This window comes from Sphingomonas guangdongensis (genome assembly GCF_900199185.1).
Classification (GTDB): Bacteria; Pseudomonadota; Alphaproteobacteria; order Sphingomonadales; family Sphingomonadaceae; genus Sphingomonas; species Sphingomonas guangdongensis.
Map to the genome: position 1 here is coordinate 284,210 of NZ_OBMI01000002.1, position 52,658 is coordinate 336,867.

Here is a 52,658-nt window from a genome sequence, read left to right on the forward strand (position 1 = left end):
ACCTGCGACCAGCCGCCCGCCTTCTCGATCGCGCGGTAGTTGGCGAGACCCTTCTGAAGGCCGTCGTAGCCCGCATAGCCGGGTGCCAGCATCGCGAACCAGCGGCCGAGCCGGTTGCTCTGCACCGCGGCGGCGAAGTCCGGCACGGGATTGTACGCGGCGGGGCGCAGTCCCCAATCCTCCTTGAAGTCCTCCTCCGCCAGGCGGCCGCTGTGCACGGCGCGCGCATAGTCGAGCGCGGCACGGACCAGGCCGTCGTTGTCGGTCGGCAGCGGGCGGGCGAGCGCCTCGTGGCGCAGGCCATGGGCGTAGCCACCCTCCGCCAGCAGCGTCGATAGCTGCTGCATCTGCTCGGGCGACAGCCGCGGCAGCGCGATCGGCTGCGGGGCGGCGGGGGGCAGCGGCGTGGTCTGCATCGCCGGCGGCGCAAAGCGGACCTCCGGCGGCGGCGTCGGAGCGGGCGCCTGCTGCGCATGGGCGGTGGTGCCGGCGAGCAGGGCGGCGATGAGGGCGGACGGGAGAACTCGATTACGCATGAATACCTGATCGCAGCGGGAGGCGGCGGGTTCCGTTTACCCGATGCGGGCGGCGCGGTTCAAAGGAAAACGGGGTGTACGGGAGCATTTACCACGGGTGATCGGTTGCGGGTGTACGTGAAGGAGCCCCGTGACGCGATGATCCTGCCCCTGCTGCTCGCCACCGCTCAGGCCGTTCCATCGACCGTGCCGCTCGGTGCCGACCTGGAGCGCTTCGCCTACCCGCGCGAGCTCCGCTGGTTCACGAGCGCGACGGGATCCAGGATGGCGTACCTCGACTTCCCAGCGCAGGGTCGAGCCAACGGGCGGACGGTTGTGCTGCTCCACGGCAAGAATTTCTGCGCGGCGACCTGGGAAGAAACGGCGCGCGCACTCGCGGGCGCGGGCTACCGCGTGATCGCACCGGACCAGATCGGCTTCTGCAAGTCGGCGAAGCCTGCCGACTTCCAGTACAGCTTCGCCGCGCTCGCGATGCTGACGCGCGAGCTGCTGGCGCAGGCGGGGGCGGGGCCGGTGACGCTGGTCGGGCACTCGACCGGCGGCATGCTCGCGGTCCGGATGGCGCTGCTCTACCCGCGCGAGGTGTCGGACGTGGTGCTGGTCAACCCGCTCGGGCTGAACGACCCGATCGCCGAAGGTGTGCCCTATGCGCCGCTCGCGACCTTGCGGGCCGAGGAGGCGAAAACCAGCGCCGCGACGATCCGCGCCTACCAGCAGCGGACCTACTATGCGGGCCAGTGGCGGCCGGCGTACGAGCGCTGGGTGCAGATGTTGGCCGGCCAATACGCCTCACCGCGTGGGCGCACGATGCGCGAGGCGCAGGCGCGCCTCTCCGACATGATCCAGACCCAGCCGGTCGTGTACGAGTTCGGCCGCGTGACACAGCCGGTGACGCTGCTGATCGGGCAGACCGACACGACGGCGTTCCGCGGCAACACCGCGCCCGCGGGCGTGCGGGTGGGGACGGTGCCGCAGGCGGCGGAGCAAGCGGTGCGGGCGTTCCTTCGGGGGCGGCTTGTGCGGTTGCCAAGGCTCGGTCACGCGCCGCAGGTAGAGGATCCTGCGCGGTTCCAGCGGGCGTTGCTGGAGGCGCTGACGACTGTTCCTGCCTCATCCCCGCCGTGAGCCGCAGTGCTGCTTCTTCTCCGACAGTCGGAAGGCAGCGAGACCCCGGATCAAGTCCGGGGTAACGAGTGTAGAGGAACTCACGTTATGCCAGCGGAGGCAGGCATGACGGACAACGAAAAAAGGCCGGCGGATCGCTCCGCCGGCCCCTTGTTCTTTGCCTTCGGCGAGGATCAGGCGCCCGCGACCTCCGCGGTGTCGACCTTCACGCCCGGCCCCATCGACGAGGAGAGCGCGACCTTCTTCAAGTACTTGCCCTTCGCGCCCGACGGCTTGGCCTTGATGACCGCGTCGACCAGTGCGTTGAAGTTCTCGCGCAGGTCCTCCTGGGCGAAGCTCGCCTTGCCGAGGCCGGCGTGGATGATGCCTGCCTTCTCGACACGGTACTCGATCTGCCCGCCCTTGGCGGCCTTCACGGCCTCCGCGACGTTCATGGTGACGGTGCCGAGCTTCGGGTTCGGCATCAGGCCCTTGGGACCCAGCACCTTGCCGAGGCGACCGACCACGCCCATCATGTCCGGGGTCGCGATGCAGCGGTCGAAATCGATCGTGCCGCCCTGGACGGCCTCCATCAGGTCCTCCGCGCCGACCACGTCGGCACCCGCCTCGCGCGCCTCGTCGGCCTTGGCGCCCTTGGCGAACACGCCGACGCGCACGGTCTTGCCGGTGCCCTTCGGCAGCGTCACCACGCCACGGACCATCTGGTCGGCGTGACGCGGATCGACGCCCAGGTTCAGCGCGACCTCGATCGTCTCGTCGAACTTCGACGTGGCATTGGTCTTCACCAGCGCCAGCGCCTCGTCGACGCCGTACAGCTTCTCGCGGTCAACCGCGCCGGCCAGCGCCTTCTGCTTCTTCGTGAGCTTCGCCATGTCCTTAGCCCTCCACGACCTGGAGGCCCATCGCGCGTGCGGAGCCCTCGATGATCTTCGTTGCGGCGTCGATGTCGTTCGCGTTGAGGTCCTTCATCTTGGCCTCCGCGATCTGCGACAGCTGCGAACGCTTGATGGTGCCCGCGCTGGTCTTGCCCGGCTCCTTCGAACCCGACTTCAGGTTCAGCGCCTTCTTGATGAGGAAGGTCGCCGGCGGCGTCTTCGTCTCGAACGAGAAGGAGCGGTCGGCGTAGACGGTGATCACGGTGGGCAGGGGCGAGCCCTTCTCCATGTCCGCGGTCTGCGCGTTGAACGCTTTGCAGAACTCCATGATGTTGACGCCGCGCTGACCCAGTGCCGGGCCGATCGGGGGCGACGGGTTGGCGGCGCCGGCGGGCACCTGCAGCTTGATATAGCCGGTAATCTTCTTTGCCATGTCACTCTCTAGGTCGGGGTGGGCGCAAGCGGCTCACCCGGTTTCAAGTTTAGCGGTCCAGCCGGGCACGTTGCCGTGCCCTCCCGCAAGCATTCCATCGCTGTGACGAGTGGAAGCGGGGCGCTTAGTCGAACCCGCGCCGAAACGCAATGTACGAGTTGAGCGCGGGGCCGGGACGGGCGGTCGGACGTTTGGCGCTGTTCAACAATGAGGTGGAGTGTGGGCGTTGCGGTTTCTAGTCGTGGAGAGCGAAACGAAGGAGGACCGCGAGGCCAGGCGCGAGAGTGCGGGCAAGAGTGCGGGGGAGAGCTACGCGGCCACGCTGGAGCAGCTGTGCCCCGGTGCGCTGACGGAGCGGGTGACCCCGTCGGACGCTCACGCGACCCCGATGTCCGCCGGCGATATCGGCGGATTCGATGCCGTGTTCGTCTCGGGATCGCCGCTCCACGTCTACGATCGCTGTCCCGAAGTCGACCGGCAGCTCGACTTCATGCGCGCGGTGTTCGCCAGCGGAACGCCGTCGTTCGGCTCGTGCGCGGGGCTGCAGCTGGCGGTCGCGGCGGCGGGCGGCAGCGTGCGCAAGATGCCGCGGATGGAGGCGGCGATCGCGCGGCGGATCACCGCAACGGACGCGGGGCGGGATCACCCGCTGCTCGCTGGCCGGCCGGCGGCGTGGGACGCGCCCGCGATCCACGGTGATGAGGTCGAGTCACTGCCGAGCGGCAGCCGCTGCCTCGCCACCAACGGCGTAACCGCGATCCAGGCCGCCGAGATCCGCTTCGGCCGGGGCGTGTTCTGGGGCGTCCAGTACCATCCGGAACTCGCGCCGGGCGAGATCGCGGCCGCGCTCCGGCGGCAGGCCGCGGACCTGGTCGACGCTGGCCTGGGCGAAGGCGAGGCCGAGATCGAGGAACGAGCGGGGCTGCTCGACCGCCTGCACCGCAATCCCGACAGCCGCAGCGCCCGCTGGCTGCTCGGGGTCGATGACGAGTTCGCGGTTGAAGCACGGCGACGGCGCGAGCTGATCAACTTCCTTGGCGCGGTGCCCGATCTGCGGACCTACCGCGAGCGCCAGGTGAAGACCGAACTCGCCGCGTAGTTCCACACCGCGCCGACCAGGATGCCGGCCAGCCCGGCCGAGAACCAGCCATAGGCGTAATCGGCAAACAGATATTCGGCGATGCCGACGTTGGCGACCGCGCCGAAGGCGCAGACGAGCATGAAGGTGACCAGCCCGCGCAGCACCGGCCACGTGCCGCGCAGCCGCCGGTCGCGATAGGTCAGCTGATTGTTGACGAAGAAGTTGAAGACCATCGCCACTCCGGTCGCGACCGACTGCGCGACGAGGAAGCGGGTGCCGAGCGCGTTCAGCGACGCCAGCACACCCATGTGGACGAAGACGCCGACGCCGCCGATGAACATGAACGACACGAAGCGCGCGGGCACGATGTGGCCGATCAGCTTGTCGATCAGCAGCAGCAGGTACTCCCACACGATCAGCGTATCGAGCTTGCTCTCACCCGCCTCCCGGTTGCGGAAGCTGTAGGGCAGCTCGCGGATACGCAGGCGGGTGGGGGAAGACGCGAGCAGGTCCAGTAGGATCTTGTAACCCTGGCCCGACAGGTCGCGGACCGCGCCGTCGAGCGCAGGCCGGGTGATCGCGAAGAAGCCGCTCATCGGATCGGACAGGTCGGCGGCGGTGATCAGCCGCGCGAGGCGCGTCGCGAGCCCGCTCACCCGCTGGCGTCGCGCGTCCCACGTACCCACGCCGCCACCTGCCATGTAGCGCGAGCCGACCGCCACGTCCGCCTCGCCCGCGCGCAGCAGCGCGACCATGTCGGGCAGCAGTCGCTCGTCATGCTGGAGATCGGCGTCGATCACAGCGACGATCGGCGCGGTGGTGCTCAGCATCCCCTCGATCACCGCGGTTGACAGCCCGCGCCGTCCGATCCGGTGGAGCAGGCGGAAGCGTGGATCGGCGCGAGCGATTGCGGCGACCGCGTCGCGGGTGCCGTCGGTCGAGTCGTCGTCGACGAACACGACCTCATAGGCGAGCTCGCCGAGCGCCGATCGCAGCGCATCGGCGAGGCGCGCGACGTTCCCGACCTCGTTGAAGGTCGGGACGACGATCGCGACCTCCGCGGGCGCTCGAGGGGTGGCAGCGTCGGACATAGGCCTCAGCCGGCGTGCCCGGTGCTGCCGGAGGCATGCACCGGGCGCTTCCGCTCAGCGGGTGCCGGGAACCGGCGGATCGACGGCGACCGAACCGCTCTCATGGCTGTCGACGATCCCGCGGCCGAGATGGCTGACGTGGCGACCGTAGGCGAAATAGGCGATGAAGCCGAGCGTCGCCCAGACGACGAAGACCAGGATCGCCTGCCACGGGAGATTGAGGAACAGGAAGATGCACCCGGCGATGGTCGCCGGGCCCACCAGCCACAGGAGCGGGGTGCGGAACGACCGGGGCGTGTTCGGCTGCGTGCGGCGCAGGATCATCACGCAGATCGCAACCATCATAAAGGCGAACAGCGTGCCCGCATTCGCCCAATCCGCAAGCTGTCCAACCGGGAAGAAGGCAGCGCCGATTGCAACCGCGACACCTGTCATGGCGGTGACGACATAAGGCGTCTTCCATTTCGGATGTACGCGGGACAGCACTTCTGGAAGCAGGCCGTCGCGGCTCATGACGAAGAAGATGCGGGTCTGGCCGAACATGAGCACCAGGATGACCGACGGTAGCGCAATGAAGGCGGCGACGCCGAGCATGTTCCCGATCGCGCTGAACCCGATGGTGCGCAGGACGTGAGCCAGCGCCTCCTTGGAACAGACCAGCGCCTCCGCATATTGCGGCAGTGCGCACTGACGGGCGAGCTCTTCTGATCCAGTGGGGAAGGGTACGCCGTTCGGGCCCATGATCGGCTCGCCGCCAATCGTGCCGATCGCGCCGGCAGCGACCACGATGTAGAACACGGTGCAGAACAGCAGCGATCCGATCAGGCCGATCGGCACGTTCCGCTGCGGGTTCTTGGTTTCCTCCGCCGCCGTCGAAACCGCGTCGAAGCCGACATAGGCGAAGAAGATGGTGGCAGCGGCGCCGACCGCTCCGACGCCGGTTCCCAAGCCGCCGAAGATGCCTGCCGGCAGGAAGGGGTTGAAGTTGGCGGTCGAGAACTGCTCGCTTGGCAGCGTCAGCACGATGAAGGCGGTGAGCGCGGTCACCTTGATCGCGACGAGGATGGCGTTGAGCTTGGCGCTCTCCGACGTGCCGATGATCAGCAGCGTTGTGATGAGACCGGCGATGAAGACAGCCGGCAGGTTGATTAGCCCGCCCGGCGAGCCGCCGAGTGCCAGCGGACCTGCGGAAAGCCAGGTTGGCAGCGAGACTCCGAAGAATTCTCGAAGAAAGGTGCCTTGGAAGTAATCCGACCAGGTCACGCACACGGCCGACGCCGCCACGGCATACTCGAGCACAAGCGCCCACCCGACGGTCCATGCCAGGAACTCACCGAGTGCGGCATAGCTGTAGGTATAGGCTGACCCGGCCACAGGTATCATCGCGGCTACTTCGGCGTAGCAGAGCGCTGCCACGATGCAGATCGCGCCGGCGATCGCGAAGGCGAGCATCAGGCCGGGCCCGGCCTTCTGCGCGCCGGCGGCGGTCAGGGCGAAGATGCCGGTGCCGATGACGCAGCCGATGCCGAACAGGGTCAGCTGGAACCAGCCAAGCGTGCGGTGGAGCGACTTCTTCTCCGCCGTCGCAAGAATGGCCTCCAGCGGCTTCACGCGCCCGAAAATCATGCAGTTCCCCCCGGGGAGGGCGGCCTCGTGTCCGGGCCGCCGCTAATGGTTCAAGCGACCGAGCCTAGCCCCAAATCGCCCGAGGGCAATCCCTTAACTCGCCAGCATGGCCCCGAGCGGACGGCCGGCAAGGATGTGGACGTGCAGGTGTGGCACGATCTGCCCACTCTCCCGCCCGATGTTGGCGAGCAGGCGATAGCCGTCGGCGACCAGGCCGTGGTCGCGGGCGACGGTGCCGACCGCACGGACGAAGCCGGCGATCTCCGCGTCGCTCGCCCGCGCGCTGAAGTCGTCCCAGGAGACATAGGCTCCGCGCGGGATCACCAGGATGTGGTGCGGTGCCTGCGGCGCGATATCGTGGAAGGCGACGGCGTAATCGTCCTCATGGACGCGCTTCGACGGGATCTCGTCGCGCAGGATGCGCGCGAAGATGTTGTCGGGATCGTAGGGGAGGGTGGCGTCGATGCCCATGTTTCAAGCCTCATTCGAAGAATACCGTTCGTGCTGAGTAGGGGCTGAGCGAAGTCGAAGACCCGTATCGAAGCATCCTTCGATCCGCCATTTCGACTTCGCTCGATGGCTACTCAGTACGAACGGCAATCAAGAGGTACGTGCCGCCTTTTCCGCCAGCCCCGACACGCCTTCCCGCCGGGTCAGCTCCGCGCGCACGTCGTTCAGCGACAACCCGGCGTGGTGGAGCAGGACGGTGAGATGGAACAGCAGGTCCGCCGCCTCGCTCACCATCGCACCGCGATCGTCGGCCACGGCGGCGATCACCGTTTCCACCGCTTCCTCGCCGACCTTCTGCGCGATCTTGGCGCGCCCCTTGGCGGCGAGGCTTGCGACATAGGAGCTGCCGGGATCGGCGCGGAGCCGCTTGGCGATCGTCTGTTCCAGAGTTGCAAAGGCGTCCATGCCGCGCGCTTGAAGGCGCGGGCGGGCGCGAGTCAATCTTTGCGGCGAAACCGCGCGCGCATCGAGCGGCGCGCGAGCCAGACGCCCGCGCAGGCGGCCGCGAACAGCGCGACGTCGCTCGGCTCGAACCCATCATGGATGACGACGCCGGAGTGCGGCGCGGCCGCGAGCAGCGGGTTGGCGAGAACCAGCAGGGGCAGGATACGCAGCAGCACGTCCGGCCGTTACCGCTGCGCAGGTTAAGACGACCTCAAGAGCGGACCGGAATGCCGGCCGCGGCGAGTGCGGCGTGCGCATCCGCGATCGACGCCTCGCCGAAGTGGAAGATGGACGCGGCCAGCACGGCGGATGCATGCCCGTCACGGATGCCCGCCACCAGGTGGTCGAGCGTTCCCACGCCGCCCGAGGCGACCACCGGCACTTCGACCCGATCGGCGATCGTCCGGATCAGGTCGAGGTCGTAGCCGTCGCGGGTGCCGTCCCGGTCCATGGAGGTGACCAGCAGCTCCCCCGCGCCGAGTGCCACGAGGTTCAGCGCGTGTTCGACCGCGTCGATGCCGGTCGCGCGGCGGCCGCCGTGGGTGAACACTTCCCAGCGCTCCCCCACCCGTCGCGCATCAACGGACGCGACGACGCACTGGCTGCCCATCCGGTCGGCGATCTCGGCCACTACGTCGGGGCGGGCGACGGCGGCGGAGTTGATCGCGACCTTGTCCGCGCCCGCCAGCAGCAGCGCGCGGGCGTCCTCCACCGTGCGCACGCCGCCACCGACGGTGAGCGGCATGAAGCAGACCTCTGCCGTGCGCCGCACCACGTCGACGATCGTGTCGCGGCCTTCGTGGCTCGCCCCGATGTCGAGGAAGCAGAGCTCATCGGCACCGGCCGCGTCATAGGCCCGCGCCTGTTCGACCGGGTCGCCGGCATCCCGCAGATCGACGAAGTTGACGCCCTTGACGACCCGGCCGCCGGCGACGTCCAGGCACGGGATGACGCGCGCCCGGACGGTCACCCGCGCGCCACCCGGATCGCTTCGGCGAGGTCGAGGCGACCATCGTAGAGCGCACGGCCGGTGATGACGCCTTCGATCCCCGGCTTGCCTGCGAGCGCGAGAATGTCTTCGATCCCGGCGACGCCGCCGCTGGCGATCACGGGGATCGACACGGCGGCGGCGAGGGCGGTCGTCGCTTCGACGTTGCAGCCCTTCAGCAGGCCGTCGCGGCCGACGTCGGTGAAGAGGACGGCGGCGACGCCCGCGTCCTCGAAGCGGCGGGCGAGATCGGTGGCGGTGAGGTCGGACACGTCCGCCCAGCCCTCAGTCGCGACCATGTTGTCGCGTGCGTCGACCGCGACGACGATCCGCTCCGGGAAGTCGCGGGCGGCATCCCGAACCAGGTCGGGGTCTTTGACGGCCGCGGTGCCGATCACGACGCGCGCGACTCCTGCGTCGAACCAGCGCTCGATCGCGTGGCGGTCACGGATGCCGCCGCCGACCTGCACGCGGCCGGGAAAGCGCTCCACGATTCGGCGCACGGCGTCGCCGTTGACCGATGCACCGGCAAACGCACCGTCGAGGTCGACCACGTGTAGGTGGTCGGCGCCAGCGGCGGCGAAGGCCTCGGCCTGCGCCGCGGGGTCGTCGCCGTAGACGGTGGCGCGCGCCATGTCGCCTTCGGCGAGGCGCACGACCTGGCCGCCCTTGAGGTCGATGGCGGGAAAGACGATCACGGGCGCCACTCCAGAAAGCGGGATAGCAGCGCCAGGCCGTACGCCTGGCTCTTCTCCGGATGGAACTGCACGCCGAGCAGGTTGTCCCGGCCGATCGCCGCGGTGACGGTGCCGCCGTGGTCGGTGGTCGCGAGGACGGCCGCGCCGGTGAAAGCGAAGCTGTGGAGGAAGTAGGCCTCGCCGGGCTGGAGCAGCGGGTGATCGGCGGTGGGCGTCACGTCGTTCCAGCCCATGTGCGGCACGCGCACGCCCGGCTGCGCCGGCATGGCGGCGACCTCGCCCGAGATCCAGCCGAGCCCGGCGTGCTCGCCGTGCTCCAGCCCGCGCGTCGCCATCAGCTGCATGCCGACGCACACGCCCAGGAAAGGCACGCCGCCGCGCACCGCGCGCTCCTCCAGCGCCTCCACCATGCCGGGCACCGCGCGCAGACCCGCCGCGCAGGCGCCGAACGCCCCGACGCCGGGCAGGACGATACGATCGGCGGCGCGGACCGCGTCCGGATCGGCGGTCATCGCAACATCCTCCGCGCCCGCCGCGCGCAGCGCGTTGTGGACGGAGTGGAGGTTGCCGGCACCGTAGTCGATCAGCACGAGGCTGGTCGCCACTAGAGCGTTCCCTTGGTGGAGGGGATCGCGTCCGCCTTGCGCGGATCGATCTCGATCGCGGTGCGCAAGGCGCGCGCCAGTCCCTTGAACGCGGCCTCCGCGATGTGGTGATTGTTGTCGCCGTAGAGCGTGCGGATGTGGAGTGTCAGGCCGGCGGTCTGCGCAAGAGAGTGGAAGAAGTGGGCGAACAGCTCCGTGTCCATCTCTCCCAGCCGCTTCTGGGTGAAGGGCAGGTCGCCGACGAACCAAGGACGGCCCGAGAGATCGAGCGCGACCTGGGTCAGCGTCTCGTCCATCGGGGACAGCGCATCGCCGTAGCGGCGGATGCCGCGCTTGTCGCCGAGTGCCTGCGCCACCGCCTGGCCGATCGCGAGTCCGGTGTCCTCGACCGTGTGGTGCTGATCGATGTGGAGATCGCCCACCGTCTTCACCGTAAGGTCGACCAGCGAGTGGCGCGACAGCTGCTCCAGCATGTGATTGAAGAAGCCGACGCCGGTCTCGACCGAGTAGCTGCCGGTGCCGTCCAGATTGATCGCGACGTCGATCGTCGTCTCGCTGGTGGCGCGGTGGATGGTGGCGGTGCGCATGATCGGCCCCGCGCCTATGCAATCTTGACCGGGTCCGCAATCGGCGTCAGCTATGCGCGATGACCGGAGCCGTTGCCGATAGCCTGATTCCGTACGACGAGATCGTGCAGGAGGCGCTGCGCGCCGTGGTCGGCCGGGTGCTGGGTTCGATCGCCACGTCGGGCGGGCTGCCGGGCGAGCATCACTTTTACATCACCTTCAAGACCCAAGCGGTTGGGGTCGACATCCCCAAGCGGCTGATCGAGCGATTTCCCGACGAAATGACGATCGTCATCCAGCACCGCTTCTGGGACCTGAGCGTCGACGACAAAGGTTTCCAGGTCGGCCTGTCGTTCAACCAGGTGCCGTCGATGCTGAAGATCCCGTTCGCGGCCATCACCGGCTTTCACGATCCCGCGGTCAACTTCGAGCTGCGCTTCCAGGCGAACGACGAAGCCGAGGTCGAGCCGCACGAGCCCGCCGACAACGACGAGCCGCTGGCCAAGCCGGTCGAGGACGGCTCGAACGTCGTCGCGGTGGATTTTAAGCGCAAGAAGTGACGCGCAGCGCGGCAGCCGGTTAGCCGGCGTACCCGCGTGAGCACCGCCGGCGGGCACAGCTCGTCCGACGTGGGCTTTGCCCGCGGCGCGCTCTTGGGGCATGGCGGCGGCACGTCACACCAGCCAGGAGCCGACACGCCGATGACCACGCGTACCGAAACCGACTCGATCGGCGCCATCGAGGTGCCCGCCGATGCTTACTGGGCGGCGCAGACGCAGCGATCGATCGAGAACTTCCCCTTCGGTGCGACCGAGCGGATGCCGATCGGGATCGTCCATGCACAGGCGATCGTGAAGCAGGCGGCGGCGCGGGTAAACCGGACGCACGGGCTGGACGGCGGCGTCGCCGACGCGATCGAGGCGGCGGCGCAGGAGATCGTCGGCGGAAAGCTCGATGACCAGTTTCCGCTCGTCATCTGGCAGACCGGCAGCGGCACCCAGACCAACATGAACGTGAACGAGGTGATCGCCGGCCGCGCCAACGAGGTGCTGACGGGCAAGCGTGGCGGCAAGTCGCCGGTCCACCCGAACGATCACGTCAACATGAGCCAGTCGTCGAACGACAGCTTTCCGACCGCGCTTCACGTCGCGGCGGTGCTGGCGACGGAAGCGGCGCTGCTGCCCGCGCTGGAGCAGCTGACGAATGCCCTGCTCGCCAAGGCGGAGAGGTGGGAGAATATCGTAAAGATCGGCCGTACCCACACGCAGGACGCGACTCCGCTGACGCTGGGGCAGGAGTTCGGCGGCTATGCAGCCCAACTGATCAGCTGTCGCGCGCGGATCGAGGGCGCGATGAACGGCAACCTGCGCAAGCTGGCGATCGGCGGAACGGCCGTTGGCACCGGGCTCAATGCGCCCGCGGGCTGGGCGGAGGACATGGCCGCGGCGATCAGTGACATCGCCGAGTCCCGCTTCGAGCCCGCGCCGAACAAGTTCGAGCAGTTGGCGGCAAAGGATGGGCTGGTGTTCTTCTCCGGCGCGCTCAACACGCTCGCGGTCGCGCTGAACAAGATCGCCAACGATATCCGCTTCCTCGGCTCCGGCCCGCGTTCGGGCCTTGGCGAGCTGTCGCTGCCGGCCAACGAGCCCGGCAGCTCGATCATGCCGGGCAAGGTCAACCCGACCCAATGCGAATCGCTGACGATGGTCGCGGGTCAGGTGATTGGCAACCATGCCGCGGTGACGGTCGGGGGTATGCAGGGGCACTTTGAGCTGAACGTCTTCATGCCGCTGATCGGCGCGAACGTGCTGCGCTCGATCCATCTGCTGAGCGTCGGGATGGTCAGCTTCGCCGAGCGCTGCGTCAATGGGATCGAGGCGAACGAGCGCCAGATCGCCGAGCTGGTCGGACGCTCGCTGATGCTGGTGACCGCGCTCGCGCCCGAGATCGGCTACGACAACGCCGCCAAGATCGCCAAGAACGCGCACGAGAAGGGTCTGACGCTGAAGGAATCGGGTCTGGCAATGGGGCTGGTCGACGAGGCGACCTTTGACCGGCTGGTTCGGCCCGAGACGATGGTCTGATCGGTACGCCCGCGTCACGGAACCAACCCGCTCTCGCTTCGTCTCTTCGCACGAACGGCAAGGGAGGCGAACCATGTTGAGCACGGCACTTGGCGCGCTGATCGGCAGTGCGATCGACGGCGCCGACGGCGACGACTCCACCGCCGACGGTGCGATCATCGGCGGCGCGGTGGCGCTGGTCGCGCGCGCACTGGTCCCTGTCGTTGTCACCTACGCGGTCGGCTGGGCGGTCCTGAAGGGCCTCGACGCAGCCAAGGACGCGGCATTCGGAGAAGGCAAATGATCGGCAGGATTATCGGTGCGCTCGTCGGGCGCGAGATCGACCGGCGCGACGGCCAGGGCGGCGCCAAGGGTGCGCTGCTGGGCTATGCCGCGGCCGGCGCGATGCGGCGGATGGGGCCACTCGGGCTGGTGCTCGGCGGGGCCTATGTCGCCAAGAAGGCGTATGATCGGCGCAAGGGTCGGATCTGACGAGACACGCGTAACCCCAGCGCACGCTGGGGTTACGTGTCGCAAGCAGGTGCGCTTTATCGATATAGGCGCCAGCTTACGCTGGCATGACGATTGTAGCAGGATTGGGCCACCCGCGCGCTCTCGGTTGACCCTCCGTCATCGCTGCGCCACTAGCGGCGGCTATGCCTTCCCATACAGATCCCGACCCGCACGGCTTTCGTCGGCGCGGCGTGCTGTTCGTCCTCTCGTCGCCATCCGGGGCGGGCAAGTCGACGATCGCGCGCATGCTGCTGGAGGCGGAACCGGCGCTCGGCATGTCGGTGTCGGCGACTACCCGCCCGATGCGCGAGGGCGAGGTCGACGGGCGCGATTATCACTTCGTCGATCTGGAGCATTTTCGCGCCATGGTGGCAGAAGACGCGTTCCTCGAGTGGGCACACGTCTTCGATCACCGTTACGGCACGCCCAAGGCGCCGGTGTACGACATGCTCGGCTCCGGTCAGGACGTGCTGTTCGACATCGACTGGCAGGGGGCTCAGCAGCTTTTTCAGATCGCGGGCGGCGACGTCGTCCGCGTTTTCATCCTGCCGCCCTCGATGGAGGAGCTGCACCGCCGCCTGTCGCGCCGCGCGACGGACGCCGAGGAGGTGATCGCCGGGCGGATGAACCGCGCCGCGAGCGAGGTCAGCCACTGGGACGGCTATGATTATGTGCTGGTCAACGACGACGTCCAGCACTGTTTCGAGCAGGTCCGCACGATCCTGGCGGCCGAACGGCTGAAACGGTCGCGCCAGACCGGGATGATCGGCCTGATCCGCCGCCTTATGAAGACCGGCTGAGACTTCTCGCCCAAGCATCCGACCGCGAAATCTGATCTGCCGCAACTTTCGCAGTTGATCATGCATTTGCTCCTGATCAGCAACAGGAGAGGAACATGACATGCGCGCGATCTTGAGTGTCGTTGCCGCGGCGACAATGGTAGCGGGGTGCAGCCAGTATTCGGACGGCTACGGCGCCGGGCCGCGGGACCTCGGTTACGGGCGCTATGATTATGACCGACCCGATCCACAGTACGGCCGGTATGAGGCCGATCGCTACTATGTTGACAATCGACGCTATCGCGAGCGGCGTCTGAGCGACAATGACCGCGTCTACGTTGGTCGCGACGGGCGCTATTATTGCCGGCGCAACGACGGCACCACCGGGCTGATCGTCGGCGGGATCGCGGGCGGCGTGCTCGGCGGGATCATCGCGCCGGGCGATTCATCGGTGCTAGGTGCGCTGCTTGGCGGGGCGGCCGGCGCGGCGGCGGGTCGCTCGATCGACCGCAACAACGTGCGCTGCCGCTAGAGACTGTCCTACACGAACCGATCTGGTTAGGTGCCTGCCCGTTCCATCAAGGAGGGGCAGATGAACATCGATGATCTGATCGACGAGGTGATTGGCCGGGAGGGTGGCTATAGCGACCACCCGGCCGACCGCGGCGGGCCGACCCGCTGGGGCGTGACCGAGCGGGTCGCGCGTGCCCACGGCTACGGCGGTGACATGCGGGCCTTTCCGCGCACGTCTGCGACGGCAATCTTCCGTCGCCTGTACTGGCTGCGTCCGGCCTTCGACCGGGTCGCGGCGCGGGCACCGCGGATCGCCGCCGAATTGTTTGACACCGGCGTGAACATGGGACCGGCGGTCGCCACCGGCTTTCTCCAGCGTGCGCTCAACGCGCTCAATCGCGGCGGCCGCGACTATGCCGACGTGGCGAGCGACGGCGCGGTCGGACCGCGCACGCTGGCGGCGCTGGACGGCTTTCTGCGGGCTCGCGGAGAGAGCGGCGAGACGGTGTTGCTCAAGGCGCTGGAGGCGCTGCAGGGCGAGCGCTACCTCCGCCTGGCGGAGAGCCGTCCCGCCAACGAAGCATTCCTGTACGGCTGGCTCGCGAACCGTATCGGTTCACTCGGCGAGGGGGCAGTCGCATGAGCATTCTCGATGGCATCATCGGCCCGGTCGCCGGGCTGCTCGACAAGATCATTCCCGATCCGCGGGCGCGCGACGCCGCCAAGCTCGAGCTGCTGAAGCTGGAGGGCGGGCAAGAGATGGAGCGCATCCGCGCGCAGATGAGCGCGGTGCTGGCGGAGGCGCAATCGACCGACCCGTGGACCAGCCGCGCGCGCCCTTCCTTTCTCTACGTCATGTATGCGCTGCTGCTCTGGTCGATCCCGATGGGACTGATCGCGGCGGCGCGGCCGGAACTGGCCGAGGCGATTGCGCGCGGCATGAACGCCTATCTGAACGGCCTGCCGGAGTCGCTCTATGCGCTCTTCGGCACCGGCTACCTGGGCTACACGGTCGCGCGCGAATGGGGGAAGGGACGCACGCCCAAGTGACCCCAGGGCGTGCCGTTGCGGAGCGCGCACGCCCTTCCCACATGCCGGCCATGAGCGAACATCCGGTGTGGCACGGCACCACGATCCTGTCCGTGCGAAAGAATGGCAAGGTCGTCGTGATCGGCGACGGACAGGTCAGTCAGGGCAACACGGTCATGAAGCCGAACGCGCGCAAGGTGCGGCGGCTGGGTGACGGGTCGGTGATCGGCGGGTTCGCGGGCGCGACCGCCGACGCCTTCACCCTCTTCGAGCGGCTGGAGGCGAAGCTGGAGCGGCACGGTGGCCAGCTGCTGCGCGCCGCGGTTGAGCTCGCGAAGGATTGGCGTACCGACAAGTTCCTCCGCAACCTGGAGGCGATGATGATCGTCGCCGACAAGGACGTGACCCTGGTCATCACCGGGAACGGCGACGTGCTGGAGCCGGAGCTGGGGGTCACTGCGATCGGATCGGGCGGCAACTACGCGCTCGCGGCCGCGCGCGCGATCGTCGACTATGAGGAGGACGCCGAGGTGATCGCCCACAAGGCCATGCAGATCGCGGCCGACGTGTGCGTCTTCACCAACGACCGGCTGACCGTCGAGACGATCGAGAACGCGGCCTGAGCGCCGCTCCCTCTACCTGACAGGCATCATGAACGACCAACCCACCCCCAAGGCGATCGTCCGCGCGCTGGACGAGCACATCATCGGCCAGGCCGACGCGAAGCGCGCGGTGGCGGTGGCGCTCCGCAACCGCTGGCGGCGCCAGCAGCTCAGCCCCGACCTGCGCGACGAGGTCAGCCCGAAGAACATCCTGATGATCGGGCCGACCGGGTGCGGCAAGACCGAGATCAGCCGCCGCTTGGCGAAGCTCGCCGACGCGCCGTTCGTGAAGGTCGAGGCGACCAAGTTCACCGAGGTCGGCTACGTCGGCCGCGACGTCGAGCAGATCGCCCGCGACTTGGTCGAGGAGGCCATCCGGCTGGAGAAGGAGCGCCGGCGCGCGGCGGTGAAGGACAAGGCCGAGGCCGCGGCAATGACGCGGCTGCTCGACGCGCTGACCGGCAAGGACGCTAGCGCCGCGACGCGCGAGGCGTTCCGCCAGCGGCTGAACGAGGGACACCTCGACAACACGGAGATCGAGATCGAGCTGGAGGCGGCGCCCGCCGCCCCGTTCGAGGTGCCCGGCGCGGGGCCGCAGATGATCAACCTGGGCGAGATCATGAAAGGGTTTGGCGGGCCGCAGCTCAAGCGGCGCAAGCTGAACGTCCACGCCGCCTGGACCAAGCTGGTCGAGGAGGAGGCGGACAAGCGGCTTGATCAGGACGAGGTTAGCCGCACAGCGCTCGCCGACGCGGAGGCGAACGGGATCGTGTTCCTGGACGAGATCGACAAGATCGCGGTCAGCGACGTCCGGGGCGGCTCTGTCAGCCGCGAGGGCGTACAGCGCGACCTGCTGCCGCTCATCGAGGGCACCACCGTCTCGACCAAGTACGGGCCGATGAAGACCGACCACATCCTGTTCATCGCCTCCGGCGCGTTCCACGTCGCCAAGCCGTCCGATCTGCTACCCGAGCTGCAGGGTCGTCTGCCGATCCGGGTCGAGCTGAAGGGGCTGTCGGAAGAGGATTTCGTCTCGATCCTCAGCGATACCAAGGCGTCGCTGCCCGAGCAGTACAAGGCGCTGATCGGGACGGAGGGTGTGACCATCGACTTCACCTCGGACGGGATCCGCGCGGTCGCGCGGATCGCGGCGGAAGTGAACGGCGAGGTTGAGAACATCGGCGCGCGGCGCCTCCAGACGGTCATGGAGAAGCTGCTGGAGGAAGTAAGCTTTGACGCCGAGGACCGCGCCGGCAGCGCGCTGACGATTGATGCCGCCTATGTCGACAAGCAGCTCGCCAGCATCGCGCGCAATACGGACCTCAGCCGCTACGTGCTCTGACGCCGGGCACGGTTGCGCGCGCCGGACGTTGGACGCGCGTGACCACGACACTGTACCCTGGCTACGCGCCGATGGAGGCGAAGCTGGTCGACGAGCTGCCCGATGAAGGCGGCTGGCAGTTCGAACCCAAATGGGACGGCTTCCGCTGCCTCGCGTTCCGGCGCAGCGGCGCGGTCACGCTGATGTCCAAGTCGAGCAAGCCGCTGGGGCGCTTCTTTCCGGAGGTTGCCGCGCTCGTCGCGGGGCTGCCGGGTGGCGACCTGGTGCTCGACGGCGAGCTGATCCTCCCGCGAGGATATGTGCTGTCGTTTGAGGCCCTGCAGGCGCGGCTCCACCCTGCGCAGAGCCGGATCGACAAGCTGTCCCGCGAAACGCCCGCGCAGTTCATGGCGTTCGATCTGCTTCAGGCAGGCCGCGTGCTGGCGAACGAGCCGCTATCGCAGCGGCGGGCGCGGCTCGAAGCGTTCCTGTCGAAGGCGAACCAGCCGGCGTTGCTGCTTTCGCCCTGCTCGACCAATCGCAAGGTAGCGCTGACCTGGCTAGCCCGGAGCGGTGGAGCACTCGACGGCGTGGTCGCGAAGCGGCTCGCCGACGTCTACCAGCCGGGTGAGCGCGCGATGCTCAAGGTGAAGCAGCACCGCACCGCAGACTGCGTTGTCGGCGGTTTCCGGTACGAGCGCGGTGGGCGCGAGGTCGCGTCGCTGCTGCTGGGGCTCTACGACGACGCCGGGCGGCTCGATCATGTCGGTTTCACGAGCGCGATCGCGACTGTCGATCGCCCGGCGCTGACGAAGCAGCTCGAGGCGTTGGCGGGCGAGGGCTTCTCCGGCAAGGCACCGGGCGGGCCGAGCCGATGGAGCACCGAACGCTCGGCCGACTGGCAGCCGCTCCGGCCGGAGCTGGTGGTGGAAGTGCGCTACGACCAGGTCACCGCCGGCCGCTTTCGCCACGGCACGCGGCTGCTGCGCTGGCGGCCGGACAAGGCACCGGCGGCGTGCACGCGCGACCAGCTGGTGCAGGAGCTGAGGCCGAGCGAGTTGGCGGAGGTGATTGTCTGATCGTCACCCCGGCTCAGGGTCGGGATGACGAAATGCTGTGAACCTACCGCGTATACGCCTTTGGCAGCGCTCCTTCCGGCGCGGTGATGTAGCGGTCGCGCAGGCGGCGCTGGCGCGAGTCCATCGGCTGCGACACGCCGTCGATCCACACCGCCTCGGGCGCGGAGCTGAGCTCGAGCGGGTCGCCGCTCCACACCACGATGTCGGCACGGCGGCCGGGGCGCAGCGAGCCGACCTCGCCGCCGACGCCCATCACCTCGGCCGGTTGCGAGGTGATCGTCGCGAACGCCTCTCCCCAGGTGAGCCCGGTCGCGCCGGGCACCTTGGCGATCGCGACCAGGTTGCCGGCGAACTGCTTGAGGTTGTGCTCGCCGCCGTTGCCGTCGAACAGCACGCCGACTGTCACCCCGGCAGCCTTCATCCGGCCGACGTTCGATTCTGTGGCGGCCAGCTTCTCGAACGAGGCGGGCAGGTCGGCGAGCGCGGAAGCCATGACCGGCACGCCCGCCGCTGCGATCTCGCGTGCGACCATCCAGCCCTCGCCCGCGCCGACCAGGATCAGGCGAAGCCGCGAGTAGCGGGTGCGCAGCGCCAGCACCTGGCGGATGTCGCTCGCGCGCTCGACATGGACGGCGAGCGGCACGGCGCCGTCGAGCACCCGCACCAGCGCCTCCGCGTCCGCCCGCTTCAGCAGCGCGTCGCTGCTGCGCCCGTCGAAGGCGGCAGGGTTGCGGCGGAAGTCGGCGACCTGGGCGAGCGCGTCGTGGAGCGCGACATAGGCGGCCGGACGGCTGCCGCCGGCGCTGCGCGCGCCGCTCTCCCCCAGCTCGACGTATTGGAACAGCCGCGCGCGGGTCACCGGATCGGGGTCGTTGCCGAGGTCGATCAGCGCGCCCTGGCCGGCCCAGATCGATCCGCCCGCGTTCGGCGCGATGATCGCGCGGGTAACGCCACCCGCCCGTTCGTTGGCGATCATGACGTTCGCGGGATTGACCGCGGTGGTAATATCGATGGCGGCGTTGAAGGGTGAGTTGCGCGACGACTCGTCGTTGCTCTCGTCGACGCCGCTCGCGTCGGCGAGGCCGAGGCCGCCGATCCCGGCGACGATACCGGGCGATACCCACTTGCCGGTCGCGTCCACCGTCTGCGCGCCGGCAGGCACGGCGACCCCGCGGCCGGCCGCGACGATGCGGCCGTCACGGATGACGACGGTGCCGCCCTCGATCGGGGCAGAACCGTCGCCGATCGCAACGGTGCCGCCGGTGATCGCGATGGTCTGCGCACTCGCCTGCCAGCCGACGAAGGCGCCGGTCATCGCGCAGCCGATGCCGAGCATCGTCAGCCACGGGGAGCGGCGCGGGCGAAAGGTGGAGCGGCTCACTTGACGTCTCCCATGCCGGGCTGGCCCAATTCGAAGTCGCTGACCGGCCGGCGCCGCGGATCATTGGCGTCGTACAGCAGCGCGCCGTCGACCCACACCTTCTCCGGTCGGGTGTAGACGCTCAAGGGGTTGCCGTTCCACAGCACCGCGTCCGCCATCTTGCCCGCCTTGAGCGACCCGGTCTGCGCGTCGATGCCGAGCGCCTTGGCCGGCCCGATCGACAGCCAGCGCCACGCCGCTTCGTCGCTGATGTTTATGCCGGCGCGGCGCCCGGCGGCGAGCGCCTTGGCCACTTCCTGGTTGAGCCGCTGGATGCCGTTCTCGTCATCCGAGTGGATCATTCCGCACGCGCCGCCATTTTCCAGCAGCGCCAGGTTCTCGTGGATGCCGTCGAAGCTCTCCATCTTGAACCCGTACCAGTCCGCCCAGACCGCGGCGCAGGTGCCGTTCGCCTTCAGCAGGTCAGCGATCTTGTAGGCCTCCACCGCATGGTGGAAGGCGGTGACCTTGTACCCGAACTCCTTGGCCATATCGAGGACGATGGCCATCTCATCGGCGCGGTAGCAGTGGTTCTGGACCAGGATCTCGCCGGCCAGCACGCCGCGCAGGGTATCCATCGCGATGTCGCGCGCGGGCGGCTCGCCGCCGTCCTTCTCGTACTTGTCCCAGCGGCGGCGGTAATCCTGCGCGCGCGCCCAGGTCGCGCGGTCCACCGCGACGTTGCCCATCCGGGTGGAGGGCTGCCGCCCCTTGGCGCCGTAAACGCGCTTCGGGTTCTCGCCGCACGCCATCTTGAGGCCGTAGGGCGCGCCGGGGAACTTCATCTGCTGCATGGTGCGGGCGTAGACATTCTTCAGCACGACCGAGCGCCCGCCGAACAGGTTGGCGGAGCCGGGCAGGATCTGCAGCGTGGTGACGCCGCCGTTCGCCAGCGCGCGGCTGAAGCCCGGATCCTGCGGCCAGACGCTGTGTTCCGCCCAGACGTCCGCGGTGACCGGGCCCGTCGCCTCGTTGCCGTCCGAGTGCGCCTGCACCGATGGGGTTGGATAGTCGCCCAAGTGGCTGTGAATATCGATCACGCCGGGGGTCAGCCACTTCCCCGCGCCGTCGATCACGGTCGCGTTTGCCGGCGCATCGACGCTCTGCCCGACCGACACGATCCGGCCATCGGCGAACAGCGCAGCGCCATTCTCTATCCGGCCGCCCTCGCCGTCGTAGATGGTGACGCCCCGGACTACGGTCGGCACGCTCGGATAGGCACGGTAGGTGGAGGGGAAGGGGTCGCGGGCGTAGGGAGTGCCCGGCTTCTTGGCGCTGTTCGAGGATGCCGTCTGCGGCGCCTCCTTCTGCGCGCAGGCGGCGAGCGCACTCGCGGCAAGCAGCGTCGCGACCAGGCGCGTGGTCTTCGCGATCATCGATGTCCCCTTTTTCTTTCCGCGCAGCGTAGGGGCAAGCCGCCTGCCGTTTCAAGGCGATATCAGGGCAGTTGGCGACATCACGCCCGATCGGCTAACCGCCGTGGCCTGGATCGTTGAGGAGAGGGTCATGGCGGAGTCGGTCTCGGGGCGCGAGCTGCGCTCGACGGTGCGCGAGGACGGGACGCTGACGCTGTCGCTGGCGCGGGTGACGCTGGATCCGCCGGGCCCGGGCGAGGTGATCGTGGCGGTTGAGGCCGCGCCGATCAATCCGTCCGACCTGGGACTGCTCGTCGGCCCCGCCGATCCCGGATCGGCGGTTCCGGGCGGCAGCGCCGACGCGCCGACGCTTACCCTGACGATCCCGCCCGATCGGCGCGGCGCGGTGGCGGCGCGGCTCGGCCAGTCGCTCCCGGTCGGCAACGAAGGCGCGGGCACGGTGATCGCCGCGGGACCGGACGTCGAGGATCTGGTCGGGAAGACCGTCGGCATGATCGGCGGCGCGATGTTCGCCGACCACCGCAAGCTCCGCGCGAGCGACTGCATCGTGCTAAAGGACGGGCAGACCGCCGCGGACGGTGCAGCGATGTTCGTCAACCCGCTGACCGCGCTCGGCTTTGTCGAGACGATGCGGGCGGAAGGGCACCGCGCGCTGGTCAATACCGCCGCCGCGTCGATCCTGGGACAGCAGCTCAACCGCATCTGCCTGGCCGACGGGATCCCGCTGGTGAACGTCGTGCGCAGTCCGGAGCAGGCGCAGCTGCTGCGCGATGCGGGCGCGACCCACGTCGTGGACACCAGCGCCGACAATTTCCGCGAGGCGCTGAAGGCCGCGGTCGCCGAGTCCGGCGCGACGATCGCGTTCGATGCGATCGGCGGCGGCACGCTCGGCGGGCAGATCCTCGCCGCAATGGAAGCGGCGGCGAGCAAGGATGCCGCTTACAGCCGGTACGGATCGGACATGTTCAAGCAGCTCTACATTTACGGCATGCTCGATCCCGGGCCGACGATCATCAACCGCAGCTTCGGCTTCGCGTGGAGCGTCGGGGGGTGGCTGCTGTTCCCGTTCCTGCAGAAGGCAGGCGCCGAGGTCGCGGGCCGCCTGCGGGCGCGGGTGCGCGACGAGCTGACCACTACCTTCGCCACCCGCTATTCTCGGACGATCGGGCTGGCCGAGGCGCTGCAGCCGGAGGTCTTCGCCGCCTATGAGCGCAAGGCGACCGGCGAGAAGTTCCTCATCGATCCCAGGCGATGAGCTCACAAGTTGCTGTAGATCAGTAACATAGGTCGGGAACGAAGCTCCCGCTGGCGCGCTTCCGCCCCATGTCGTTCCAGCAGCTCGATCCGCCGCTCCCGGTTCATGTCCTCGACAAGGGCGCGGGGTACGCCTTCGCCGTGATCGACTACGGGCAGGAGCATAACTTGATCTGGGTCACCGCGATCAACGACACGGGCGAGATCTGGTGTGCGCCCAACCCGCGGGTGCGGATGCTCGCGAACTGGACGATGGGGCGCAAGCGACCGCCGGTGCTCGACAAGGGCGTGGCGAAGGGCGAGTGCGCGGGCGAGGCGGCCGAGCAGGCGCACTGACAGCCGGGACTTGCCGCTGACCGAGCGCCAGCCGATAGGGCGGCAATGCGGCCGACCCAGCCCGTCCTCTTCTTCGACTCCGGTGTCGGCGGCCTGTCGGTCCTCGCGCCCACCCGCGCGCTGCTTCCGGCGATGCGCGCGGTCTACGTTGCCGACAATGCCGGTTATCCCTACGGAACGCGAAGCGAGGCGGAGATCGCTGCCCGCGTGCCCGCGCTGCTCGGGCGGCTGGTGGAGCGGTACACGCCACGGCTGGTGGTGATCGCCTGCAATACCGCCTCCACCATCGCGCTCGCCGCGGTGCGTGCCGCGCTGGACGTGCCGATCGTGGGGACGGTACCGGCGATCAAGCCGGCGGCGCAGACCAGCCGCACCCGCGTGATCGGCGTGCTCGGCACTGCCGCGACCGTGCGCCAGCCCTACGTCGACGACCTGGCGACCCGCTTCGCCAGCGACTGCACGGTGCTGCGCCATGGATCAGCCACGCTGGTGACGCTGGCCGAGGCGAAGCTGGCGGGCCGGGCGGTCGATCAGCACGCCGTCGCCGCGGAGCTTGCCGCGCTTACGGTGCAGCCAGAGGGCGAGCGGATCGACGTGATCGTCAACGCCTGCACCCACTTTCCGCTGCTCGATGCGGAACTGGCGGTCGCGGCGGGGCCGGCGGTCCGCTTCGTAGACGGCGGTCCCGGGATCGCGCGCCGTGTCCAGCACCTGACGGACGGGCAGGACTTCACCCCGGCCGAGGACATCGCCGTCTTCACCCGGTTGGACGATGCGGCGCGCGCGCTCACGCCCGCGCTCGCCCGCCACGGCTTCACCAGGCTGGAGCTGCTGTGAGACAATTTGTCCAACGACTTGCGAATGGTTCGCGCTGGAAATGCCGGGGACACACCGGTAAGTGACGCCGCCATGACCATCGAGAGCGTCAGCGGGGAGGGGATCGACACGCGCCACCGGCCGGTCGATTACGGCCGCGTGTTCACCCAGGCGATCGACCGGCTGCATGCCGAGGGCCGCTACCGCGTGTTCATCGACATCCTGCGCAACAAGGGTATGTTCCCGAACGCGCGGTGCTTCGCCGGCCACAATGGGCCGAAGCCGATCACCGTCTGGTGCTCCAACGACTATCTCGCGATGGGGCAGCATCCGAAGGTGATTGCAGCGATGGAGGAGGCGCTGCACGACGTCGGCGCAGGGTCGGGCGGCACCCGCAATATCGGCGGTAACACTCATTACCATATCGACCTGGAGGCGGAGCTCGCTGAGCTGCACGGCAAGGATGCGGCGCTGCTGTTCACCTCCGGCTACGTCTCCAACGAAGCGACGCTCGCGACGCTCGCCAAGGTGCTGCCGGGCTGCGTCATCTTCTCCGACGAGCTCAACCACGCATCGATGATCGCGGGCATCCGCAACTCGGGCTGCGAGAAGCACGTCTTCCGCCACAATGACCTTCAGCATCTGGAAGAGCTGCTCGCCGCGGCGGATCCGGCGGCACCCAAGCTGATCGCGTTCGAGAGCGTGTACTCGATGGATGGCGACGTGGCGCCGCTCCACGCGATCTGCGACCTCGCCGACAAGTACAATGCGCTCACCTACCTGGACGAGGTTCACGCGGTCGGCATGTACGGCGCGCACGGTGGCGGCATTTCCGAGCGGGACGAGGCGGCCGACCGCATCACCATCATCGAGGGGACGCTCGGCAAGGCGTTCGGCGTGATGGGCGGCTACATCGCGGCCGACCGGATGATCGTGGACGTGATCCGCTCCTACGCGCCCGGTTTCATCTTCACGACCAGCCTGTCGCCGGTCCTGGTCGCGGGCGTGCTGGCGAGCGTTCGTCACCTGAAGGCGTCGAGCGTCGAGCGCGACGCGCAGCAGGCCGCCGCCGCGCGGCTGAAGGCGCTGTTCACCAACGCCGGGTTGCCGGTGCTGCCGACCACCACCCACATCGTGCCGCTGATGGTCGGTGACCCGGTCAAGGCCAAGAAGATCAGCGACATTCTGCTCGCCGAGTACGGCGTGTACGTCCAGCCGATCAACTACCCGACCGTGCCGCGCGGGACCGAGCGGCTGCGCTTCACCCCCGGCCCCGCCCACGACGAGGCGATGATGCGCGAGCTGACGGACGCGCTGGTCGAGATCTGGGGCCGGCTGGAGCTGCGCCAGGCGGCCTGAGCCGCCGGGCGGCGGATCAGCGCACCGCCGCCGCGATCGCGCGCGCGACTTCCGCGTGCACGGCGTAGCGCCGGACCTGCGATCCTCGCGCCTCGGTCAGGTAGCTTGCCACCAGGATCGGCGCGCGTCCCGGGCGCGGCCATAGCACGCCGATGTCGTTGGCGCTGGTCTCACCCGTGCCGGTCTTGTCGCCCACCCGCCATCCCGCTGGCAGCCCGGCGCGCAATCGCCTCCCACCCGTCGTGTTGGCGACGAGCCAGCCGATCAGCCGCTGCCGCGACGCGGCTGACAGGACGGAACCGAACAGCGTGGCCCGCATCGTCGCGAGCATCGCCGCCGGCGTGGTCGTGTCTCGCGGATCGCCGGGCGTGCCCTCGTTCAGGTGAGGCTCGATCCGGTCGAGGCGGGTGACGCGGTCGCCGGCCGCGCGCAGAAAGGCGTTGAAGCCGTCGGCGCCGCCGATCAGCGGCAGCAGCAGGTTGGCCGCCGCATTGTCGCTGGTGGTCATCGTGGCGTGGCACAGCGCCGCAACCCGCATCGACCCGCCGACGCGGCGCGCGGTCACCGGCGAGTTGGCGATGATGTCGCCGCGCCGGACCGCCACCGCGCGATCGAGCGGGAGCCGCCCTCGATCTGCGGCGTGCAGGACGGCGGCGCTCAAAGGAAATTTGAAGGTGCTGCACATGGGAAAGCGCTCGCCGCCGCGCAGCGCAAAGCGCTGGCCGGTCGCGAAATCGAGCACCGCGACGCCGAGCCGTCCGGGCGCGCGGCGATCGATGTCCGCCAGCGTCGCAGCAAATCTGGCACCGCCGAAATCAGGCGTACCAGCGGCGTAGAGCCTCTCCGGCAAGATCGCGGCGGCGACGCCGGCCGCTCCGAGCATGACCAATACCTCACGTCGATCCATCACATCGCCTCCTCAGCCTGCCGTCGCAAACTGCTGATTGGCGGGTGGGTGCACAATCGACCATAAGTCGGCCGAGCCACTATAAATATCGGGGTGTCGCCACGTGGATCGTGCTCAGCTGCCGCTCAATGCCCTGCGTGCGTTCGAGGCGTCGGCACGACACGGCAGCTTTACCCGCGCCGGGCTGGAGCTGTGCGTCGGTCAGGCGGCGGTCAGCCACCACGTCAACCGGCTGGAGGCGTTGCTCGGCGTTCGCCTGTTCCACCGGCTGCCGCGCGGCCTGGCGCTGACCGACGAGGGCGCCGCCCTCTTGCCCGTGCTCGGCGACAGCCTCGACCGGATCGCCGGCGTGCTCGGCCGCTACACGGGGGCGCGGTCGCGCGAAACGCTCACGGTTGGGGTTGTCGGCACCTTTGCCGTCGGCTGGCTGCTGCCGCGGCTCGCCGCTTTCACGGCGGCGCAACCGTTCGTCGACGTACGACTGCGCACCAACAACAACCGGGTCGACCTGGCGGGCGAGGGGCTCGACTACGCGATCCGCTTCGGCGACGGCGCGTGGCATGGGACGGAGGCGGTGCCGCTCCTGGCCGCCCCGCTCACCGTGGTGGTCGCACCCACGCTGGCCGAGCAACTGTCCGGACCGAGAGCGCTGGCGATGGTGCCGCTGCTGCGGTCCTATCGCGCCGACGAATGGCCGCGCTGGTTCGCCGCCGCTGAGCTGGCGTGTCCGCCGCTGACCGGCGCGGTGTTCGATTCGTCGGTGACGATGGCGGCCGCGGTCACGGGCGGGGCAGGCGCCGCACTGCTGCCGCCCGCGATGTTCGCCGGCGCGCTGGACAGCGGAACACTGCTGGCGCCCTTCACGACGACGATCGACACCGGTCGCTACTGGCTGACCCGGCTAAAAACGCGCCCGCCGACCGAGGCGATGCGGGTGTTCCGGACGTGGATCGAGGCCGAACTCCGGTCCTGATCTGCCGCGCAGCGCTGTTCACGCGCCGCGACGTCTCACCATGACGGCGCGCTGAGGCAAACCGTAGTCGCTGCGCCCTGTTAACACCGCCTTCGATCCACTACCTAGGTGGTCGTTCGCGTCCGATCGGTGGCGGGACAGGAGGGGACGCTTGGCCGTGAGTGTGGTCGAAGGCGGTCGAAGGAGCGCGGTGGTGAACCCTTCCAGCTGTTGAGGTGCTTGCGCGGCGAGCACCGCGTCGATGAGCGCCGGGTCCGGTTGACCTACACCGGCTGGCATGCGCGCTGCACCGGCTGTCGGTGCAGGATGGTGCGGACCAACCAGGATTGGACGCCCAACAACTGGTAGGCGATCGGGCGCCGACCGCGCCGATCGTTCAGCTTACGACGACGCCCGTCGGCTTCACCGCCAGCAGCACGCCGGTTGCGATCGTCAGCAGCCCGAGCCCGAGCGACAGCGGCACGCGCAACTGCATCCAGTTGGCCGGCGCGATCCCGGCGATCGTCAGCCAGCGATCGACGGGAAGCGTCAGGAACAGCGCGACGCCGATCGCGACCAGCGACCAGGGCGACCCGCCGCTCAGCACGACGCCGGCACCGAGCGCTAGGGCGGCAAGGCTCGGCACCACCGCAACCGCGACGAGCGCGCCCTGCCGCCGGTCCGCCTCGCGCGACCCGAAGCCCCACCAAATTCCGCCCAGGAAGCTCAGGATCAGCAGCGGGTAGAAGGCGCCGATCGCGGCGGCCGCGCGCTCACCCGCGGCGACCAGCGCCGTGCTGGCGACCGCCGGCGCCAGGCCGGCGTAGCCGAGTAGGCGCGCGACGCGGCCCACCCGTGTTTCAGTCACGGCAGTATCCTTCGCCGGACTTGACGGTCAGGCAGTCCCGCTTGCCGGCCAGCCACTTGAGCCCGGTCGCGTCGCCGTCGCTCCGCCGCGCGACCACAGCCTCGCCGCCGCGGACGAAGCGCAGTCCATCGGCACTGACCGTGCCGTCGAAGCTGCCGCGATGGTCGAGGTCCCACTGGTTGTCGATGCGCACGCCGCCACCCGGTCTTGCCGCGACCGTCATGACCATGCCCTCCACCCCGACCCACCGCCCGAGGTAATCGGCTTGCATCATGCCCGTCGCACCGCCGCCGGCGGCGTTGGCGACGGCAGCGTCCTGGTCCGGGCGCCCGGCCATCCCACCCTCACCCGCGGGTACCTCCTCGATCGCGCCACCCGGCTGGGGCGGCACCACCGCGACGCTGTTGCCGACCGCGGCCACGTTGGTTTCCGCATCGCTGCCGCAGGCCGCGAGCAGGAGGGGCAAGGCGAGCAGGGCGTGGCGCATCATCGGCAGTCCTCGGTCAGGCGCGTTCAAGCAAGTCCAAGCGGACGGCGCCGCGGTCGGTTCCGATTCGCAGACTGGCACCCGGCACGGTTCGGCGCTACAGGCGCGGGCGTACTCTTCACGGGACCACCGCCGCCTCCATGCGCCTCGCCCTCGCCGCGGACCATGCCGCCTATGACCTGAAGCAGCAGCTTGCCGAGTGGCTGCGAACGGTGGGGCACGAGGTGCTGGACCTGGGCACCCATGGCGAGAGCCGCGTCGACTATCCCGATTTCGGCTACCGGTTGGCCGCAGCCATCGCCGCCGGCGAGGCGGAGCGCGGCATTGCGCTGTGCGGCTCTGGCATCGGCATCTCGATTGCGGTGAACCGCGATCCGGAATGCCGCTGCGCGCTGGTGTCCGAGCCGCTCTCCGCCGCGCTCGCCCGCGAGCACAACGACGCCAACGTTCTAGCGCTTGGCGCCCGCCTGATCGGGGTGGACCTCGCCAAGGCGTGCGTCACCGCCTTCCTCTCCACCGGCTTTGCCGGTGACCGACACACCGCCCGCGTCGCGAAGCTCGGCGCGCCCGCCTTCGCTGGAGAAGCCGCATGAGCACCGCCCCCTTGCCCGCCAACGACGTCCAGCCGGACGGTTTCTTCGCCCGCGGCCTGGCGGAGGCCGACGCCGCGGTGTTCGCGGGCGTCCAGCGCGAACTGACGCGCGAGCAGACCCAGATCGAGTTGATCGCAAGCGAGAACATCGTCTCGCGTGCGGTGCTGGAGGCTCAGGGCTCCGTCTTCACCAACAAGTATGCCGAAGGCTATCCGGGCAAGCGCTACTACCAGGGCTGCGCGCCGTCGGATGCGGTGGAAAGCCTGGCGATCGACCGCGCGAAGCAGCTGTTCGACTGCGGATTCGTCAACGTCCAGCCGCACTCGGGCGCGCAGGCGAACGGCGCGGTGATGCTCGCGCTGACCAAGCCCGGCGACACGATCCTCGGCATGAGCCTGGACGCGGGTGGGCACCTGACCCATGGCGCGCGCGCCGCCATGTCGGGCAAGTGGTTCAACGCGGTCCAGTACGGCGTCCGCGCCGACACCCACCTGATCGACTATGACGAGGTCGAGCGGCTCGCGACCGAGCAAAGGCCGACCCTCATCATCGCCGGCGGCTCCGCGTACCCGCGGGTGATCGACTTCGCCGCATTCCGCGCGATCGCGGACAAGGTCGGGGCGCGGCTGATGGTCGACATGGCGCACTTCGCCGGCATCGTCGCGGGCGGGCTGCACCCTTCGCCGCTGCCCTTCGCCGACGTGGTGACGACCACCACCCACAAGACGCTGCGTGGACCCCGCGGCGGCATGGTGCTGACCAACCGCGAGGATGTCGCCAAAAAGATCAACTCGGCCGTCTTCCCGGGTCTTCAGGGCGGCCCGCTGATGCACGTGATCGCCGCCAAGGCGGTGGCGTTCGGCGAGGCGCTCCGCCCCGAGTACCGCGGCTACATCGCGGCCGTGGTCGAGAACGCGAAGGTGCTCGCCGCGACGCTTGCGGAGCGCGGCTGCAACCTGGTGTCGGGTGGCACGGACACGCACCTGGCGCTGGTCGATCTCACCCCGCTCGGAGTCACCGGGCGCGACGCCGACGAGGCGCTGGAGCGCGCCGGGATCACCTGCAACAAGAACGGTATCCCCAACGATCCCCTGCCACCGGTCAAGACCAGCGGCATCCGCGTCGGATCCCCTGCGGGCACCACCCGCGGGTTCGGCGTGCAGGAGTTCCGGGACATCGGCCACATGATCGCCGACGTGCTGGACGCCCTGCGCACCGCGGGCGAGGGCGGGGACCCGAAGGTCGAGGCGGACGTTCTGGCCCGGGTGCGCGCGCTCTGCGCCCGCTTCCCGATCTACGAAGGATAACGCGCATGTCGCAGCTCGACGACGTCTCGAACACGATCAAGAACACGCCCGGGCTCGGCAAGAGCATGGCGAAATGGGGTGCCTTGGGTGCGTTGGTCGCGATCCCCGTGCCGTTCGTCGGCCCGATCATCGGCGCGGTTGCGGGCGCGGGCTATGCCTACATGAAGCGGAACAAGCGGGTCTGAATGCGCTGCCCGTTCTGTGCGCATGAGGACAGCCAGGTAAAGGACAGCCGCTCCAGCGAGGATGGCGCGGCGATCCGCCGCCGCCGACAGTGCGAGGCGTGCGGGGCCCGGTTCACCACGTTCGAGCGCATCCAGTTGCGCGAGCTGACCGTTGTGAAGTCGGAAGCGGGCAGCGAACTGCCGCGACGCGAGCCGTTCGACCGCGAGAAGCTCATCCGCTCGGTCTCGATCGCGTGCCGCAAGCGCCCGCTGGAACCGGCGCAGATTGACCGACTGGTGTCGTCGATCCAGCGCCAGCTGGAGACGCAGGGCGAGGCGGAGGTCTCCTCGCGCCGTATTGGCGAGCTGGTGATGGAGGGTCTGCAGGCGCTCGACTCGGTCGCGTACATCCGCTTCGCGAGCGTCTACAAGGACTTCCGGGAGGCTCGCGACTTCGAGGAGTTCGCGGGAAGTGTGACGGAGGCGGGGCGGGGATAGGTGCGGCCCTTCGATACGGGTCTTCGCCAGGCTCAGCCCCTACTTAGGGCGAACGGAGGTAAGGTACTGACCTCTTTCCCCACCCGTTCGTCCTGAGTAGCGACTGAGCAAAGGCGAAGGCGCGTATCGAAGGACCTTGGAGTGAGCTTCCACACCTACATGCTGCGCTGTCCGGACGGCAGCTACTACGTCGGCCACACCGACAATCTCGAACAACGCGTCGCCGCGCACCGGGCCCGTCAGCTGCCGGGCTACACACAAGCGCGTCGTCCGGTCGAACTCGTCTGGTCGGAGGCGTTCGCCACCCGTGAAGAGGCACTCGCGGCCGAGCAGCAGCTGAAGGGCTGGCGGCGCGAGAAGAAGGAGGCGTTGATCGGTGGCGACTGGGCGCGTGTCTCGAACCTCGCGCGCAAGTCCTTCGACACGGGTCTTCGCCAGGCTCAGCCCCTACTCAGGACGAACGGGGAGGGAGCGACCGAAACGAGCGTAACTCCACCCCCCGCTATTGTCCTCGTCCGCCCGCAACTCGGCGAGAACATCGGCAAGGCCGCCCGTGCCATGCTCAACTTCGGGCTCACCGACCTGCGGCTTGTCGCGCCGCGCGACGGCTGGCCCAATCCGCAGGCCGGCCCGGCGGCGAGCGGGGCGGACGTGGTGCTGGCGCAGGCGCAGGTGTTCGAGAGCGTCGCCGACGCCGTGGCCGACTGCGCCCACGTCTATGCGACCACAGTGCGCAAGCGCGGAGTGACCAAGCCGGTGGAGACACCGGAGGCGGCGGCGGGCGAGATGCGCGCCGGGCCCGGCCGCTCCGCCATCCTGTTCGGACCCGAGCGGTCGGGGCTGGAGACGGACGACGTCGCGCTCGCCCGCACGATCATTACCGTCCCGATCAACCCAGAGTTCGGCAGCCTCAACCTCGCACAGGCGGTCATCCTGGTGGCTTATGAGTGGTCGAAGGGGCAGGCGCTCGAGAGTCCGCCCGCGGTCGACCTCGAGCCGCCGGCACCCCAGGCGGAGCTGGAGGGGCTAATCGGCCAGCTCGACGCCTTGCTGGAGCGCTCCGGCTTCTACTACCCGCCCGACCGGGTGCCCGCGACCCGCCGCACGCTCCGCAGCTTGCTGACCAAGCCCGGCTGGTCGAGCCAGGAGCTCCGCACGCTCCGCGGCGTGCTCTCGGCGCTGGAGGGCAAGAAGCGGCCGCGGGGATGATGGACTTGGGATCGCGCCTGCTGCAGGGGTAGCGGACGCAGCCATCGGAGTCGTGCCTTGGTCCTTGCTCTCGCCCTGCTCGCCATCATCCCGCAACAAGCCGCTCCAGCCCCCGAGCCCGCGCGGGAGGAGTCCAAGGTCTGTCGGCGCATTCAGATCACCGGATCGCGCACCGGCGGTGCGCGGGAGTGCCGTACCGCCGCCGAGTGGGCCAAGCTCGATGCGGACAACGCCGGTAAGGCCAATCGCGAGATCCGCGGCCTGCAAGGACCCAACTGAGCCGCGGCGGGGTTGACCGCCCGGTTCCCGTCCTCTACTGGCCCGCGCTTCGCAATGGCCCCGCACCCCGGTGAAGCGGTGGCCCGTGTGCGTCCTGCATGGATGCGTTACGGCGGAGACCGGGACCAACGTCAACCGATTGCCAAGGATTTACGATGTCGAAGCGCACCAGCGCCAAGCACAAGATCGATCGCCGCATGGGCGAGAACATCTGGGGCCGCCCCAAGAGCCCCGTCAACAAGCGCGAGTACGGCCCCGGCCAGCACGGCCAGCGCCGCAAGGGCAAGGTCAGCGACTTCGGCATCCAGCTGCGCGCCAAGCAGAAGCTCAAGGGCTACTACGGCGACGTGACGGAGAAGCAGTTCCGCGCCTGCTATCATGAGGCGTCGCGGATGAAGGGCGACACCGGGCAGAACCTGATCGGCCTGCTCGAGCAGCGGCTGGACATGATCGTGTACCGCGCGAAGTTCGCCCCGACGATCTTTGCCGCGCGCCAGCTGGTCAGCCACGGCCACATTCGCGTCGATGGCGTGAAGTGCAACATCGCGTCGCGCCGCGTGAAGGCGGGGCAGGAAATCTCGCTGGGCAACAAGGCGCAGGAGATGGCGCTGGTGCTTGAGGCGCAGGGCCTGTCCGAGCGTGACATCCCCGAGTATGTCGCGCCGGACGGCACCGCCAAGGTGACCTTCACCCGCGTGCCGACGCTCGACGAGGTGCCCTATCCGGTGAAGATGGAGCCGAACCTGGTGGTCGAGTTCTACAGCCGCTGATGTGAACGTTCCGGCGCAGCCGGGACGAACTCCGCTCAGCGGCCCAGTCGGCGCCGCTGCGGGCCGCGACCGACGGCGCGGCTCCGCCGCGACGCGCAAAATAGAGAAGGGCGGTTCCGTGAGGAGCCGCCCTTTTCGTTTGTGCGAGCGGCGCGGTTAGCCTGCTGTCAACGGCTGCACGGCTAGGCTGTGCCGATGCGGGGACGGCTACTCACGGCGGACAGGCTCGGCGCGATCGCGCTCGGCTGGTGCATCGCCGCCCTCGCGTACCTGGTCCAGCATCTCGCCGGACAGGCGCGGGTCGGCTGGACCGACGGGGTGGATCGTCCGTTCGGCGAGGATTTCATCAACTTCTGGTCGGCGGCGCGGCTGGCGGCAAGCGGCGCGGTCGCAGCCATCTACGAAATCGAGGCGTTCCATGCCTTCCAGGTCGGCGTGGTCGGGGCGCCGATCGACCTCTATCACTACAGCTATCCGCCGACGCTGCTGCTGCTGACCGCGCCGTTCGCGCTCTTCCCTTATCCACTCGCCTGGGCGCTCTGGCAGGGGCTGGGCTGGCTCGCCTTCGCACGCGCGCTCAGGCGGTGGCTGCCGCGCGGCTGGCTGCTGCTCGCGCTCGCGTGGCCCGCCGTCCTCGTCAACGCGGTCAGCGGCCAGGCCGGGGCGTGGATCGCCGCGATTATCGGCTGGGGACTGATTCTCCTGCCGCGCCGGCCGCTGCTCGCCGGGCTCGTCTTCTCGCTCCTGACCGTCAAGCCGCAGTTGTTCTGGCTACTGCCGGTGGCGCTGCTCGCGGGGCGGGAGTGGCGCGCGCTCGCCGGAGTGGCGATCGGAGCGGCCGGCCTGATCACGCTCGCGACTTTGTGCTTCGGGGTCGACAGCTGGGCCGCCTATGCCGAGCAGGCAGCGCTGCTGAAGCGCGTCATCCTGGAGGATGGCACGGGCGTGTGGCACCGCATGGTCTCGGTTTTCGTGCTGGTCCGGCACGGCGGCGGCTCGGTGGCGAGTGCCTATGCGGCGCAGGCGCTCGTCAGCATCGCCGTTGCGGCGCTTGTCGCGCTGGCGTGGCACCGCCGAGTCGCCGCGAAGGAGTGTGTTCTTACACTCGGTCTGATCGCGGGATCGCTCTACGTCAGCGACTATGACTGCGTGCTGCTCGCCTTTTCCGCCGCGTGGCTGTGGTCGCGCGGCGCGGTGCAGCGTGGGTGGGTCGTCCTGCTCGCCGCAATCCCGCTCGTCGCCGCGCCCGTCGCGCTCGCCAGCGGCACGGCGCTGGGTGCGATGCTGCTCTGGCCGGTCCTGCTCGCGATGGGACGCGCCGGGCTGCTCGGCGCAAGTCGGCCCGATCGGCCCCGGCCGGTACACGCGACCGCGTGACCTCGCGGGCGTCCTCGCCTAAACCGCCGCGCATGACCATCGCACCTCCGCCCGAATGGGCGCCGCACGACGCCGTCTGGATCGGTTTCCCCTCGCACGGAGAGCTCTGGCTCGACGACCTCGACCAGGCGCGCGACGAAGTCGCGGCGTTCGCCCGTGCGATTTATGCTGACGGCCGCGGTGAGCGGGTCCTGCTCGTCGCCGCCGACGGCGAGGCGGCCGACGCGGCGCGCGCGCTTGCCCCGTTCGCCGAGGTGGTGGTGCAACCGTTCGGCGACATCTGGCTGCGCGACACCGGGCCGATCGTCACCGGCGATGGCCAGGCGCGCGACTTCGGCTTCAACGGCTGGGGCGGCAAGTACGACCTGCCCGGCGACGACACCATCGGCGCGCGGCTGGCGGAGGATCGCGGGCTCGCCGTCATCACCTGCGACTGGGTGCTGGAGGGCGGCGCGATCGACGGCGACGGCACCGGGCTGGTCGTGACCACCGAGCAGTGCCTGCTCAACCCGAATCGCAACCCGCGCCTGTCGCAGGCCGAGATCGAGGCGCGGCTCCTGTCAGACCTGGGGCTGACCCGCGTGCTGTGGCTGGGCGACGGGCTGCTCCACGATCACACCGACGGGCACGTCGACAATCTCGCCCGCTTCGTCGGTCCGAACCGGCTGGCGGTGCCGGAGCCGTGCGAGAACGATCCGAACTGGCGCGTGTACCAGGACGCGGCGGCGCGCGCGGCGGCGTTCGGGGTCGAGGTCGTCCGCTTACCGTCGCCTGGCCGTGTGCTCGGCGCGGACGAGGAGATCGTGCCGGCGAGCTACATGAACTTCTACATCGGCAACGCGGCGGTGGTGGTGCCGGTGTACGGCCAGGCCAACGACGACGCGGCGGTCGCGACGATCGGCACGCTGTTCCCCGGGCGGACGGCGGTCGGGTTGCGGGCGGACGCGATCCTGACCGGCGGCGGCAGCTTCCACTGCATCAGCCAGCAGCTTCCACGGCGCTGAGCCGGACGGCAGGGTGGCTGGCGTGTTCCGCCCGCTCCTGACCGGGGCCAGCGCGCGAGAGCGGGCGATCGCCTGCCTCGGCGCGGCCCTCTGCATCGGCGCGACCGCGGCGCTGTGCGCCCTGGTGCCGGGCGTGAGCGGGACGCTGCCGGCGATCGCCGCGCCGCTCGGCGCATCGGCGGTGCTGGTGCTGGCAGTGCCGAGCAGTCCGCTCGCGCAACCCTGGCCGGTGATCGGCGGCAATGTCGTCTCCAGCCTGGTCGGTGTTCTGGTCGCGCGGGTCGTGCCGGGTCAGGCGCTCGCCGCCGGCGTCGCGGTCGGCGCGGCGATCGGGGTGATGTCGCTGCTGCGCTGCCTCCATCCGCCGGGCGGTGCGGCGGCGCTGACGGCGGTGATCGGCGGACCGGCCGTGCAGAGCGCCGGCTTCGGCTTCGCGCTGGCGCCGATGGCGGGCAATTCGCTAGCGCTGGTCGCGCTCGGCCTCGCCTTTCACCGGCTGACAGGGCGCAGCTACCCGCACCAACCCGCACCGATCGCGCCCGTGGCGGAGAGCGGAATCGACATGGCCGACATCGACGCCGCCGTCGCCGACCTGCACGAGAGCTTCGACATCGCCCGCGCCGACCTCGACGCGTTGCTGACCCGCGCGGAGCTACACGCCGCCGCACGGCGCGCGCGCGACGGCTGAGCGGCATTGCGTCACGGACACGCGTCGCTACATCGCCGCCCATGACCGAGATCACAGTTGCCGCGCTTCAGCTCGCCTTCTCGGGCGAGATCGACGCCAACATCGCCAATGTGTCGCGCCTGGTGCGCGAGGCGCACGCGCGCGGCGCGCAGGTGATCCTGCCGCCCGAGCTCTTCGAGGGCGAGTATTTCTGCCGGGTGGAGGACGAAGGGCTGTTCGCCTCCGCGAAGCCGGTTGGCGAGCACCAGGCGGTCCGCGCGATGAAGGCGCTCGCCGCCGAGCTCCGCGTCCACATCCCGACCAGCTTCTTCGAGGCCGACGGTCCGCACCACTATAACTCGCTGGCGATGATCGGGCCGGACGGACAGGTGCAGGGCGTCTACCGCAAGAGCCACATCCCCGACGGCCCGGGCTATGAAGAGAAGTTCTACTTCCGGCCAGGCAACACCGGGTTCAAGGTGTGGAAGGGGCCGGAGGCGACGCTCGGCGTTGGCGTCTGCTGGGACCAATGGTATCCGGAGACTGCGCGGGCGATGATGCTGATGGGCGCGGAAGTGCTGTTCTACCCGACCGCGATCGGGTCCGAGCCGCACGACACGTCGCTCGACACCGCGCGGCTGTGGCGGCGGGCGATGGTGGGGCACGCGGTGAGCAACGTCGTGCCGGTGGTCGCCGCGAACCGCGTGGGGACGGAGCACGGCCAGACCTTCTACGGCACCAGCTTCATCGCGGACGAGCGTGGCGACATCCTGGCCGAGCTCGACCGCGAGGAGGAAGGCGTGATAGCCGCCACGATCGACCTCGCGCGGGTCAAGCGGCACCGCGCGGCATTCGGCTTCTTCCGCGATCGCCGGCCCGAGCTCTACGGGCGGCTGGTGGAGGACGTCTAGGCGCGCGCCAAGGCGACTGCGCGGGCGAACACCGCGTCGAACATGGCAGGGGTGAGCCGGCCGGTGTTCTGGTTGAGGCGCGAGCAGTGATAGCTGTCGATCACGACCCGGCCGTCCGGCATGACATGCTCGGCGCCGTGGCCGAAGCGGCACTTCGGCAGCCTTCCGCCGAGCGCCTTGACGAGCGAGCGGTGCGCGACCTCGCCTAGCGCCACAAAGATGCGAGCAGCCGGCAGCGCAGCGATCGATCCCGACAGGAAGTCGCGGCAGGTCCGCACTTCTTCCGGCGTCGGCTGGTTGCCCGGCGGCAGGCAGCGGACGGCATTGAGGATGATCGCGCCGGTCAGCCGCAGATCATCAGCCCCGTCCGCTTCATAAGCGCCGGTTACCAGGCCGTGCCGCGCCAGCGCGTCGAACAGCAGCGGCCCCGCTCCATCACCGGTGAAGGCGCGTCCCGTCCGGTTGGCACCAAGCTTGCCGGGCGCGAGTCCGACGACCGCAATCTGCGCGGCCGGGTCACCCCATGCGGGCACCGGCGCGTTCCACCAGTCCGGGTGCTGGAGCCGCAGGGTCTCGCGCACGGCGACGAGGCGCGGGCAGCGCGGGCAGTCGTGCGGCGGCTCGGTCGCGGGCAGAGGGGATGCAGGCGGCACCGCGCTGCGCTAGGCGGCGGCGGTGGGGACGACAAGCTACGTGATCGCCATTGGATCGAACCGGTCGGGCAGGGCCGGTCCGCCGCCGGCGCAGGTGCGTGCCGCGCTCGCGCTGCTCGGCGGACGCGCATCGCCGGTGTTCGCCAGTGCACCGGTCGGCCCCTCGATCCGCCGCTACGCCAATGCGGCGACGCTGATCGACACCGACGAGCCGCCGGACGCGCTGCTCGCCCGACTGAAGGGGATGGAGGTCGCGTTCGGACGCCGGCGCGGACGCCGCTGGGGCGCGCGAGTGATCGACCTCGACATTGTGCTGTGGTCAGGCGGCATCTGTCGAACGCGCGCGCTGACGATCCCGCACGCCGCCTTCCGCGACCGGCTTTTCGTGCTCGAGCCGCTCGTTGAACTCGTGCCCGACTGGCGCGATCCGGTGAGCGGCCTGACTGTGCGGCAGCTACGCGCTCGGTTGACCGCCAGGCGTCCGCATCCTAACCGCGCGACCGGTGTGGGTCCGTAGCTCAGTCGGTAGAGCAAGCGACTTTTAATCGAGAGGTCCCGGGTTCGAGCCCCGGCGGACCCACCACCGCTACTCAGACCCGGCGCGGTCGCCGCAGCACCGCGACAATCGCGGCGATCGCGCCGCCGATCAGCACGTCGGGAACGACGGAGTTGCCGATCTCGTCGTTGTCGATCAGCATGCGGGCAAGAAAGCACACCAGGCCGGCGATCACGCCTGTCACGATCCAGACCATGAAGTGACGGGCGTTGCGCGGGGCAGGATCCTGCGTCAGGGCCATGTCTCGTTTCCTCTCGCGGGTGGCGCTTTGAACGTTTCGCCGAGTGCCTCGTTCACGGCCGCTAGACCCAGATTAGCTAGATTGCTGCGCGGAGAAGTAGCCGATGGGCGTGCCGGACGAACGGATGCAGTCAGGCACGATGGCGCCGGAGGAGCAGATCGCACCTGGCGTCCGCCGCCCGCCGCACCTGCTCTGGGCGATGGCGATCGGGGCGCTGGCGGTGCTGCTGGTGCTGCTCCTCGGAACGACGCTCGGCACCGCACGATCCTTCGCCTTCGAGCGCGCGATCACCGCTGCACTTCGTCAGGTCGGCAATCCCGCGGCACCTACCGGTCCGGGCTGGCTGCGCCCGATGATGATCGATCTGACCGCGATGGGCGGTACGACCGTGCTGACGCTCGCCAGCATCGGGGCGGTGGTGCTGCTGCTCACGCGCCGGCTGTGGCTGACGGCCGCACTGGTCGCGGCGGCGACGCTCAGCGGCTCGGTCGCGGTTGTGCTGCTCAAGCGGGTGGTGGCGCGGGCGCGGCCCGACCTCGCTGGGCGGCTGGTCGAGGTCGACGGCCACAGCTTTCCGAGCGGGCACGCCGCCAACAGCGCGATCGTGTACCTGACGATCGCGCTGCTCGCGAGCCAGGTTGTACATGGCCGGGCGACGCGCAACGTGCTGCTCGGCGGCGCGGTGCTGCTGGTCGGCGCGATCGGGACGAGCCGGGTCTACCTGGGCGTCCACTGGCCGGCCGACGTGCTCGCCGGCTGGTGCTTGGGGACGTTGTGGGCACTCGGCTGGTGGCTCGCCGGCGCGCGCCTCAGGTCCGCTCGCTGAGTTTGCGCTCCCACGCCAGCGCGTCGCGCACGATCCCGTCGAGGTCAGCATGCTGCGGCCGCCACGGCAGCGTCGCCAGGATCGCGGCATTGTCCGCGATCAGCGCGGCCGGATCGCCCGGACGGCGACCCTCCAGCCGGCGGTCAATCGTCATGTTCGTGACACGGTCGACCGCGTCGAGCACCTCCAGGACGGAGAAACCGCGGCCATAGCCGGCGTTCAGCGTGTGGCTGCGGGTCGGCTCGGCGATCAGCAGTTCCAGCGCGTGGACGTGCGCGGCGGCAAGGTCGGTGACGTGGATGTAGTCGCGCACGCCGGTACCGTCGGGCGTGGCGAAGTCGGTGCCGTACACGCCGACGTGGCCGCGCTTGCCAGTCGCCGCCTCCACCGCGACCTTGATCAGGTGGGTGGCGCCCGCAGTCGACTGGCCGGAGCGACCGTGCGGATCGGCCCCGGCGACGTTGAAGTAGCGCAGCGCCGCATAGTTGATGGGGTGCGCCGCCGCGACGTCGCGCAGCATCGCCTCCGTCATCAGCTTGGAGGTGCCATAGGGATTGATCGGGACGGTCGGATCGCCCTCCGCCACCGGCACCTTCTCGGGCGTGCCATAGGTCGCGGCGGTCGAGGAGAAGATGAAGTGGCGGACGCCGCCCGCTACCGCACTCTCGATCAGCGCGCGCGAGGCGGCGGTGTTGTTGCGATAGTATTTTAGCGGGTCGCTGACCGACTCGGGCACCACCACCGACCCGGCGAAGTGCATGATCGCGCGCACGTCATGCGCGCGGATCACGTCAACGACGCCCGGGTCCTCCACAGCCATCCGGACAAGCGTCGCGCGCGGATCGACCGCCCAGTCGAAGCCGGTCACGAGGTTGTCGATCACCACGACCCGGTAACCGGTGTCGAGCAGCGCCAGCACGGCGTGGCTGCCGATATAGCCAGCCCCGCCTGTTACGATCACCGAACCGTCCATGCCCTGTGCCCCCGCCAAGTTGTCCGTGACCGTCCTCAACCCTATCTCCCCATCGTAAGCAAGGAGACAGTGATGAGCGAGGTGGCGACATTTGCCGGCGGGTGCTTCTGGTGCACGGAAGCGGTGTTCAAGGATGTGATCGGCGTCGAGAAGGTCGAGAGCGGATATATTGGCGGGCACGTCGCCAATCCGACCTACAAGCAGGTGTGCGGCGGCGACACGGGACATGCCGAGGCTATCCGCCTGACCTATGATCCCGCACAGGTGAGCTACCACGACCTGCTCGACATCTTCTTCGCGACGCACGATCCGACCCAGCTCAACCGCCAGGGCAACGACGTCGGCACCCAGTACCGCTCCGCGATCTTTCCGCACGACGCCGAGCAGGAAGGCGCAGCGCGTGCGGCGATCGACCGCAATGGCGAGAGCTGGCCCGCGAAGATCGTCACCACGATCGAGCCGCTCGCCGACTGGTACACGGCCGAGGACTACCACCAGGACTATTGGGAAGGCGAGGGCCAGCGGAACCCCTACTGCCTGGCGGTGATCCCACCCAAGCTTCAGAAGCTGCGCAAGAGCTTCGCGGCCCGCTCGCGAGCGGTGACCGCCTGAGGTCTAGCGCAGAACTGTCACAATCCGATCGTAGCGTCGGTCGCTCACGGAGGGATCGATGGTGAAGATCGGGTTTTTGGCGGCGCTGGGGGCGATCAGCGGGCAGGGTGCCGCGCCGGCGCCGCAGACCTTTTGCCAGCGGATGGCGCCCCAGCTGGGCATGACGCCGATCGAGCGCGGGCAGCAGGGGGCGGCGTCCGGCGAGTGGCGGGCCAACCAGCTCGGCGGGGTCAAGAACCTTCTGCTCGGCGGCAGTACGATGGTGTCTTTCTCCGTCCAGCCGGTCGGCGTGGTGACCGAGCAGGCGGAGGTCGACCGACTGCAGAAGATGTGCGCGCAGGAAAAGAAGAGCGTAATCTGCCGCATGGAGGGTCCGGCCAGGCTGGTTGTCGGCGCGAGCAAGGCCACCGCCACGATCGAGGCGCGGCCCGGCGAGCGCGCCGAGGTCGAGATGCGCGGCACCACGGTCTACTGTCGCGGTCCCGCGGCGATTCGGACGCGTTGACGCATCGAAACTAGTTATTTGGGCCTTCGCTGAGGCGACGCCCGGTGTGTAATCCCGGCACTCAACATCCAGGCCGGGGTGGCGGAAGGGCTACCGATGGGCGGCTCGGCCCAGTCTGTCGTTGATCGCGACGCCGATCCCGTCGTCAGGTACCGGCGCGATCGCGATCGCGGTGCTGCCGCTCGCGTCTGCCCGGTGCAGTGCATCGAAGAGGTGCGCGGCCGCTTCCACCAGATCGCCGCTAGCCGACAGCGTGTCGTCGCCCGTGACCGCGCCGAAGCCGATCAGCCATTCGCCGTTGCGCCGTTCGGTTGCGTTCAGCCGCAGCCGTTTGGTCGGCGCGTAGTGAGAGGCGAGTTGGCCCGGCGCCACGACTGTACCTTCGCGCAGGCGGGCGCCTGGGGCCACGAGCGTTGTCGCTTCCGGCCCTGGGCCTCCGCCTTCGCGGGAGATCGGGTCGATCGGACCGGGCCGGAGCACCTTACCCGTCTGGCCGTCGATGATCGTCGACTCGACCCCTGCCGTCGTTGGGCCGTCATCGATCACCAGGGGGATGCGTCCGTCCAGGGTCAGCAGCACATGCGCCGCTCGGGTCGGGCTGATGCGGTTGCTGGCGTTGGCGGATGGCGCGGCCAGCGGCTTGCCGGTCGTGCGGAGGAGTGCCTGCATCGCGCGGTGGGCGGGGACCCGCACCGCCACCGTGTCGAGCCCGGCCGTGACCAGCGATGCGACCGCTCCCGTCTGGACCGGCAGCACCAGCGTCAGCGGCCCCGGCCACCAGCGCGCCGCCAGGTCGCGCGCACGATCGTCCACTACCGCGATCCGCTCCGCCGCGGCGAGATCGGGAACGTGGACGATCAGTGGGTTGAAGCTTGGCCGCCCCTTGGCCGCGTAGATGCGCGCCACCGCCGCCGAATCGCTAGCATCCGCCGCAAGGCCGTAGACTGTCTCGGTCGGCACCGCGACGCACTGGCCGTCGGCGATCAGCCGCGCCGCCTCCGCGATCGCGGCGGGGCCGTAGCGTAAGGTGCGGGTGTTTGTCGGAGGCACCGCCAAGCGGCTATAACGCGCCCGAACAATCAGCAAGCGAGAGGATCCGATGCCCTTCACCGCGCCCGTCGCCGAGCAGCGCTTCGTGCTCGATCATGTCGCCCGGGTCGGCGACCTCGGCGTCGACGGCGACGTCCTGGACGCGGTGCTGGAGGGCGCGGGCGAGTTCGCGGCGGGCAGCTGGGCGCCGCTCGACCGCGTCGGCGACACCGTCGGCGCGCGCTGGACGGAGACGGGCGTGATCATGCCCGATGGCTTCCGCGACGCATACCAGGCCTATGTCGCCGGTGGCTGGGGGACGATCGGCAGCCCGGAGGCGTACGGCGGCCAGGGCATGCCCTTCGTCCTGGCAGCGGCGGTGCTGGAGACGCTCGGCGCCGCCAACATGGGGTTCGCGCTGCTGCCGACGCTGACGGTCGGCGCGATCGAGGCGCTGCTGCATCATGGATCGCCCGAGCAGCAGGCGACCTATCTGCCCAAGCTCGCGACCGGCGAGTGGAGCGGGACCATGAACCTGACTGAGCCGCAGGCGGGCAGCGACGTGGGTGCGCTCCGAACCCGCGCAACGCCGCGCGGCGATGGCACGTTTCTGATCGAAGGCACGAAGATCTACATCTCGTTCGGCGATCACGACCTGGCCGACAACATCGTCCACCTGGTGCTCGCCCGCACGCCGGACGCGCCGCCGGGGACGCGCGGGCTGTCGCTGTTCCTGGTGCCCAAGTTCCGGCTGAACGCCGATGGCTCGCCGGGTGAGGCGAACGACATCCGCGTCGTCTCGATCGAGCACAAGATGGGGCTGCACGCGTCGCCGACCTGCGTGCTGTCGTTCGGCGACAATGGCGACTGCACGGGCGAGCTGATCGGGCCGGAGTTCGGCGGCATCCGCGCCATGTTCACGATGATGAACAACGCGCGGCTGAACGTCGGGCTGCAGGGCGTACAGGTGGCGGAGGCGGCGACGCAGCGCGCGCTCGCCTACGCCGCCGGTCGGGTGCAGGGCGCGCGGAACGGGGCCGATGTCGCGATCGTCGAGCACCCGGACGTGCGGCGCATGCTGCTGCGGATGCGGGCGCAGACGATGGCCGCGCGCGCGCTCGTCTACCTGGCGGCGGCGGAGGTGGACCGGGCGGCGGCGGGCGACGCGGACGCCAGGGCGCGGCTAGACCTGCTCACCCCGCTCGCCAAGGCGCACGGCACCGACCTCGGCAACGAGGTCGCGAGCCTCGGCATCCAGGTGCACGGCGGGATGGGCTATGTCGAGGAGACCGGCGCCGCCCAGCACTTCCGCGACGCCCGGATCACCCCGATCTACGAAGGGACCAACGGCATCCAGGCTGCCGACCTGGTCGGGCGCAAGCTGGCGCTAGACAACGGCGGCGCGTTCGCCCGCCTCATCGCCGAGATGCGCGAGGAAGCCGCGGCGGCACCGCTCAGGGACCTGATCGACGCAGTGGACGAGAGCGGCCGTGCGCTGCTCCGCGCGGATAGCGACGATCGGCTCGCGGCGTCCTATCCGTTCCTCACCATGTGCTCGGTCGCGGTGTGCGGCTGGCTGATGGAGCGGGAAGGGCGCATCGCCGCCTCAGGGAACACCCCGTTCCTGCGCCTGAAGGCGGCCGCCGCGCGCTTCTACGTCGAACAGATCGTGCCGGAGGCGTTGGGTCTGCGAGCAGCGGCGCAGGCGAAGGCGGACGTGCTCTACCAGGTGGATGCGGCGACGCTGGCGGCGTGAAGTTCAATCATGCCGCCTGCGCCGTAATGACAGCACCTATCGCCGCGCCCGCGTGTAGGGGATGAAGTCGCCGAAACTGCACGCGCCGCTCTGGAATCCGCTGGTGCGGTCGACGGTGCGGACAAGGTCGCCGCGGCACAGCTGGGTGCCGACCGTGCGGGTCACGATGATGTCGTCGCGGCGAAGTCCGAAGCAGCCGCCGCCCGTGTCGGTCCGGTACAAACGCCCGCCAGCGTCGTACACGATGGTGTTGCCATAGACGCTGCTGTTGGCGCGGAACGGCTGGATGCAGGCCTGCGGCGTGCCCGCGACATAGCCGGCCAGGCGCCGCTCCAGCCGCTCGGCCGCGCGGGCATCCACCGCCGCCTCGCGCGAGGCCTGTTCCGCGCTCGACACGCATCCGGCCAGCGCCACCAGCATCGCCGTCGCCACCGCCGCCCGCATGTCAAACCTCCAGCCGTCCTCTGCGGGATCAACCCCGGAACGCGTCTTTCGCTGCACGTCGCTCGGCAAATTCCTCTGAGTTTTGTGCGCGCAGGAACGGGTTGGTCGCGCGTTCCAAACCCATGTTGGTCGGCAGCGTCGGCTCGCCCGCCGCACGCAGCCGCTCGACCTCCACCATGCGCTGGCGGAGCGCCGCATTGTCCGGCTCCGCGGTCAGCGCGTAGCGGCCGTTGCCGAGCGTATACTCGTGCGCGCCGTAGACGATCGTCGCGTCCGCCATTCCCGTGAACCGGCGCATGTTGGCGAACATCTGCTCCGCCGTTCCCTCGAACAGCCGGCCGCAGCCCATCGCGAACAGCGTGTCGCCGCTGAACAGCAGCGCGTCATCGGCGAAGTGGAAGACGATGTGCCCGGCGGTGTGCCCGGGTGTCTCGAGCACGATCGCTTCGTGCGCGCCGATCCGCACCCGGTCACCCTCCGCCACCTTCTTGTCGAGGGTCGGGATCTTGCCCGCTTCGGCGGCGGGGCCGGTGATCGGGGCGCCGGTGGCTTCCCGCACCGCGGCGTTGCCGCCGGTGTGGTCGGGGTGCCAGTGCGTGTTCCAGATTGCGCTGATCCGCCAGCCGCGCGCGTCCGCCGTGGCGAGCACCGGCGCGGCCTCGCCCGGATCGATCACGACGGTCTCGCCGCTCGCCGCGTCGTGGATCAGCCACACGTAGTTGTCGGAGAGAACGGGGACGCAGGCGACCTCCAGCCCGGCCGCCATCACCACTCGCCCGTGTTCGGCATCGACGCCCAGGGCTCCTGCGGCGGCAGTTCGCCCTTCTGCAGCAGCTCGATGGAGATGTTGTCGGGGGTGCGGACGAACGCCATGTGGCCGTCGCGCGGGGGGCGGTTGATCGTGTAGCCCGCGTCCTGAAGCCGTTGGCACGTGTCATAGATGTTGTCGACGCGGTAGGCGAGGTGGCCGAAGTTGCGCCCGCCGGTGTAGACCTCGCCAGCTTCGCCCTCGTTCGGCCAGTTGTAGGTGAGCTCGACCTCCGCCTTTGCGCGCTCGCCGGGCGCGTTCATGTCCTCGTCCGCGGCGAGGAAGATCAGCGTGAAGCGGCCGCGCTCATTCTCCATCCGCCGTACTTCCTTCAGGCCAAGCACCTCGAAGAAGCGGATGGTCGCGTCCGGATCGGTGACGCGGATCATGGTGTGGAGGTACTGCATCGACGGGCCCCTCATGGTGGTCTGCCGCGCCAGATAGGTCGGACCGCACTATTTGCCAGCGTCGAACTGCGCGAGCGCCGTTCGCGCCGCCGCACCGACCGGGGTGTCGGGCGCGAGCTGCACCGCCTTCATCCAGCCGCCCCGCGCGCCTGGCTCGTCGCCGTCGAGCGCCGAGATGTTGCCGGCTTCGAGCTGCACGGAGGCGTCGTCGGGGGCGCGAGCGAGTGCCTCGGCGATGTCCTTGCGCGCGCGGGGGAGGTCCCCGGTGCGTCGTGCGAGCGTGGCTGAGAGCAGCCAAGCGAGCGGGTCGCCGGCGGCGTGGACCAGCGCCGCGTCCAGGTCGGTGCGGGCGCGTGCGGTCTCGTTGGCGGCGACCAGGGCGCGGGCGCGATCCAGATGCGTCTCGCCGAGCGCGAGGCCGGTTAGCGCCGCCCCGGCAAGTGCGGCATCGAGCGCCGCGCGCGCCTTCTGCGGATCACCCGCGGCGAGCCAGGCATTGCCCGCCTGCGACCAGAGCGTGGCGCTGCGGCGGTCCTTGGCGACCTCCGCATCGCGCGCCGCCTCCTCAAAGGCACCGGCCGCGGCCGGGTAGTTGGCGGCGGCAGCGTAGGCGAAGCCCAGGCACTGGCGCGCGAGGAAGCCCCCGCCCGACAGCCGCCACGACGATGCCGCGGCGGTGCCCTCCGCCGGGTTGGCGGCGGCGATGTCGGCGCATCGCTCCAGCCGAGCCTCCGGCGTCTCGGTGGCGGGCGCAGCCTGGAGCAGCAGGGCGAGGAGGATCATGGGGTCAGCATCTCGATCGTGCTGATCAGCGTGCCGATATCGGCATCGCGCGACAGCCGGTGGTCGCCGTCCTTGATCAGCGTCAGCTGGACGTCGGCTGAACGGATGAGGCTGGCGAGGTGCAGCGTCCGCTCCCACGGCACGTCCCCGTCGCGCTGGCCCTGGATCAGCCGCACTGGGCAGTCGACCGCGATCGGCCCGTGCATCAGTCGCAGCGACTCGCCCGACGACCAGAAGGCGCGAGTGAACACGGTCGGCGCGGGCCCGTAGGGCGAAGGCCGCTCGATGCGCCCCGCGCTCAGCAGCTGAACCTTCTCCTCAGGCGTGAAGCCCCAGTCGGTGAAGTCGGGGGCGGGGGCGATGCCGACGATTGCTGCCACCCGCTCCGGCCGGGCGAGTGCCACCAGGAGCGCGATCCACCCGCCCATCGACGACCCGACCAGCACCACCGGTCCGTCGACCAGCTCGTCTACGATTGCCAGCGCATCGTCGCGCCAGGCGGCGAGCGTTCCCTCCTCGAACGCGCCGGGGCTGGCGCCGCAGCCCGAATAGTCGAAGCGGACGGCGGCACGGCCGTACGCCTTTGCCCAGGCCTCCACCGCCAACGCCTTGCTGCCGGTCATGTCGGAGGCGTAGCCGGGCAGGAAGATCAGGGTTGGCCCGGTGCCGGGCGTGTGGTGATAGGCAAGCGAACGGTTCGACATGGGCGCGCGCCTAGCGCACAATCGCGCACCGACAAACTCGCCCGGCGCGACTGCGGCCGGCAATGGTAGGGTACGGGTACCAGGGAGCAGTTGATGGCGGACAAGGCTGGTGGAATGAACGTCGTGTCGAACCCCTTCGTCGCGGACATCTTCGCAGACGAGGCGATCGCTTTCGACGTGGTCAACGGCACCGTGCGGATCACGCTTGCGACCATGAAGATGGCGGAGGCGGCGGCGCCCTCGCCGATGCACTTCGTCGCCAACGGCCGCGTGATCATGACGGTGCCGGGGGCACAGCGGCTGGCGCTCGCGCTGTTCGACTACCTCAAGAAGCAGGGGCTCGATCCAGCCACGGTGGTCGGGGGCGGAGACGATGCCGCACGAAACTGACTGGCTCGGCTGCGGCTGACCTCTATGGACCCGGAACGATCAAGCGGGCACGCGGTTCACCAGTCGGAGCCGCTGTAGAGTTACAAGAAGGGCGGCAGATGGGGGCGGTGGTCGTCGAGACAGCAGAAGCAAGCGATGATGCCGGCTGGCGCGGGCGCGGGAGCGTGTCGCTGCCGGAGGTGTTCCGCACCATCCCCGTGCCGCAGGGCGCAGCCTGGCCACGCAAGCTCGGTGCCTTTGCCGGCCCGGGCTTCCTGGTCGCGGTCGGCTACATGGATCCGGGCAACTGGGCGACCGACCTCGCGGGTGGATCGGCGTTCGGGTACACGCTGCTCAGCGTCATCCTGCTCTCCAACGTCATGGCGATCATCCTCCAGGCGCTGGCCGCGCGGCTGGGGATCGCGACCGGACGCGACCTCGCGTCCGCCTGTCGCGACGCGTACCGCCGGCCGGTCGCGATCGCGCTCTGGGCCTTGTGCGAGCTCGCGATCGTCGCCTGCGACCTGGCGGAGGTCATCGGCACCGCGATCGGGCTCAACCTGCTGTTCGGAATACCGCTGGTCTGGGGCGTGTGCCTTACCGCGCTCGACGTGCTGCTGATCCTCGCGCTCCAGAAACGCGGCTTTCGCCGGCTGGAGGCGTTCGTGATCGCGCTGATCGCGATCATCGCGCTGTGCTTCGTGTACGAGCTGATCGTGGCGAGCCCCCAGCTCTCGGGCGTACTCGGCGGCTTCGTTCCCTCGGCGGAGATCGTCCGAAATCCGGCGATGCTCTACATCGCGATCGGGATCATCGGGGCGACGGTGATGCCGCACAACCTGTACCTCCACTCCGCTGCGGTGCAGACCCGCGACTACGAACGCACGCCCGCCGGGCGGCGCGAGGCGGCGAAATGGGCGACGATCGACAGCACGGTGGCCTTGAGCCTCGCACTGTTCGTCAACGCCGCGATCCTGATCCTGGCGGCGGCCGCCTTCCACCACACCGGCCAGACGGAGGTGGCGGAGATTCAGGACGCCTATCAGCTGCTGACTCCGACGCTGGGCGCCGCGGCGGCATCGACGCTGTTCGCGGTCGCGCTGCTCGCCTCCGGACAGAATTCCACGGTCACGGCGACGCTCGCGGGACAGATCGTGATGGAGGGGTTCCTGCGGCTGCGGCTCGCGCCCTGGCTCCGCCGGCTGATCACCCGTGCGCTCGCGATCATCCCCGCAGTGATCGTGGCGGCGCTCTACGGCGAGAGCGGCACCGCGCGGCTGCTGGTGCTGAGCCAGGTCGTGCTGTCGATGCAGCTGCCGTTCGCGATCGTGCCGCTGGTGCATTTCACCTCCGACCGGACCAAGATGGGCGACTTGGTCAGCCCAACGTGGCTCAAGGCGGCCGCCTGGGTCATCACGGGCGTGATCGTGGTGCTGAACGTCAAGCTGCTGACCGATACCGCCGGGCTGACCAGCTGATCAGCCGCCCTGCAATGCCCGCACCAGCGCGTCGTTGATCTCCGCCGCGGTATAGGGCTTGCTCAGCACCTCGGCCGCGACCGCCGTCGGTCCAAGCGTGTGCCCGTAGCCGGTCGCGAACACGATCGGCACCGCGCGAGCCGCGAGCGCATCGGCGAGCGCCAGGCTGGTATCCGGCCCCAGGTTGACGTCCAGGATCGCGGCGTCGATCCGCCCGTCCTCGGCCTGCGCCAAGCCCTGCGGCAGCGAATAGGCCGGGCCGACCACCTCGCAGCCGAGATCGGTCAGAATGTCCTCCAGGCACATGGCAACGATCGGTTCGTCCTCCACCACCAGCACGCGCTTGCCCGTCAGCTGCCTCATCCCCGTCCTTCCGCGGGCAACGGCGCATCGACGACGCAGCGGACACCCTCCGCCGCGAACGTGACGCTAACCGTCCCGTTGAGCTCGGCCGCGAGGCCGCGCTCGATCATGCGGGTGCCGAAGCCGCGCCGCGCGGGCGCAGCGACCGACGGACCGCCCCGTTCCCGCCATTCCATGCGCAGCCGCTGCTCGCCCTCACCTGCGTTAGTGCTCCAGTCGACCGCAACACTGCCCTGCGCCACGGAGAGCGCGCCGTACTTGACTGCGTTGGTCGCGAGCTCGTGAATGGCGAGCGCGATCGATACGGCGGTCTTGGGCGCGACCAGCAGGTCGGGGCCGGCGAGCCTAAAGGCCTGTGGCCGACCGTGCGGCGCAATCGTCTCCTCAATTACTCGCCGCATCGGAACGGGGGACCAATGCTGGTCGGTGAGCAGGTTGTGCGCGGCGGCAAGCGCTGCGAGCCGCCCTTCGAACGCCGCGCGCGCGGCGAGCGGGTCGACGTCGGGCTTCAGCGTCTGATGCGCGATCCCCTGCACGATCGCGAGCATGTTCTTCACGCGGTGGTTGAGCTCGTCGATCAGCAGCTGCTGGCGCGCTTCCGCGGTCTTGCGCTCGGTGATGTCGAACGACACGCCGACGAAGCGGCTTGGTCGGCCGTCGCGATAGTCGATCCGGCTGCCGTGGCTCTGGAGCCAGCGGATGCCGTCCGGGCGGCGGATCCGGTAATCGATGTTGTACGGCTCGCCCTGCCCGAAGCAGCGCGCGACCGCATCGCGTGCGATGCCCTCGTCGTCCGGGTGCACCCGGGCGAGCCAGTCGTCGACGCTGCCGCTGTGGTCATCGGTGCGCGGGTAGCCGAGCAGGTCGAAGCGGTTGGGCGACCAGCGGCCGCGTGCGGTGCGGAGATCGGCCTCCCATGTCGCCATGCCCGCGCCCTCGATCGCGAGGCGCAGGCTTTCCGCGCTCTGCCGGAGCGATGCTTCCGCCTCATGCCGCTCCGTCACGTCGTGCGCGACGCCGATGAAACCGTCGTGCTCGCCGCCCGAGCCCCAGCGCGGCTGCGATACCGACTGGAGCCAGCGCCACTCGCCATCGGCCCGGCGGTAGCGCGCCTCGAGCGTGAAGGTGCCGAGGCTCGCTTCGCCGGCGGTCGACTCCGCGGTGATGCGGGCGGCATCCTCGGGGTGGATGATGGTGCGCCAGTCGAGCGCCGTCGCGTCGGCGTAGTCTCCCCCCACGAAGCCGACATAGGCCTTGTTCACGAACGACCGGCGACGGTTCAGGTCGGTCACCCACATCGGCACCGGTGCGGAATCCGCAATGAGCCGAAAATCGCCTGCCGTGATCCTGTCTGTCACCTGCAACGTCAATTCGTCCTTGCCCCGCCGGCATTGTCGGTGGCGTGACGCCCTGCGCCGCGCGGCGTTGATGCGTCAAGGCCTGCGCCCGGGATGGTTAACAGCGGCTTAGCGGATTCGCGGTCGCACGGGTGCACGGGCCGAAGGAAACGTGGTCTGCCGCAACTTGCGCGCAATCGGCGGTCATGCTGGCGTGTGTCGCTCGACGCCTTACAGTGCGCGACGACGCCGCGGTGCTGGAGTGCGAAAGGATCGATGAGAGTAGACACCGCCCCTGCCCAGGCGCCCGCGCGCAGGCCGTTCTACACGCACCTGTACGCGCAGGTGCTGGTGGCGATCGTACTGGGCGCGCTGCTTGGACATTTCTACCCGGCGACCGGCGAAGCACTGAAGCCGCTCGGCGACGGTTTCATCAAGCTGGTCAAGATGGTGATCGCGCCGGTCATTTTCCTGACGCTGGTGAGCGGTATCGCCGGGATGCGCGAGTTGGGCGCGGTGGGGCGCGTCGCGGGCAAGGCGTTCGCCTATTTCCTGTTCTTCTCGACGCTTGCGCTCATCATCGGGCTGGTCGTCGCCAACTTGGTGCAGCCGGGTGCGGGGATGAACGTCGATCCCGCGACGCTCGATCGCGGGGCGGTGCAGGGCTACGCCAATCAGGCGCATGAGACGTCGATCACCGGCTTCCTGCTCGGTGCGATCCCGGAAACGCTCGTCTCCGCGCTGACGCAGGGCAACATCCTTCAGGTCCTGCTGGTCGCGATCCTGTTCGGCATTTCGCTGAGCCTGGTCGGCAAGCCGGCCGAGCCCGTGCTCGACATGATTGAGCGGCTGGGCGCGGTCGTGTTCCGGCTGGTCGGTATCCTGATGCGCGCGGCGCCGATCGGGGCATTCGGCGCGATCGCCTTCACTGTCGGCAAATACGGGGCGGGCAGCCTCGTCAATCTGGGCGGGCTGGTCGCGACCTTCTATCTTACCTCAATCTTCTTCGTACTGGTGGTGCTGGGCACTGTCGCGTGGGCCCACGGCTTCTCGATCCTGAAGCTCATCGCGTACCTGAAGGCCGAGCTGCTGCTGGTGCTCGGCACCTCCTCCTCGGAGGCAGCGCTTCCGAACCTCATCACCAAGCTGGAGGCAGCCGGGTGCGACCGCGGTGTCGTCGGGCTGGTCGTGCCGACGGGCTACTCGTTCAACCTCGACGGCACCAACATCTACATGACGCTTGCCGCGCTGTTCATCGCGCAGGCCTGCGGCGTGGAGCTGTCGTGGGGCGACCAGTTCCTGCTGGTCGGCGTCGCGATGCTGTCGTCGAAGGGAGCGGCCGGCGTGACCGGCGCGGGCTTCATCACGCTTGCCGCGACGCTCTCGATCGTGCCCGCGGTGCCGGTCGCGGGTATGGCGCTGATCCTGGGCGTCGATCGCTTCATGAGCGAGTGCCGCAGCCTCACCAACTTCGTCGGGAACGCCGTCGCCGCGATCGTCGTCGCGCGCTGGGAGGGGAAGCTCGACCGGCAGCGCCTGGCCGCAACCCTGGCTGGTCGCGGGCCAGCCGCATCGACCGCGGAACGGGCGCCCGCCACGACGATTGTCGGCGAGTGATATTAGCGAAGGGCAACCCGTGAAGCTTCTCCCGCTCGCGTTCCTGATGATCGGCGCGGTGCCGCTGCAGGCACAGGTGACAGCGCCGCGCCCGGCGCCCGTCGAGCGTCCCGCACCGCAGCCCGGTCCGCCCCGAACGGCACCGCGACGCATCCTGTTCATCGGC

At 69.4% G+C, this 52,658-nt stretch carries 66 protein-coding genes and 1 tRNA gene (2 of these 67 running past the window's edge); 39 read left to right on the forward strand and 28 right to left on the reverse strand.

The annotated features are described in order from the left end of the window. Positions 1–536 carry the start of a L,D-transpeptidase family protein gene (locus tag CRO12_RS08385; RefSeq protein WP_097063612.1) on the reverse strand. 949 nt of this gene lie to the left of the window's left edge, so only the first 536 of its 1,485 coding nucleotides appear in the window; it begins with the start codon at positions 534–536; its stop codon lies off the left edge, out of view. Positions 537–674: 138 nt separating this feature from the next. Here CRO12_RS08385 and CRO12_RS08390 point away from each other — a divergent pair, with 138 nt between their 5' ends. Continuing rightward, positions 675–1,661, forward strand: coding sequence for an alpha/beta fold hydrolase (locus tag CRO12_RS08390; RefSeq protein WP_097064246.1), 987 nt, complete (start codon positions 675–677; stop codon positions 1,659–1,661). A gap of 173 nt (positions 1,662–1,834) precedes the next feature. Here CRO12_RS08390 and rplA read toward each other — a convergent pair whose 3' ends face one another. Together rplA and rplK are read right to left on the reverse strand one after the other, a co-directional pair. Continuing rightward, positions 1,835–2,533 (reverse strand): 50S ribosomal protein L1, encoded by a 699-nt coding sequence (gene rplA / locus CRO12_RS08395; protein WP_097063613.1) that lies wholly within the window; start codon positions 2,531–2,533, stop codon positions 1,835–1,837. 4 nt (positions 2,534–2,537) lie between these two features. Next, a complete protein-coding gene (rplK, locus tag CRO12_RS08400) occupies positions 2,538–2,969 on the reverse strand; it encodes a 50S ribosomal protein L11 (protein WP_097063614.1) in 432 nt (143 codons plus the stop codon). A 217-nt stretch (positions 2,970–3,186) separates the two neighbouring features. On the opposite strand from rplK, the gene CRO12_RS08405 reads away from it, so the two are divergent. Further along, positions 3,187–4,068 carry a type 1 glutamine amidotransferase gene (locus CRO12_RS08405; RefSeq protein ID WP_179640932.1) on the forward strand — a complete coding sequence of 294 codons (882 nt, stop codon included), beginning with the start codon at positions 3,187–3,189 and terminating at the stop codon, positions 4,066–4,068. On the opposite strand, the gene CRO12_RS08410 is transcribed toward CRO12_RS08405, so the two are convergent. The 9 genes from CRO12_RS08410 to hisB all read right to left on the reverse strand — a co-directional run bounded on the left by CRO12_RS08410 (position 4,029) and on the right by hisB (position 10,599). Next, positions 4,029–5,141, reverse strand: coding sequence for a glycosyltransferase (locus tag CRO12_RS08410; protein WP_097063616.1), 1,113 nt, complete (start codon positions 5,139–5,141; stop codon positions 4,029–4,031). The two genes, CRO12_RS08405 and CRO12_RS08410, sit on opposite strands and share 40 nt — an antisense overlap. 54 nt (positions 5,142–5,195) lie before the next feature. Continuing rightward, complete coding sequence (locus CRO12_RS08415) at positions 5,196–6,767, reverse strand: amino acid permease (RefSeq protein ID WP_097063617.1); 1,572 nt, start codon at positions 6,765–6,767, stop codon at positions 5,196–5,198. A gap of 93 nt (positions 6,768–6,860) precedes the next feature. Next, positions 6,861–7,238: a histidine triad nucleotide-binding protein gene (locus CRO12_RS08420; RefSeq protein ID WP_097063618.1), complete on the reverse strand. Its 378-nt coding sequence runs from the start codon at positions 7,236–7,238 to the stop codon at positions 6,861–6,863. Between the two features lie 129 nt (positions 7,239–7,367). After that, positions 7,368–7,682, reverse strand: a complete 315-nt coding sequence (locus CRO12_RS08425; RefSeq protein WP_097063619.1) for a phosphoribosyl-ATP diphosphatase — start codon at positions 7,680–7,682, stop codon at positions 7,368–7,370. 32 nt (positions 7,683–7,714) lie between these two features. Continuing rightward, complete coding sequence (locus CRO12_RS08430) at positions 7,715–7,897, reverse strand: hypothetical protein (RefSeq protein WP_097063620.1); 183 nt, start codon at positions 7,895–7,897, stop codon at positions 7,715–7,717. A 35-nt stretch (positions 7,898–7,932) separates the two neighbouring features. Beyond that, the gene (gene hisF, locus CRO12_RS08435; RefSeq protein WP_097063621.1) at positions 7,933–8,691 is read right to left on the reverse strand and encodes an imidazole glycerol phosphate synthase subunit HisF; all 759 of its coding nucleotides are present in this window, start codon (positions 8,689–8,691) and stop codon (positions 7,933–7,935) included. Next, positions 8,688–9,407, reverse strand: coding sequence for a 1-(5-phosphoribosyl)-5-[(5-phosphoribosylamino)methylideneamino]imidazole-4-carboxamide isomerase (gene hisA / locus CRO12_RS08440; RefSeq protein ID WP_425443004.1), 720 nt, complete (start codon positions 9,405–9,407; stop codon positions 8,688–8,690). The genes hisF and hisA overlap by 4 nt, the downstream gene beginning before the upstream one ends. Further along, the gene (hisH, locus tag CRO12_RS08445; protein WP_097063623.1) at positions 9,404–10,012 is read right to left on the reverse strand and encodes an imidazole glycerol phosphate synthase subunit HisH; all 609 of its coding nucleotides are present in this window, start codon (positions 10,010–10,012) and stop codon (positions 9,404–9,406) included. The genes hisA and hisH overlap by 4 nt, the downstream gene beginning before the upstream one ends. Continuing rightward, positions 10,012–10,599, reverse strand: a complete 588-nt coding sequence (gene hisB, locus CRO12_RS08450) for an imidazoleglycerol-phosphate dehydratase HisB (RefSeq protein ID WP_097063624.1) — start codon at positions 10,597–10,599, stop codon at positions 10,012–10,014. The genes hisH and hisB overlap by 1 nt, the downstream gene beginning before the upstream one ends. A 59-nt stretch (positions 10,600–10,658) precedes the next feature. Here hisB and CRO12_RS08455 point away from each other — a divergent pair, with 59 nt between their 5' ends. The 11 genes from CRO12_RS08455 (at position 10,659) to CRO12_RS08505 (ending at position 18,477) form a co-directional block, all read left to right on the forward strand. Continuing rightward, the gene (locus tag CRO12_RS08455; RefSeq protein WP_097063625.1) at positions 10,659–11,138 is read left to right on the forward strand and encodes an SspB family protein; all 480 of its coding nucleotides are present in this window, start codon (positions 10,659–10,661) and stop codon (positions 11,136–11,138) included. A 141-nt stretch (positions 11,139–11,279) separates the two neighbouring features. After that, entirely contained in the window at positions 11,280–12,662 is a 1,383-nt protein-coding gene (gene fumC, locus CRO12_RS08460) for a class II fumarate hydratase (RefSeq protein ID WP_097063626.1), read from the forward strand. Positions 12,663–12,735: 73 nt separating this feature from the next. Next, positions 12,736–12,945 (forward strand): hypothetical protein, encoded by a 210-nt coding sequence (locus CRO12_RS08465; RefSeq protein ID WP_097063627.1) that lies wholly within the window; start codon positions 12,736–12,738, stop codon positions 12,943–12,945. Continuing rightward, positions 12,942–13,133 (forward strand): hypothetical protein, encoded by a 192-nt coding sequence (locus tag CRO12_RS08470; RefSeq protein ID WP_097063628.1) that lies wholly within the window; start codon positions 12,942–12,944, stop codon positions 13,131–13,133. Before CRO12_RS08465 ends, CRO12_RS08470 begins: the two co-directional genes overlap by 4 nt. Before the next feature lie 164 nt (positions 13,134–13,297). Next, positions 13,298–13,954: a guanylate kinase gene (gene gmk, locus CRO12_RS08475; protein ID WP_097063629.1), complete on the forward strand. Its 657-nt coding sequence runs from the start codon at positions 13,298–13,300 to the stop codon at positions 13,952–13,954. A gap of 100 nt (positions 13,955–14,054) precedes the next feature. Continuing rightward, positions 14,055–14,465, forward strand: a complete 411-nt coding sequence (locus CRO12_RS08480; RefSeq protein ID WP_097063630.1) for a glycine zipper 2TM domain-containing protein — start codon at positions 14,055–14,057, stop codon at positions 14,463–14,465. Between the two features lie 60 nt (positions 14,466–14,525). Continuing rightward, positions 14,526–15,089 (forward strand): glycoside hydrolase family 108 protein, encoded by a 564-nt coding sequence (locus tag CRO12_RS08485; protein ID WP_097063631.1) that lies wholly within the window; start codon positions 14,526–14,528, stop codon positions 15,087–15,089. Continuing rightward, on the forward strand, positions 15,086–15,496 hold the full coding sequence (locus CRO12_RS08490) for a holin family protein (protein WP_097063632.1): 411 nt from the start codon (positions 15,086–15,088) through the stop codon (positions 15,494–15,496). The genes CRO12_RS08485 and CRO12_RS08490 overlap by 4 nt, the downstream gene beginning before the upstream one ends. Positions 15,497–15,546: 50 nt before the next feature. Then, entirely contained in the window at positions 15,547–16,098 is a 552-nt protein-coding gene (gene hslV, locus CRO12_RS08495) for an ATP-dependent protease subunit HslV (protein ID WP_097064247.1), read from the forward strand. Between the two features lie 28 nt (positions 16,099–16,126). After that, positions 16,127–17,419, forward strand: a complete 1,293-nt coding sequence (gene hslU, locus CRO12_RS08500; RefSeq protein WP_097063633.1) for an ATP-dependent protease ATPase subunit HslU — start codon at positions 16,127–16,129, stop codon at positions 17,417–17,419. Positions 17,420–17,457: 38 nt separating this feature from the next. Continuing rightward, on the forward strand, positions 17,458–18,477 hold the full coding sequence (locus tag CRO12_RS08505; RefSeq protein WP_245858341.1) for an ATP-dependent DNA ligase: 1,020 nt from the start codon (positions 17,458–17,460) through the stop codon (positions 18,475–18,477). Positions 18,478–18,520: 43 nt separating this feature from the next. Here the strand turns inward: CRO12_RS08505 and CRO12_RS08510 are convergent, their stop codons facing one another. Together CRO12_RS08510 and CRO12_RS08515 are read right to left on the reverse strand one after the other, a co-directional pair. Next, positions 18,521–19,813, reverse strand: coding sequence for an amidohydrolase family protein (locus CRO12_RS08510; protein WP_425443019.1), 1,293 nt, complete (start codon positions 19,811–19,813; stop codon positions 18,521–18,523). Positions 19,814–19,854: 41 nt separating this feature from the next. After that, positions 19,855–21,273: an amidohydrolase gene (locus CRO12_RS08515; protein WP_097063634.1), complete on the reverse strand. Its 1,419-nt coding sequence runs from the start codon at positions 21,271–21,273 to the stop codon at positions 19,855–19,857. Positions 21,274–21,403: 130 nt separating this feature from the next. Between CRO12_RS08515 and CRO12_RS08520 the strand changes: the two genes are divergently transcribed. The 4 genes from CRO12_RS08520 to hemA all read left to right on the forward strand — a co-directional run bounded on the left by CRO12_RS08520 (position 21,404) and on the right by hemA (position 25,038). After that, positions 21,404–22,528, forward strand: coding sequence for a zinc-binding dehydrogenase (locus CRO12_RS08520; protein ID WP_097063635.1), 1,125 nt, complete (start codon positions 21,404–21,406; stop codon positions 22,526–22,528). Between the two features lie 68 nt (positions 22,529–22,596). Further along, on the forward strand, positions 22,597–22,863 hold the full coding sequence (locus tag CRO12_RS08525) for a hypothetical protein (RefSeq protein WP_097063636.1): 267 nt from the start codon (positions 22,597–22,599) through the stop codon (positions 22,861–22,863). Between the two features lie 45 nt (positions 22,864–22,908). Then, a complete protein-coding gene (gene murI / locus CRO12_RS08530) occupies positions 22,909–23,700 on the forward strand; it encodes a glutamate racemase (RefSeq protein ID WP_097063637.1) in 792 nt (263 codons plus the stop codon). A 72-nt stretch (positions 23,701–23,772) separates the two neighbouring features. Continuing rightward, entirely contained in the window at positions 23,773–25,038 is a 1,266-nt protein-coding gene (hemA, locus tag CRO12_RS08535; protein ID WP_097063638.1) for a 5-aminolevulinate synthase, read from the forward strand. Between the two features lie 16 nt (positions 25,039–25,054). On the opposite strand, the gene bla is transcribed toward hemA, so the two are convergent. Further along, positions 25,055–25,945, reverse strand: a complete 891-nt coding sequence (gene bla, locus CRO12_RS08540; protein ID WP_097063639.1) for a class A beta-lactamase — start codon at positions 25,943–25,945, stop codon at positions 25,055–25,057. Positions 25,946–26,048: 103 nt separating this feature from the next. On the opposite strand from bla, the gene CRO12_RS08545 reads away from it, so the two are divergent. Next, positions 26,049–26,918, forward strand: a complete 870-nt coding sequence (locus tag CRO12_RS08545) for a LysR family transcriptional regulator (RefSeq protein ID WP_097063640.1) — start codon at positions 26,049–26,051, stop codon at positions 26,916–26,918. A 376-nt stretch (positions 26,919–27,294) separates the two neighbouring features. Here the strand turns inward: CRO12_RS08545 and CRO12_RS08550 are convergent, their stop codons facing one another. Both CRO12_RS08550 and CRO12_RS08555 read right to left on the reverse strand, forming a co-directional pair. Beyond that, complete coding sequence (locus CRO12_RS08550; protein ID WP_245858343.1) at positions 27,295–27,765, reverse strand: DUF3429 domain-containing protein; 471 nt, start codon at positions 27,763–27,765, stop codon at positions 27,295–27,297. Continuing rightward, positions 27,758–28,255, reverse strand: coding sequence for a hypothetical protein (locus tag CRO12_RS08555; RefSeq protein ID WP_097063642.1), 498 nt, complete (start codon positions 28,253–28,255; stop codon positions 27,758–27,760). The genes CRO12_RS08550 and CRO12_RS08555 overlap by 8 nt, the downstream gene beginning before the upstream one ends. 137 nt (positions 28,256–28,392) lie before the next feature. Here CRO12_RS08555 and rpiB point away from each other — a divergent pair, with 137 nt between their 5' ends. The 11 genes from rpiB (at position 28,393) to aguB (ending at position 37,031) form a co-directional block, all read left to right on the forward strand. Continuing rightward, the gene (rpiB, locus tag CRO12_RS08560) at positions 28,393–28,845 is read left to right on the forward strand and encodes a ribose 5-phosphate isomerase B (RefSeq protein WP_097063643.1); all 453 of its coding nucleotides are present in this window, start codon (positions 28,393–28,395) and stop codon (positions 28,843–28,845) included. Beyond that, entirely contained in the window at positions 28,842–30,152 is a 1,311-nt protein-coding gene (gene glyA / locus CRO12_RS08565; RefSeq protein ID WP_097063644.1) for a serine hydroxymethyltransferase, read from the forward strand. The genes rpiB and glyA overlap by 4 nt, the downstream gene beginning before the upstream one ends. A 5-nt stretch (positions 30,153–30,157) precedes the next feature. Further along, positions 30,158–30,337, forward strand: a complete 180-nt coding sequence (locus tag CRO12_RS08570) for a hypothetical protein (RefSeq protein ID WP_097063645.1) — start codon at positions 30,158–30,160, stop codon at positions 30,335–30,337. After that, a complete protein-coding gene (gene nrdR / locus CRO12_RS08575) occupies positions 30,338–30,814 on the forward strand; it encodes a transcriptional regulator NrdR (RefSeq protein ID WP_097063646.1) in 477 nt (158 codons plus the stop codon). It abuts the gene before it with no gap. A 141-nt stretch (positions 30,815–30,955) separates the two neighbouring features. Further along, the gene (locus tag CRO12_RS08580; protein ID WP_097063647.1) at positions 30,956–32,023 is read left to right on the forward strand and encodes a TrmH family RNA methyltransferase; all 1,068 of its coding nucleotides are present in this window, start codon (positions 30,956–30,958) and stop codon (positions 32,021–32,023) included. 57 nt (positions 32,024–32,080) lie between these two features. Next, positions 32,081–32,302, forward strand: coding sequence for a hypothetical protein (locus tag CRO12_RS08585; protein WP_097063648.1), 222 nt, complete (start codon positions 32,081–32,083; stop codon positions 32,300–32,302). 155 nt (positions 32,303–32,457) lie between these two features. Continuing rightward, complete coding sequence (rpsD, locus tag CRO12_RS08590; RefSeq protein ID WP_097063649.1) at positions 32,458–33,072, forward strand: 30S ribosomal protein S4; 615 nt, start codon at positions 32,458–32,460, stop codon at positions 33,070–33,072. Between the two features lie 195 nt (positions 33,073–33,267). Next, on the forward strand, positions 33,268–34,449 hold the full coding sequence (locus CRO12_RS08595; protein WP_097063650.1) for a glycosyltransferase family 87 protein: 1,182 nt from the start codon (positions 33,268–33,270) through the stop codon (positions 34,447–34,449). A 32-nt stretch (positions 34,450–34,481) separates the two neighbouring features. Beyond that, positions 34,482–35,453 (forward strand): agmatine deiminase family protein, encoded by a 972-nt coding sequence (locus CRO12_RS08600; RefSeq protein ID WP_097063651.1) that lies wholly within the window; start codon positions 34,482–34,484, stop codon positions 35,451–35,453. 22 nt (positions 35,454–35,475) lie between these two features. Continuing rightward, a complete protein-coding gene (locus CRO12_RS08605) occupies positions 35,476–36,141 on the forward strand; it encodes an HPP family protein (RefSeq protein WP_097063652.1) in 666 nt (221 codons plus the stop codon). 41 nt (positions 36,142–36,182) lie between these two features. Continuing rightward, positions 36,183–37,031, forward strand: coding sequence for an N-carbamoylputrescine amidase (gene aguB, locus CRO12_RS08610; RefSeq protein ID WP_097063653.1), 849 nt, complete (start codon positions 36,183–36,185; stop codon positions 37,029–37,031). On the opposite strand, the gene CRO12_RS08615 is transcribed toward aguB, so the two are convergent. Continuing rightward, positions 37,028–37,684: a uracil-DNA glycosylase gene (locus CRO12_RS08615; protein ID WP_097063654.1), complete on the reverse strand. Its 657-nt coding sequence runs from the start codon at positions 37,682–37,684 to the stop codon at positions 37,028–37,030. The genes aguB and CRO12_RS08615 overlap by 4 nt on opposite strands. 22 nt (positions 37,685–37,706) lie before the next feature. Between CRO12_RS08615 and folK the strand changes: the two genes are divergently transcribed. Together folK and CRO12_RS08625 are read left to right on the forward strand one after the other, a co-directional pair. Beyond that, positions 37,707–38,201, forward strand: a complete 495-nt coding sequence (folK, locus tag CRO12_RS08620) for a 2-amino-4-hydroxy-6-hydroxymethyldihydropteridine diphosphokinase (protein WP_097063655.1) — start codon at positions 37,707–37,709, stop codon at positions 38,199–38,201. Then, positions 38,192–38,267 (forward strand) — tRNA-Lys (locus tag CRO12_RS08625). The genes folK and CRO12_RS08625 overlap by 10 nt, the downstream gene beginning before the upstream one ends. A gap of 7 nt (positions 38,268–38,274) precedes the next feature. On the opposite strand, the gene CRO12_RS08630 is transcribed toward CRO12_RS08625, so the two are convergent. Next, positions 38,275–38,481 (reverse strand): hypothetical protein, encoded by a 207-nt coding sequence (locus CRO12_RS08630; protein ID WP_097063656.1) that lies wholly within the window; start codon positions 38,479–38,481, stop codon positions 38,275–38,277. A gap of 103 nt (positions 38,482–38,584) precedes the next feature. Here CRO12_RS08630 and CRO12_RS08635 point away from each other — a divergent pair, with 103 nt between their 5' ends. Then, positions 38,585–39,307, forward strand: coding sequence for a phosphatase PAP2 family protein (locus tag CRO12_RS08635; RefSeq protein ID WP_245858344.1), 723 nt, complete (start codon positions 38,585–38,587; stop codon positions 39,305–39,307). On the opposite strand, the gene galE is transcribed toward CRO12_RS08635, so the two are convergent. Next, positions 39,291–40,280 (reverse strand): UDP-glucose 4-epimerase GalE, encoded by a 990-nt coding sequence (gene galE, locus CRO12_RS08640; RefSeq protein WP_097063657.1) that lies wholly within the window; start codon positions 40,278–40,280, stop codon positions 39,291–39,293. The two genes, CRO12_RS08635 and galE, sit on opposite strands and share 17 nt — an antisense overlap. A 72-nt stretch (positions 40,281–40,352) precedes the next feature. On the opposite strand from galE, the gene msrA reads away from it, so the two are divergent. Continuing rightward, a complete protein-coding gene (gene msrA / locus CRO12_RS08645) occupies positions 40,353–40,892 on the forward strand; it encodes a peptide-methionine (S)-S-oxide reductase MsrA (RefSeq protein ID WP_097063658.1) in 540 nt (179 codons plus the stop codon). A gap of 58 nt (positions 40,893–40,950) precedes the next feature. After that, positions 40,951–41,397, forward strand: coding sequence for a hypothetical protein (locus CRO12_RS08650; protein WP_097063659.1), 447 nt, complete (start codon positions 40,951–40,953; stop codon positions 41,395–41,397). A 90-nt stretch (positions 41,398–41,487) separates the two neighbouring features. Here CRO12_RS08650 and CRO12_RS08655 read toward each other — a convergent pair whose 3' ends face one another. After that, positions 41,488–42,447, reverse strand: coding sequence for an L-threonylcarbamoyladenylate synthase (locus tag CRO12_RS08655; protein WP_245858346.1), 960 nt, complete (start codon positions 42,445–42,447; stop codon positions 41,488–41,490). Positions 42,448–42,496: 49 nt separating this feature from the next. Between CRO12_RS08655 and CRO12_RS08660 the strand changes: the two genes are divergently transcribed. Beyond that, on the forward strand, positions 42,497–44,182 hold the full coding sequence (locus tag CRO12_RS08660; protein WP_097063661.1) for an acyl-CoA dehydrogenase family protein: 1,686 nt from the start codon (positions 42,497–42,499) through the stop codon (positions 44,180–44,182). Between the two features lie 36 nt (positions 44,183–44,218). Here CRO12_RS08660 and CRO12_RS08665 read toward each other — a convergent pair whose 3' ends face one another. The 5 genes from CRO12_RS08665 to CRO12_RS08685 are packed head-to-tail and all read right to left on the reverse strand — an operon-like array spanning position 44,219 to position 47,328. Then, positions 44,219–44,626, reverse strand: a complete 408-nt coding sequence (locus CRO12_RS08665) for a hypothetical protein (RefSeq protein WP_245858348.1) — start codon at positions 44,624–44,626, stop codon at positions 44,219–44,221. A gap of 28 nt (positions 44,627–44,654) precedes the next feature. Further along, complete coding sequence (gloB, locus tag CRO12_RS08670; protein WP_097064252.1) at positions 44,655–45,392, reverse strand: hydroxyacylglutathione hydrolase; 738 nt, start codon at positions 45,390–45,392, stop codon at positions 44,655–44,657. Further along, positions 45,392–45,841 carry a VOC family protein gene (locus CRO12_RS08675; protein ID WP_097063662.1) on the reverse strand — a complete coding sequence of 150 codons (450 nt, stop codon included), beginning with the start codon at positions 45,839–45,841 and terminating at the stop codon, positions 45,392–45,394. Before CRO12_RS08675 ends, gloB begins: the two co-directional genes overlap by 1 nt. A gap of 48 nt (positions 45,842–45,889) precedes the next feature. Beyond that, complete coding sequence (locus CRO12_RS08680) at positions 45,890–46,624, reverse strand: tetratricopeptide repeat protein (protein WP_097063663.1); 735 nt, start codon at positions 46,622–46,624, stop codon at positions 45,890–45,892. Further along, the gene (locus tag CRO12_RS08685; protein ID WP_097063664.1) at positions 46,621–47,328 is read right to left on the reverse strand and encodes an alpha/beta fold hydrolase; all 708 of its coding nucleotides are present in this window, start codon (positions 47,326–47,328) and stop codon (positions 46,621–46,623) included. Before CRO12_RS08685 ends, CRO12_RS08680 begins: the two co-directional genes overlap by 4 nt. 93 nt (positions 47,329–47,421) lie before the next feature. Here CRO12_RS08685 and CRO12_RS08690 point away from each other — a divergent pair, with 93 nt between their 5' ends. Further along, the gene (locus CRO12_RS08690; protein ID WP_144033572.1) at positions 47,422–47,718 is read left to right on the forward strand and encodes a hypothetical protein; all 297 of its coding nucleotides are present in this window, start codon (positions 47,422–47,424) and stop codon (positions 47,716–47,718) included. A 98-nt stretch (positions 47,719–47,816) separates the two neighbouring features. Beyond that, the gene (locus CRO12_RS08695) at positions 47,817–49,175 is read left to right on the forward strand and encodes an Nramp family divalent metal transporter (protein WP_097063666.1); all 1,359 of its coding nucleotides are present in this window, start codon (positions 47,817–47,819) and stop codon (positions 49,173–49,175) included. Here the strand turns inward: CRO12_RS08695 and CRO12_RS08700 are convergent, their stop codons facing one another. Together CRO12_RS08700 and CRO12_RS08705 are read right to left on the reverse strand one after the other, a co-directional pair. Further along, a complete protein-coding gene (locus CRO12_RS08700) occupies positions 49,176–49,538 on the reverse strand; it encodes a response regulator (RefSeq protein ID WP_097063667.1) in 363 nt (120 codons plus the stop codon). It lies immediately after the preceding gene. Beyond that, positions 49,535–50,896 carry a sensor histidine kinase gene (locus tag CRO12_RS08705; protein ID WP_281253397.1) on the reverse strand — a complete coding sequence of 454 codons (1,362 nt, stop codon included), beginning with the start codon at positions 50,894–50,896 and terminating at the stop codon, positions 49,535–49,537. Before CRO12_RS08705 ends, CRO12_RS08700 begins: the two co-directional genes overlap by 4 nt. A gap of 255 nt (positions 50,897–51,151) precedes the next feature. Between CRO12_RS08705 and CRO12_RS08710 the strand changes: the two genes are divergently transcribed. Together CRO12_RS08710 and CRO12_RS08715 are read left to right on the forward strand one after the other, a co-directional pair. Then, positions 51,152–52,492 carry a dicarboxylate/amino acid:cation symporter gene (locus CRO12_RS08710; protein WP_097063669.1) on the forward strand — a complete coding sequence of 447 codons (1,341 nt, stop codon included), beginning with the start codon at positions 51,152–51,154 and terminating at the stop codon, positions 52,490–52,492. A gap of 19 nt (positions 52,493–52,511) precedes the next feature. Then, on the forward strand, positions 52,512–52,658 hold the 5' portion of the coding sequence (locus CRO12_RS08715) for a PEP-CTERM sorting domain-containing protein (RefSeq protein ID WP_097063670.1). It continues 780 nt past the right edge of the window; the window shows 147 of its 927 coding nt (coding positions 1–147); it begins with the start codon at positions 52,512–52,514; the stop codon falls past the right edge of the window.

What these genes read in the sequence shown, in the direction of transcription:
- CRO12_RS08390 (WP_097064246.1), top strand. Translation starts at nt 675, where the DNA reads ATGATCCTGCCCCTGCTGCTCGCCACCGCTCAGGCCGTTCCATCGACC.
- rplA (WP_097063613.1), bottom strand. Translation starts at nt 2,533, where the DNA reads ATGGCGAAGCTCACGAAGAAGCAGAAGGCGCTGGCCGGCGCGGTTGAC.
- rplK (WP_097063614.1), bottom strand. Translation starts at nt 2,969, where the DNA reads ATGGCAAAGAAGATTACCGGCTATATCAAGCTGCAGGTGCCCGCCGGC.
- CRO12_RS08410 (WP_097063616.1), bottom strand. Translation starts at nt 5,141, where the DNA reads ATGTCCGACGCTGCCACCCCTCGAGCGCCCGCGGAGGTCGCGATCGTC.
- CRO12_RS08415 (WP_097063617.1), bottom strand. Translation starts at nt 6,767, where the DNA reads ATGATTTTCGGGCGCGTGAAGCCGCTGGAGGCCATTCTTGCGACGGCG.
- CRO12_RS08420 (WP_097063618.1), bottom strand. Translation starts at nt 7,238, where the DNA reads ATGGGCATCGACGCCACCCTCCCCTACGATCCCGACAACATCTTCGCG.
- CRO12_RS08425 (WP_097063619.1), bottom strand. Translation starts at nt 7,682, where the DNA reads ATGGACGCCTTTGCAACTCTGGAACAGACGATCGCCAAGCGGCTCCGC.
- hisB (WP_097063624.1), bottom strand. Translation starts at nt 10,599, where the DNA reads ATGCGCACCGCCACCATCCACCGCGCCACCAGCGAGACGACGATCGAC.
- CRO12_RS08455 (WP_097063625.1), top strand. Translation starts at nt 10,659, where the DNA reads ATGACCGGAGCCGTTGCCGATAGCCTGATTCCGTACGACGAGATCGTG.
- fumC (WP_097063626.1), top strand. Translation starts at nt 11,280, where the DNA reads ATGACCACGCGTACCGAAACCGACTCGATCGGCGCCATCGAGGTGCCC.
- CRO12_RS08465 (WP_097063627.1), top strand. Translation starts at nt 12,736, where the DNA reads ATGTTGAGCACGGCACTTGGCGCGCTGATCGGCAGTGCGATCGACGGC.
- CRO12_RS08470 (WP_097063628.1), top strand. Translation starts at nt 12,942, where the DNA reads ATGATCGGCAGGATTATCGGTGCGCTCGTCGGGCGCGAGATCGACCGG.
- gmk (WP_097063629.1), top strand. Translation starts at nt 13,298, where the DNA reads ATGCCTTCCCATACAGATCCCGACCCGCACGGCTTTCGTCGGCGCGGC.
- CRO12_RS08480 (WP_097063630.1), top strand. Translation starts at nt 14,055, where the DNA reads ATGCGCGCGATCTTGAGTGTCGTTGCCGCGGCGACAATGGTAGCGGGG.
- CRO12_RS08485 (WP_097063631.1), top strand. Translation starts at nt 14,526, where the DNA reads ATGAACATCGATGATCTGATCGACGAGGTGATTGGCCGGGAGGGTGGC.
- CRO12_RS08490 (WP_097063632.1), top strand. Translation starts at nt 15,086, where the DNA reads ATGAGCATTCTCGATGGCATCATCGGCCCGGTCGCCGGGCTGCTCGAC.
- hslV (WP_097064247.1), top strand. Translation starts at nt 15,547, where the DNA reads ATGAGCGAACATCCGGTGTGGCACGGCACCACGATCCTGTCCGTGCGA.
- hslU (WP_097063633.1), top strand. Translation starts at nt 16,127, where the DNA reads ATGAACGACCAACCCACCCCCAAGGCGATCGTCCGCGCGCTGGACGAG.
- CRO12_RS08510 (WP_425443019.1), bottom strand. Translation starts at nt 19,813, where the DNA reads ATGCTCGGCATCGGCTGCGCGATGACCGGCGCCTTCGTCGGCTGGCAG.
- CRO12_RS08515 (WP_097063634.1), bottom strand. Translation starts at nt 21,273, where the DNA reads ATGATCGCGAAGACCACGCGCCTGGTCGCGACGCTGCTTGCCGCGAGT.
- CRO12_RS08520 (WP_097063635.1), top strand. Translation starts at nt 21,404, where the DNA reads ATGGCGGAGTCGGTCTCGGGGCGCGAGCTGCGCTCGACGGTGCGCGAG.
- CRO12_RS08525 (WP_097063636.1), top strand. Translation starts at nt 22,597, where the DNA reads ATGTCGTTCCAGCAGCTCGATCCGCCGCTCCCGGTTCATGTCCTCGAC.
- murI (WP_097063637.1), top strand. Translation starts at nt 22,909, where the DNA reads ATGCGGCCGACCCAGCCCGTCCTCTTCTTCGACTCCGGTGTCGGCGGC.
- hemA (WP_097063638.1), top strand. Translation starts at nt 23,773, where the DNA reads ATGACCATCGAGAGCGTCAGCGGGGAGGGGATCGACACGCGCCACCGG.
- bla (WP_097063639.1), bottom strand. Translation starts at nt 25,945, where the DNA reads ATGGATCGACGTGAGGTATTGGTCATGCTCGGAGCGGCCGGCGTCGCC.
- CRO12_RS08555 (WP_097063642.1), bottom strand. Translation starts at nt 28,255, where the DNA reads ATGATGCGCCACGCCCTGCTCGCCTTGCCCCTCCTGCTCGCGGCCTGC.
- rpiB (WP_097063643.1), top strand. Translation starts at nt 28,393, where the DNA reads ATGCGCCTCGCCCTCGCCGCGGACCATGCCGCCTATGACCTGAAGCAG.
- glyA (WP_097063644.1), top strand. Translation starts at nt 28,842, where the DNA reads ATGAGCACCGCCCCCTTGCCCGCCAACGACGTCCAGCCGGACGGTTTC.
- CRO12_RS08570 (WP_097063645.1), top strand. Translation starts at nt 30,158, where the DNA reads ATGTCGCAGCTCGACGACGTCTCGAACACGATCAAGAACACGCCCGGG.
- nrdR (WP_097063646.1), top strand. Translation starts at nt 30,338, where the DNA reads ATGCGCTGCCCGTTCTGTGCGCATGAGGACAGCCAGGTAAAGGACAGC.
- rpsD (WP_097063649.1), top strand. Translation starts at nt 32,458, where the DNA reads ATGTCGAAGCGCACCAGCGCCAAGCACAAGATCGATCGCCGCATGGGC.
- CRO12_RS08595 (WP_097063650.1), top strand. Translation starts at nt 33,268, where the DNA reads ATGCGGGGACGGCTACTCACGGCGGACAGGCTCGGCGCGATCGCGCTC.
- CRO12_RS08600 (WP_097063651.1), top strand. Translation starts at nt 34,482, where the DNA reads ATGACCATCGCACCTCCGCCCGAATGGGCGCCGCACGACGCCGTCTGG.
- aguB (WP_097063653.1), top strand. Translation starts at nt 36,183, where the DNA reads ATGACCGAGATCACAGTTGCCGCGCTTCAGCTCGCCTTCTCGGGCGAG.
- CRO12_RS08630 (WP_097063656.1), bottom strand. Translation starts at nt 38,481, where the DNA reads ATGGCCCTGACGCAGGATCCTGCCCCGCGCAACGCCCGTCACTTCATG.
- CRO12_RS08635 (WP_245858344.1), top strand. Translation starts at nt 38,585, where the DNA reads ATGGGCGTGCCGGACGAACGGATGCAGTCAGGCACGATGGCGCCGGAG.
- galE (WP_097063657.1), bottom strand. Translation starts at nt 40,280, where the DNA reads ATGGACGGTTCGGTGATCGTAACAGGCGGGGCTGGCTATATCGGCAGC.
- msrA (WP_097063658.1), top strand. Translation starts at nt 40,353, where the DNA reads ATGAGCGAGGTGGCGACATTTGCCGGCGGGTGCTTCTGGTGCACGGAA.
- CRO12_RS08650 (WP_097063659.1), top strand. Translation starts at nt 40,951, where the DNA reads ATGGTGAAGATCGGGTTTTTGGCGGCGCTGGGGGCGATCAGCGGGCAG.
- CRO12_RS08660 (WP_097063661.1), top strand. Translation starts at nt 42,497, where the DNA reads ATGCCCTTCACCGCGCCCGTCGCCGAGCAGCGCTTCGTGCTCGATCAT.
- CRO12_RS08665 (WP_245858348.1), bottom strand. Translation starts at nt 44,626, where the DNA reads ATGCGGGCGGCGGTGGCGACGGCGATGCTGGTGGCGCTGGCCGGATGC.
- gloB (WP_097064252.1), bottom strand. Translation starts at nt 45,392, where the DNA reads ATGGCGGCCGGGCTGGAGGTCGCCTGCGTCCCCGTTCTCTCCGACAAC.
- CRO12_RS08675 (WP_097063662.1), bottom strand. Translation starts at nt 45,841, where the DNA reads ATGCAGTACCTCCACACCATGATCCGCGTCACCGATCCGGACGCGACC.
- CRO12_RS08680 (WP_097063663.1), bottom strand. Translation starts at nt 46,624, where the DNA reads ATGATCCTCCTCGCCCTGCTGCTCCAGGCTGCGCCCGCCACCGAGACG.
- CRO12_RS08685 (WP_097063664.1), bottom strand. Translation starts at nt 47,328, where the DNA reads ATGTCGAACCGTTCGCTTGCCTATCACCACACGCCCGGCACCGGGCCA.
- CRO12_RS08690 (WP_144033572.1), top strand. Translation starts at nt 47,422, where the DNA reads ATGGCGGACAAGGCTGGTGGAATGAACGTCGTGTCGAACCCCTTCGTC.
- CRO12_RS08695 (WP_097063666.1), top strand. Translation starts at nt 47,817, where the DNA reads ATGGGGGCGGTGGTCGTCGAGACAGCAGAAGCAAGCGATGATGCCGGC.
- CRO12_RS08700 (WP_097063667.1), bottom strand. Translation starts at nt 49,538, where the DNA reads ATGAGGCAGCTGACGGGCAAGCGCGTGCTGGTGGTGGAGGACGAACCG.
- CRO12_RS08710 (WP_097063669.1), top strand. Translation starts at nt 51,152, where the DNA reads ATGAGAGTAGACACCGCCCCTGCCCAGGCGCCCGCGCGCAGGCCGTTC.